Source organism: Halioglobus sp. D3-4 (assembly GCF_055809315.1).
Map to the genome: position 1 here is coordinate 4,435,342 of NZ_CM147907.1, position 57,226 is coordinate 4,492,567.

The following is a 57,226-nucleotide window of genomic DNA, read 5'->3' on the forward strand; positions in this document are numbered from 1 at the left end:
TCACTTTATCCGCGCCGTGAAGCTGGACGGTTTTGAAAAAGCCTATCCGCACCAGTTGTCCGGCGGTATGCAACAGCGCGTGGCGATTGCGCGGAGTCTGGTGAGCAGTCCGTCGATACTGTTGATGGATGAACCTTTCGGCGCACTGGACCCGGAAACGCGCTGGCAGATGCAAAGCCTGCTGCTGGAAATCGTCAAAAAAGAGCGTACCACCGTGTTGATGGTGTCACACGATATTGAGGAGGCACTCTATCTGGGCGACGTGGTGTTCTTTATGGGCACACGCCCCGGACGTATTCTGGAAACCATTCGGCCGGGCCTCGAAAGAAGCGCCACTGACCGGGATGCGATTCTGGATGTCAGTGAGTACCGCCAGCTCGAACGCGAGATACGGCAGATGATGCGCTCACAATCACTGGTCAGTGCGTAGCAGCCGCAGAAACTCGCCGACAAAAAATTCCAGGTTGTTATCGAGGTCGGTGATGCCGGAATCGAACAACCAGCTCTGGGTAATACCCATCAGATAACCATACATCGACAGTGCCACGGTATCGATGGCGCTGGCTGCCTGCACGTTCTCGCGCTTGCGATACCGGCTCACCCACGATGCAAACGTCGATATCAGGGACGCTGTCAACGCTCGCTCGCGCTCCAGGGACTGTGATACAGCCTCGGTGAATTCGGTTTTATTCAGGAATATTTCAAACGACTGTCGGTAGTAGCTGTCATCCAGCAGCAGGCGCAACCACTGCCGAGAGAATGCATCCGCTGCTTTTTCTGGATCGGTGCTGTCGTGGTGCATCGCCACCAGTTGCTCCAGCGGTGCCTGGGAATAGGCCAGAATCTCTTCAAACAGTTCTTCCTTGTTGGCAAAGTGCCAGTAGATAGGTCCGCGAGAGCAGCCGGCTTCCTCCGCGATAAGGCGCAGGGTAGTACCGCTATAGCCGCGTTGGCCAAACAGTTTCAGTGCGGCATCGATCAGGCTCTGCCGCGTTTTGGCGGCGTCCTCTTTGGTTCGTCTCATGTATCGTTGCTGTTCAGTAAGGCGAGAACGTTAAGTTTAATGATGCGGCTGTTAAAGGTAAACGTCGCATGTAGTTTGGTGGTGCGCATTTCAGATCCTACCGCTTTCACGGAGCGCGAGTGAGTGGGCGTTGCCGGTGACGCCAAACAGCGTTTACACCTATAGACAGGGGCAGATCCTACCCTGCAGTCGCCAGACGCCTGGTCGGTGGCCATTCACTCACACTGCTCGCTAGTCGCCCAGATTCAGAAATGGTTAGATCATTCATGCTCAATACTAATAGCTCTGCCCCGAAACTGACTGGACAGTGCTAAGAACCCTGAACCGGGCACTATCTGTGATTGCGGTTCAGCCAAACAACCGCAGGTAACGTTGCATTTCCCAGTCGGACACTGTGTTGTGGTAGCTGTCCCACTCGGCGCGTTTGAAATCGACGAAGGCCTTGTGCATCTCGGTGCCTAACACCTTTTGTGCCAAGGTATCCTCTGCGATTGCATCAGTGGCCTCGGACAGGTTCTTCGGCAGGCATTCGATACCGGCGTCCGCTATCTCCTTGTCGCTGTAGTGGTACATATTCTCACGGTGCGGCAGGCCGGGGTCGATTCCCTGCTCGATACCCTCGAGTCCGGCGGCGAGCATGAGGGCCGTGCCAAGGTAGGGGTTGCAGGCGATATCGGGCGCACGGCATTCAACGCGCGCACCCGCGCTGGGTATGCGCAACATATTGGTTCTGTTGTTGTTGCCGTAACAGCAAAACACTGGCGCCCAGGTTGAGCCGGACATACTGCCCTGGCGAACCAGACGCTTATAGCTGTTAACGGTGGGTGCCACGACAGCGCTGATGGCTTTGGCGTGGCGCAGTACGCCACCGATAAACTGGTAGGCCAGCTCCGAGACGCCGCAGTCGTAGCGGTCGTTGTCGGGCTTCGCTGCAAAAAGATTTTCACCGGTTTCCTTGCTGGCAAGCGACATATTGTAATGCGCTCCGCTGCCGGTACGGTCGGCGAAAGGTTTGGGCATGAAGCTTGCGAATGCACCGTGTTTGCGCGCAATTTCGTTGGCCAGCAGGCGGAAGTAGATCAGGCGATCGGCCATGGTGAGCGCGTCGCTGAAATTGAAGTCGATCTCAAACTGGCCGTTGGCGTCCTCGTGGTCGAAAGAGTAAACGCCCCAGCCCATGTCTGTCAGGGCCTGCACCAGCTCATCGATGATGGCGATATTGTCCATCATGCTCGGCACGTCGTAGCAGGGCTTGCCCAGTGTGTCCCGGTCGCTGACCGGTACGATGCTGCCCTCGGCATTTTTTCGCAGTACAAAAAATTCGGTCTCGATACCGAGGTTCATTGTGAACCCCATCGAGGCGGCTTTTTCCAGTTGTCGCTTCAGAATATTGCGTGAGCAGGCTTCAAAGGGTTGTCCGTCGAGATACAGGTCGCTGGCGAACCACGCCAGTTCCGGGTTCCACTGGCACTGCTGCATCGACGCCATGTCTGGCATCGCGGCGACCTCATTGTCGGCGATATCCTGCGGGACGCCATCAAGCGCTGCGCCGGTGAACAGCTCAGAGCCGCCGAACATCTGCTTGAAGTGTTTGACCGGTACAAACTTGCCTTTGCTGGCGCCGTGAACATCGACGTAACTGGCGATACCGTATTTGATGCCCTGTTCCAGACACTGTTGCTGTAGCTTATCAATTTCCATGTCGTTACCTTTGTGTGGGAATGGTTCTTGCTCATCAGTGACTATCCAAGAAACATGCCAAGATGCATGTTTAATTTATATCTGAAATCGGCTGAGGTTAAAGTGTTGAAAAGTAACGATAAATGGCAGGAGCACGAGTTTGATCTCGGAGAGTTTCAGCTCGGCAGTGGCGAGTTGCTGTCGCGTGGGAAACTCCACTATCACCAACTCGGTGCACTGAACGCACCAAAAGATAACCTGATACTGATGCCCACCTATTACGGCGGCATGGGTATCAGCAATCGCGCCTGGGTAGACGATACTGCCAGCCCTTTTCATGCGCAGGGCTACTGTGTGGTGATTCCCTGCCTGTTTGGCGCAGGGGAGTCGAGTTCACCGAGCAATACCGTCGGCGCACAGGCCGGACCGCATTTTCCCGCAATGAGTCTTGCGGACAATGTGCGGGCGCAGCGCGCACTGTTGCAGGCGCAGTTTCAGGACGCCGGGCCCCGTCTGGTGATGGGCTGGTCGATGGGCGGAATGCAGGCTCTGCAGTGGGCGCGACTCTACCCCGAGCACGTAGGCAGTGTGCTGGCCGTCTGTGCGACGGCAAAATGCTACCCGCATAACCGCGTCTTTTTAGAGGGCGTGGCGAGTACCCTGAGTGCGGATGCGGATTTCAACGGTGGTCACTATCAGCAACCACCGACGCGCGGTTTAACCGCGTTTGCTACCGTCTATGCGGGCTGGGCGTACAGTCAGGCATTTTTCCGTAACGAGTTGTATCGGGCGTTGGGGTTTGAGTCGGTTGAGCAGTTGCTGGACTTCTGGGTGCAGGATCACCTGCAGCAGGATGCCAATAACCTGCTCCTCCAGTTACGCACCTGGCAAAGCGGCGATGTGACTGGCGCCCCCGGGCGAGCAACCGTCCAGCCGTTATCTTGCCCGGGGATTCTTATGCCGTGCAGCAGTGATCTATACTTCACAGCGAGCGATGCCTGCCGCGATGCCGGCGATCTCGGTATCGACTGCCAGGTGCTTGAGTCTGATTTCGGCCATATTGCTGGTGGGCCGGGACGTTTGCCTACAGAGACCGGGATGATCTATCGGGCTGCGCAAAGTCTGTTGCGCCGAACAGCGCAGTGACATGTGCCTGTTGTGGTTAAGGCGCACCACCGCATCGAAGCGCCTGACCGGTGACGGCATGTTACAAGGCAAGGGAGAGATAGTATGACTCAGGTTCGACGTTTCTGGCCGATCCTCACCGGGACACATCGCTATGAAAAAACGCTGTCCACGCGTGGCAGGGGGCACGGCATAATTGTCCACGCACCGATACTCGCCTACCTGATAGAGACGGCCAACGGTCGCATCCTCTACGACGTGGGCTGTGATTACAGCAAGATCAGTGAGCCGGCGTTGAAGCAGAAATACTATGAGAACAACGCCTCCTTCCCTTTCGGCCCGCCTGAAATGAGCGAGGAGCAGCGATTGCCCAACCGGCTCGCGCGTCTGGGTCTGCGGTCGGAAGACGTCGACGTGGTATTCATAGGGCACCTGCATTTTGATCACGGTGGCGGTCTTTGCAATATGCGCCACGCCGAGATACATGTGCATGAGCAGGAGCTGGCTGCTGCGAGAGAGCCAGCCGACGACGCCTATTTTCAGGACGACTTCGATGGCGCGTATAACTGGTCTATTAAAGACGGGGAGTATGACCTTGTTGCCGGCGTTTCCGCTATCGAGTCACCGGGACACACTGCCGGCCATATGTCACTTCTGATAGAGCTGCCGAAAGGCCCGCCAATAGTGCTCGCTGGTGACGCCGCCGACCTGCAGGAGAATATCGATGAAGAAATTGCGCCCGGTCTCCTTTGGCGCGACAGGGAGGATCTGGCAATCGCCAGCATCTGTAAACTGAAGGGGATCGCCGCCAGCACTGGCGGGCAGTTGTGGCCCAATCATGACTTTGCGTTCTACCGACAGTGTCACCCTTTCCCCATGCACTACGAATAGCTGTGACTTACGGGCGGCATTGTTGAGTGGGCATCTATACCGGCATTGCCGGGTTCGCACCCACAGACAGATTTCTGGTGTAAGCTTGCGCAATGATTGCACTACTGCCTATTGCTATTGTTCTTGTTGTCTTTGCGGCCTACGTCTTATATACGCGTTGGCGCGATCGAAGGCTGCGCAGCAAACCCTTTCCGGACGCCTGGCGCGCGATACTTGAGTCGCGCATGCCGGTGTACGGGGCGCTGCAAGCCGATGAGCAGGACAGGCTTTGTCAGCTGATAAAGCGCTTCATCGCCGATAAGGCGTTTTATGGTTGTAACGGTCTGGCGATCACGGATGAAATGCGCGTGATTATCGCCGCTCAGGCATGTCTGTTGCTGATAAACAGGGGCGGACACGTGTATCCCAGGCTTACCTCGATACTGGTCTACCCCTCGGCGTTTCGGGTTGCAAGAGAGCAGCATCAAGCCGATGGTACTGTGGCGTCTGGTGACCACCATCTGCTGGGCGAATCCTGGGATAATGGCAGGATTATCCTTTCATGGGACGATGTCGAGAAAGGCGTTACCGATTTTACCGATGGGCACAATGTCGTGCTGCACGAATTCGCTCACCAGCTGGATGCCGAATCCGGGTCTACCAATGGCGCGCCTGCGCTGCGCAACAATAGTTATAAATCGTGGGCGAGGGTGTTCAATGAAAATTTCGAGAGCCTGAGATTGAGGAGTCTGCACGGGCAAAGTACCGTCATGGATGAGTACGGCACGACAAATCCGGCTGAGTTTTTTGCCGTGGCGACAGAAACCTTTCTCGAAAAGCCGCACCAGTTATATCAGGTGCGCCCCGAACTGTATGAGGAGCTGAGCCGCTATTATCAAATGGATCCGAGGAAGTGGTCGCTATGAAGTGGTCGCGATAAAGTGGCCGCAGATTGCCTACCTGTTGAATCTCAGTGACTCTGTCAATAACAGGTGTTTTACGGTTGCATCTGGCATTCGCGCCCCTCTCGCGTGATACTTCTGGTATATTTGCAATCGGCGAATCAGCCACAGACTACTCATGAACGAACCTGCATTAAATCGTGCCACGCATTTAAGTATCGTATGGGCTGTGGTACTTGCCGTTCTCACTCTGGTGGAGTGGAACAGTCTCGACCGCGAGCCAATGGCGGAGCAGATATTTCTCCCCTTCATCGAGCGCACCATCACCGTGTCGACGAGGGTGGCCGACACAGAACCGCCGTCAGGTGGCACGCCTGAAAACTCTTCCGGAGAGGGCGCACAACGCATCCTGCAGACTAATGTGCAAATAGACTTTAATGGCCCGTTATTTCTAGTCTGTTTCTTTGGGCCGGTATTGATTTTTCAAGTGTTCGGTAGGCTGTGGTCGCGGCTGCGCACCGGGTAGCCGATCGGCTGCAATAACGCTGCCTGTCATCAGGGCGTACGCGAGGCGATAATGTCCAGCGCTTCCTGGAAGTCGGCGGGTTTTACCGTAAACACGCGTCTGTTTGTCGATTCTCCAAAGATATAGCCCGTTGGCTGATCCAGCACATCGCCGATGCCCGACTGGACAAACCCCGGTTGCGGCCACGTCCCTTTTAAACCGAATACCAGGGGTTTCGTTTCGGAAAACAAGCTGCCATGGAGCGCCGAACCGTACTCTCCACCGATTACCTTGGCATGGCGGAACATCGCCAGTTGATGCTCCAGCGGTAACTTCTCCGGTTGCAGCACACGAAAGCCCGCCTTTCTGGCCAGTGCCTCTATTTCTGACTCCCGCCGCATCTCTCTGTTGATTTTTCCCAGTCGGCGGGAGAGGTATATGCGGTCGTAGTGCAGGCTCCTGTCGAGTGACGGCGTCAACTGGGTGAGCAAAAATTGCTGGACATCGGCCAGCAGTGGAGAGAATACATGTAGGTGCCGGATTTTTGTCGGAATGAGCAGTTCTTCTGCACTGACCGAGTCTGTATAGCGCACAAGCTGATCTGCGCGGATGCCTATTTTTATAAGCAGCTGATCGGCCCAGACAGGTGTGTCCATAGGCAGGAGGTAGCTCAGTCGCGACAGGTTCCAGCCGGCACGCTGCAGCAGATACAACTTCGGCAGATGATCGATCAACCAGTGTCCCCAATTCCAGTAGCCGGGCCCGAAGAGAACACTGGGACCGGCCACGTGGATTACATGATCGGGAGTACGGTAAGCCGGCAGAACAGATGCAAAAATACCGGCTGGTGCACAGGCCAGTCGCTGCCCATCTTTCTGGATGCCGCATGAGTCCACGACCATTAAGTTCTTTGCGGTGTAGACGCCCAGCGATAGCGCTCTGCCCCTGACGGTGAACTGTTCCGCGATCTGTGCTGAATAGGCGCCACAGGCAAAGGCCAAAGGCCTGGGGACTCTGGGTGGTTCGGCAGTCACTTCGTGGTATTGCGCAATATCCGCTACCGAGGGTATTGGCGCATCCGGATCAACGGTTGAAGCCTCACGGCTGCGGTAGGGTGAGCTGTTGCAAGAGTCCGCTACTATCGGTACATCCAGCGCGTGACCGGGTTTCAGGCGGAAAAGCCAGAAGCGTCTCTCTACCATCACACTGAAGCGGACTGTCGTCGCTGGGCGCGGCAGATCCTGTGGTATTACAAGCTTGACCGCGACATCAACGGCTTGCCCAGGGAGTACCGCTGATGTCAGTGGCGATCGTGGGGTGGCGCGCTCAATTATCTCTCCTTGTTCGTCCACCAACTTATAGCTAATCGCGACATGCTGATCCTGTTCAGGGTCGAGAATCTCCTGTGACAAGTTGCGCAGGCTAATTTTGAAAGTGGTCCGGCCGGGTCTGGCGCCTTCGCGGGCATCGACCGCACGCAGCTCGATGCGGCGCCAGGCGTCGTCGGAGAAAACACGCTGCTGTTCTGCCGGTTCGCTCTGCGGGCTGGCGAATTGCGATTGACCTTCCGGCATATTGAAGTAGACACCACCCTGCGATTAGCTGGCATGATGCCAGAATAAACTCAACCTGAGTTTGCTTGCTTGCGCCGACGGGCATGCCGGCGCTGTGTAGTGCGAAGTATAGGGTAATTGCGCCAGCGGTTGAACCGGATTCTGTGCCGGTCATCCAGTTCATAGGGATAAAAAAAGCCCCGACTTGCGGGGCTTATAAGGGAGTACTTCCATCATGTGTATTGCTATATCAGGTGCTCTGGCGTTTTCTCGCCCGGAACCCCGCCAGGCCGAGCAGGACAAGCATCAGTGAAGCCGGTGCTGGTACAGAGGCCGGTGCCGGGCTTGGCCCAAGATCCGCAAAAATCTCACCGGCGGCCCGAAAGCCACCAGGTCCCCCGACATTGGTTACGGAATAGACAAGATTGTTAACGCCTTGATTGAAGTAGCTAGACTCGCTCGTGCTATACGATGTCAGCGTTTTGAAGTTCGTACTACTGGGTATGACCGTCGGCAACTCGGAGAGCACATTTCCGTTCAGGGCTACGCTTCCTATGTTGTCCGCACCCCACATACCTTCAAGCGAGATAGTACTCACGTCATATCCGGTTAAATCAAAAGAAAACGTGAAATCGATGGTGGCATCCTGGTTCGGGTCAATGCCCCATATCCAGTTGGAGGCCGTTGGCGTTGTGCCCTGATAATACGACACATTGTTGGTGTCATATGCCCATAAGGTATTGGCGGTTAAGGTTCCACCCGTTACGGATCCAGAGCTGCCCGTGCCATAGGAAGCGACAAGTGCTGCATTGGCCCCCATAGGTGCTGCTAAAGCCAGCGTGGCTGTAATCGCTAGTATTTTGGTGTTCATTTTGCCTTGCTCCCTTGACCTTTCAGATCATGTTTCTTGTTGCGTTGGGAGAACTATAGGTGAAGCTTTTTTCTGCCGCCATACCCGAGGCGCCAAATCCCTGTGTCAAAGCTTGAAGTTGCGACGCACTTCGCATGAGTGTCCGGAAACTTTACACAGGTGCTGGCGGGAAGCGCCGAGTTGCCTATCATAGCCGGGATGACTCGGGCTTTATCTGGCGAGGGGAAAGTGTGAACCAGTTCACGGCGCCCCCTGCTTGTGGGCGCAATTTTTCCGCTGAGAAGGTCATTGCGTGACCGTGAATTTTGGGTCAACTATCGCCGTGACAATTGACATCATATTTAACTAAAATTGCTATCTACTGATCGTCATTTCGCCCCTCCCAAAGAACGCTATCGGAGCAGTTACCATGAAAGTACTCATTCTCGGCATGGGCCATGTCGGCCAGGCTTTGGCAAAAAGGCTCCGCAGTCAGGGGCATCAGGTAGTGGGCACCACTACAACACCTGCCAAGGTGACGCAGCTTGAGGAGCTCGCCGACGCTGTTGCGGTTTTAAAGGGGTCAGAGACAGATAAAGTTATAGCCGCTGCCAAAGACTGCGATGCGATCATCGTTACGGTAGCACCTAATGTGAAGAATACGCGCACGGTAGAGGAGCGCCATGTTCATTATCATGATGTGCTGGTTAAAAGTTGTCACAGCGCGGCGAGTGCCTGCGACAAGGTGATTTTCTGTTCGTCGTTTTCAACCTACGGCGACGGTGGAGCAGGCAGCGAGCCCATTACGGAGGAGACTCCGACATCCAATCATGAGGAGCCCTCTTCAAAGTATTACCAGCAGGCTGAGCGGGAAGTGATTGCCAGAAGCGGGGGGTGCGTACTGCGCTTTCCCGATATGTATGGAGCGCCCGGTGACATGGATTTTCCGCAGCGGGTAAAAATGAGTCGAGAATACTTTGGTGGGAAAACCATTTTTGGGCCCGATGCGCCGCTGTACGCGATTCATTTTGAGGATGTCGTGGAGTCTATCTACCATGCCCTGACGCAGGGGCTCACCGGCCTGTACAATGTCTGTGATAACGATAATCTTCCTTACACCAACAGGGAGGTGTTCGATGCAATCTGCGATGAGTTGGGTATGGAAAGGCTGGATTTTATCAACCAGATCAAGGCGCCCAATCGCAAGATATCTGCGCAGAAATTTTACGATACCGGCTATAAGGTGCAACACGCTGACCCCAACGCCGCTGTAGTGGAGCGCGCGAAGGCCAAGGCATAGATCAACGCGCGGGCAGCGGGGGATAGAATGAGCAACATCGTTATCACTGGAAGTACCAAGGGTATTGGTTTTGGCCTGGCGAAAGAATTTTCCGGCCGCGGCCACAACGTCGCGATAGCGGGCAGGACCCGGGAGGCGATTGACGATGCCCTGCTGCGCATTGGGGATACCCCGGGCAACGTTACAGGCTATCCGTGTGATGTTTCAGACAAACCTGCGGTCCAGGCCCTGTGGGACCAAGCCGTGGCCAGTTTCGGCAGCGTTGAGATCTGGATAAATAATGCCGGCCTGGCACGCACCACGCACAACATCATTGAGTACAGTCGTGAAGATATCGAAGCTATGGTGACGACCAATGTGCTGGGCACCATCAATGGCTGTCAGATTGCGGGCGCAGGCATGCTGAAAGCCGGGCAGGGCAAAATATTCAATATGCTCGGCGGTGGTTCCGACGGGCAGTATTTTCCCGGCATGGGGATATATGGCACGACCAAACGTGGCCTTGATTATCTGACGGATGCAATGATCAAGGAATTCGAAGGCACCGGAGTTATCATCGGAAAAATCCGTCCGGGCATGGTAATTACTGAGGCGGTCATCCGCGAAGCCAGGCTTGACCTGGAGAGTTTCCAGAGCAGTCGCAAGGTGATGAATGTACTCTGCGACCATGTTGAGACGGTCTCCCCTTTTCTCGTCGACGGTATTCTCAAGACGGATAAGTCCGGCGCGAAGATTTCCTGGTTAACCGGGGGGAAAATAGGCATGCGCATGATGTTTTCCCGTTTTGGCAAACAGGAAGACAAATTTGAACGCTACGGTTTGTAGCGTGTAAGACACTAACTTTTTACTGAGCGAGATAACGCATGGGCACAGATACAAAATCTATTCACGACTTCCTGGCGGAGAACCCCAACGTTGATGTCAGCCGCTATTGGGAGCGCTGTTACGGGATTCTCACCGATGTCAAAAACAGAATTGCCGACAGGTTTCCGGGCATGGAACTACACCCGACATGCGCCGACAAGGAATACTACACCTCCCCCAACGGTGAATTTGAAGGGTCAATGCAGGCCTGGACCGGCCCCGGTTGTGACTGGTTGGTAAACTCCTGGTTGGGTAATCGCAAAGCCTCCATCCTCGATATGAACGCTACGGCATTTCTCGGGCAGGAGACCGATGTCCCCCACTGGGTCATGGTGTTTGGCACGATCCCCACGCTGTTCTTCTATTTTGATCTCACCCCGCGCCGTAACATCATGGTCGATACCGATTACCTCGACAGGTACTACGGGCCGATCAATGATGAGTACCTCGCGCTGCGCGGTCACCCGAATTTTCAGTGGAACGTCAGCCATGGCACTTATATGCGTACCCTGCAGAACCCTTCCACGCAGAGCCTGACGGCAGAACTGAATGACGAGAATATCGACATTCTGGAAAAGTATGCGTATGCCATGCTGGATCACTGGGTGGGGTGGCTCGATGCCGCAACGCCGGTACCTGAGGAACAGCGTGTTGCGCTGCAGGAGTATGACTACACCGTGCGCCGTCTCGGTTACGAGCGCGACCCGATGAACAAATTGGCTGAGACTGTGTTTGGTTCAGAAAAGGTCGAAGAGATGCTGCAAACCCGAATGGGTGCGCAGCAAATGACGGATACCAAAAAATACTAGGGCGTGTTAACAGAGACGCTGATTTGACCAGTGTTAATCGCAGGGGACATCAATGTCGGCTGGTTCGAGCGAGGGACCAGCAGCCTGCGCTACCTCAATGACACCCTGTGGCAGCGTGTGCTGCTTAACTGATTAAAGCTCAACGTCGCCCGATACCGTGACGCGGTACTTGCCATTGATCTCGCCCGGTGTCAGTTCCTCTGTCGGTTCGTCCTCCACGACCAGGTGATAACCATTCAGAGCATCCTCGGCACTGAAGCAGCAGGCACTGATGTAGGCGACATAGCTACCGGCGGCAAGGTCAACCCGTAAGAATGAATCGAGTTCCAGAGTGCTGCCGTCAGAGCCAGCTTCACCGTCATCGTTGGTATAGATCAGGTCGAGGCTCTCCATACTGCCGTCATCCGCGGCAAGATAAATTTGTGCATCCATGGCGGGCGTGTAGGCACCTGCCGACAATACGTCGATCGTCACCGTGGAATCGGACAGTACGGTGAAGGGAATCGCATTCACGGTGTAACCTATATCGCGAGTACCATCGTTGAGCCAGCTGATGGAGCCTTCCACTTCCACAGTGGTGAAAGGTGTATTATCGGCCGTGTTGGAGTTGTCGTCGTTGTTGCTGCTGCACCCGCTTAGCAGGCAAGCAGCCAGCAGCCATGTGCCGACGGAATACGGAGAGAGGAGTGGGTATACGTGTGATAGTACTCGCATTATATTTTCGCTGCTCTAGGGTGTCGTCTGGATCAGTTCGAGGAATGTCAGGTATAAACGCTCATAGCTGAGGGTTTTGCAATACTGCCGACCTGCTGCTGCACCGTTGCTGGGATCCAGATCGGCAAAAAATGACGGCGACTGGACGGTCACCTTCATCTGCTCCGCGTCTATTTCAAGCTTCACTGTAGACTCCGGGTCGGCAATAAATTCAGGTCCGGTGGGGAACAGGACATCCGGTGCATAATTCCAGACCCAAAGTGCCAGTTTTGCCAGATCGTCCTCGCTCAATAATTCAGCCTCTTCCAGCCACACGAGTGTGCGACTGTGGTTGTCGCGATTGGCGTCTGCACAGCTTCCCTGGGGAGATTGAGCCACCAGCCCCAACTCTTCACTCAGCGCGTCCTGCGTGATGAACTTGGACTGCAGCTCTCCGTCGTAGATGGGTGGGAATTCAAGTTGCTCCGGGTTCCCGGTCTGATTGATATATTGATTGATCAAAATTTCCGGCTTATCGCCCGGTGACAGCGAAGCCTTGGCATCGACGAACTCGTCGCGCCCGGCCGTGCGTTGCACCGCAATATTGTCTGCCGGTATCCCGTTCTCGCCAAAGCCAGATGCATTGAGGAAGTCATTAAAGGCTCCCTGTTCTACGGTCAGGTGATTAAGGCCCTGCCTGCCGGCTGTCTCCAGCGGCGTGTGCTGTGCGGCCTCTATCCTGCTGACGAGGTGTCGCAACGCCGCTGCGCTCAGTTCCAGCTGTTTCTCGGCAGAGGTGTCTGCATCGCCGTCAGCGTCCGTTTGTTCGTAGTAGCCGAACTGTGCGTGATTGCCGCCGCGGATTTTCGCGTAGACTGTATCGCTTGGCATTTGGCCAATGGCCGCCAATACCTCCGCTGGAGTCGCGATCAGGTCGTTGCTACCAAAGATTGTCACCGCTTTAATATCCAGGCTGCTGAGGTCATCCACGCTCTGGGGAAAACTGGCGAGCAGGCCCAGCCCTGCGATTCCGCCGGGATTGTCGAGGATGTACTTCGCCGCAACCACACCGCCCAGGCTGTGCCCGGCGAGTGCCCAGTGTTGTAGGCTGGCATTCCCCGGCGCGTCGATCACGCTGTCGACTTCTGTGGCGTCAGGGCCATTTAAAACAGCGGTGTAGATGCCTGCTTGCGCGAGTTGTTGTGCCAGAGGGGCATACGCCTGCGGTGCCACGCCACCACCGGGGAAGAAGATCATGCCGGTATCTTTTGTACTGTTGCCCAGAGGTGCAAAACCGATATAGGCGTCTTCCAGTATCACCTCGACCAATTCATTGCTTTCCATGGCCGCACAGGCTTCGGGCTCGAGATCCTCACAGCCGGGAACAGGTGGGCCGGTGTCGCAAATACCGCCATTGACCGGGAAGTAGTCACCGGCGAGCACAGAATTACAAATTGCCAGTAGCGAGCTGCAGAATGCGGGGTCGGTCGCATTGTTCAGGTTGACCTTTTCATCTGCGGTGCCGATATCCTCGACGCAATCTGCCACGTGATTCGGTACAGAACAGACTCCGCCCAGTGAAAACTGGAACTCGTAGGGAACGGTAAACAGGTCACCGCAGTTTTCCCGGGCCGTGTTTTCAGTCCAGTTTTCACCGGTGTACTGGATACAATCTGACGTGCGGGCAAACGGGTTGACGAAGCTGCAGGAGCCGACGCCGTCAGTATCCGGGTACGCCGCTAATGTGGGCGCTGCATTCAGCGTCCCGGCGCCCAGAAACAAAGCCATGGCAACGTAAGATAAGGCGGGTCGTTGCCGTCTGGTAATGCGTGTATGTTCTTCGTTCATGGTGCCAGCTGGGCTGCTCCCTGATTACTTCAAATGGCGTTAAGGTGTTCCTCTGGGAAGACCGGGCCGAAAACGTCCAGATTTTCACAATCTGCCAAGTATGAGACAGTCTGTCGGTGATCCGTGAGCTGGACTGGACTCTGCTTCAGCCTGTCAGACCCGCGCGGTCAAAGTATTGATTATTGTCAAGTTCGGTGACCGAATTACAGAGAGATACTATTGGGCTGCGAACCCTTCGGGCGGTACTTAATGGTATAACCTGCGGGGCGTTTTTACACCCTGAGCGTGGCAGTGTTACGCGCTTGGAATCACCCGGCTTGTGGCAAAATCATCCGATGAACACTTTACAACTACCCGATAACCTCATTAGCCAACTCGAGACGCTGTTGGGCTCGGAGCACGTTCTTACCGATGCTGCGGTAGTGGAGATTTACTCTCAGGATATCTGGAAGGCTGGCGAACCTGTCGCTGCGGTGGTGCGGCCCGCTGATACCGGGCAGTTGGCTGCTCTGGCCAAACTGGCAGAGGAGCTGGATATCTGTCTGGTCGCCCGTGGCGGGGGAATGTCTTATACGCGCGGTTATACACAGACACGAGCCGGCGTGGTGATGGTCTGTACACGGCGAATGAACGCAGTGCTGGAGATCAACGCTGCCGATATGACGGTCACCGTGCAGGCAGGTTGTACATGGCGCGCACTGCACGATGCGCTCAGTAAGCAGAACCTGCGAACACCCTATTGGGGGCCTCTCTCCGGCCGCTACGCTACAGTCGGTGGCAGCGTTTCGCAGAACAGTATTTTCTGGGGTGGCTCCAGATATGGCTGTTCAGCCGATTCTGTCGTCAGCATGGAGGTTATATTGGCCAATGGTGAGGTTTTGCGCACCGGCTCGGCCGCGCAGCGCAATGCCGGGCCTTTCTTTCGTCATTTTGGCCCCGACCTGACGGGGCTGTTCTGCAGTGACTGCGGTGCGCTGGGGTTGAAGGCAACAGTCACGCTAAAGTTGATGCCCGCGACCTGTGAGCAGGGCTATCTCTCTTTCGATTTTGGCAGCTACCCGGGTCTGCTTGACACTATGGCCGAGATCACCCGTCGAGGACTGGCCAGCGAGTGCTTCGGATTCGATCCGTTGTTGACCGAGATGCGCGCGCAGCGCGATTCGCTGATGGCTGATGCCAGAAGTCTCGGTAATGTAGTGGCCAAGGCCGGTTCCCTGAAGCAGGCCGCCAGTGATACGCTCAATATCCTCAAGGGGGGGCGCCGTTTCATGAAAGATCTGGCGTGGCCATTACACGTGATTGTCGAGGAAAAGAACACGTCTGCGGTGGCTGAGAGCGTTGAGCAAATACGCTCGCTGGCTGTGGCCAACGGCGGCTCTGAAGTCTCCAATGCCATCCCCAGGATAATGCGCGCCAATCCCTTCGGTCCCGTCAATAATATGATCGGACCGGGTGGTGAGCGCTGGGCCCCGGTGCACGGTTTGTTGCCGCTGTCCCGTGCAGAGCAGGCCACCACTGCGGTGCTCGATATCTTTGCGAAGCACGAGCGGATCATAGAGCAGTTCAACATCCGCACCGGTTTTCTGTATAACGCAGTGGCCGGTTCCTGCATCGCGGTGGAGCCACTGTTTTTCTGGCCCGACAGTGTTGATGCGTTGCACCGCGCCAGTGTGGAGGCTGATTTCTATCGCCGCGTACCCAAGTTGGCATTGAACCCTGACGCCCGCGAAGCGGTGGCCGTTATCCGGCAGGAACTCGCCGATTTATTCAGCGAGCTCGGCGCGGCACATTTGCAGATTGGGCGCAGCTACCATTTCTGCGGGGCGCTGGAGGCGGCGCCGGGGTTGTTGTTGCAGGCGATTAAAACCGCACTGGACCCCGACAACCGGATCAACCCCGGCGTTCTGGGCCTGAGCTGAACTGACAGCTTTTTCTACGGCACCAACACCAGCTTGCCCAGGTGGTCACACCGGCCCAGTTCGTCCAGTACTTGCGGAGCGTTGCCCAAGGGGTGGGTGCCGGCGATTATCGGTTTGATCTGCTCGGCATACGTCATGCCCCAATCGATGATCTGCGTGAGTAAACCGGGAATGCGGTAGGGCCGGAATATGGTATAGCCGCGAAAGCTCAAGTCTTTCATCATCATTAGCGCGATAGGTAACACGGGTTCGCGGCCGGTGATCATTTCATAGCTGATGATATTCGCGCCGACAGCGGCGCTTTCAATCAGCCCCGGGTAGAAGGCTTGCCCCACGGGGTCCAGCGCAACGTCGAAACCTTTTTTGCCGGTAGCCCCGGCGACTTCCCTGATCAATGAATCACTGTCGCTGGCGACAATGGCGCGATCACTTAAGGTCGCCAGCTGTTCGGCCTTGGCGGCACTGCGGCTGGTCGCGATGGTGGTGGCGCCCCAGGCTCTGGCAAGTTTTAATGCAATCACACCCATGCTCGAGCTGGCTGCTGTAATCAGTACGGTTTTCCCTTCTGCTGAGTCCGGTGTTATACCCGCCAGTTCAAGCGCGCCAGCCATGGTGAGTACACCCATCCACAAACCCGCGGCTTCTGTATCGGTATAGGTTTCTGGAACCGGCGCAAGCGCGGCCTGATCAAAAATACCCACATCGCGATAGGTGCCCATGGCACACATATCAACTCGCCCGGGTAACAGCGCGACCCGAGACCCAACCGTGAGCGGAGTTGTGCCATGGGGCAGGGGGCCATCCGCGGAGGTCGGGCCGATCGCGAGTATTTCGCCAACGGCTTCCTGGCCGATGCCACTGGGAAAGGCGCGTGCGGGTGCGTATTTTCCCTGCACATAGTTGAATTCAGAGCGATTCATGCCCACCGCGAGAATCTTCAGCAATACCTCGCCGGGGCCGGGGTCGGCCAGTTCGTGCGGACGCCATGCCAGCGCTTCGACAGGTTGGTTGTAGGCATCGAACTGCCAGCGGTGACTCGTCGTCATGTGTATTCTCCGATCAAGCTATGGTTGCAATAGGGGTGGCTTCCGACTTAATGTCATATCAATATAACATTTTATCGTTTACTGCGGTTGTATCCTGATACCCTGCGCTTGTGCAGTTGAAACGCTTGCTGGAGTGCTTATGTCGGTTTTGCCTGATCTCATTCGAGGTTGTTGCTTATCACCACACACCGCCGATGTCGGTGGTGGTGGCAGTGGCAGGCGCACGACAGGCGCAACCGATCTGGATTTTTCTGACCCCTACGACAACCTGTATGCGTTTGGAAAATTGTGGGCGTCTTATCAGGAGACACCGTGCTTTCCGGCTTTTGATGGCGTGCTGTTTGCGATGATTGGTGATCAACGCCTGAAGCCGCTTTTTCGCTACTGCGGGTTTGGCGGGTTTCAGGCGAAGATTATGCCCACTGGCAACGTACGTTTGCGCGGCAAGGAAGTAGGCTATTTTTCTGACCTTGCGACAGGGGATATTCTGCAAACCTGGGATAATCCCTGGACAGGTGAGACGGTGGAGGTTTTCAATTTCCTCAATGACCGTATTCGCGGTGAAGTGACGCCGATGATGCCGAAGTTTGCGATGGGGGAGGAGGGCGATTCGCCAACGCTGATGAATGAAGGTACTGCGATTGTCGATGAAAATGGCGACTACCCCTTTATTCTACCGTGGCGCCGTATCCACGATAACGTCCTGTTGGAGTGGGATTACACGCATCAGTACCGCAACCCGGTTGATCCCGCAAAATGGCCGAAAGCATCTACCGGCGAGATTATTAACCCCTCGGAACATTTCACCTTCTTTGGCAGCTACAGGCAGTTAGCGGATCGCGCTACTCTGTCGGCCGATTACCGCTGTGGCTTTTCACGCACCGGGCCGTGGTGGCCCTGGATGCGCATGGGTAACAGCGGTGTCAAAGGGCATATTTTCGGCCGTATGCACTCGATAAAGACGAACAGTGGTTTGGATGATATATCGCCGAAAGTTCTGGCCTATACTGAAAAGTATCATCCGGAATTTCTGGAGGCGTGCACCGACTGGGATGACGGATCCCCCATGGGTACCTGGGAGGCCTATGCGCGAGACGTCCCACCGGAGGTATAGTACGCTTCGCTTGTATTTGCCTCCCTGCGATATCAAAAGCCGGGCCGTCCCGGGCTGTGGCCATTTTTTTGCACTTCCGGGCGCAAGGGTTATGCTGGCTAAGAATGATTTTGCTATTCCATAGTGGAGAAAGCGTATGAATTGGGAGGCTTTAGGTGCGATAGCGGAAACGGTAGCCGGTATCGCGGTATTGATCACCTTGATCTATCTGGCTATACAGGTAAGGCAGAATACGGCGATGTCACGTGAGACGATTCTCAGAAACCAGACCGATCGGAATATGGACAATTCAAAGTTCATTGCGGGCACATCCGGCCTGATGGATATCTATATCCGTGCAATGGACGATCCGGATCAGGTCACGCGGGAGGAAAGGTGGCGGTTTGGTTCCTACATGTACGGTATGTTCCTGGATTTCCAGGAAGCCTACCATTTCAATAAATCGCGACGCCAGAAAGATTACTGGTGGCCGATGATCAGGAAAAATATCGGCTTCTACCTGAGTCGTCCTGGCGGTAAGGCCTGGTGGGCATCCCAGGGCAGCAATATGCTGGACAGCGAGTTTGTGGCGTTTGTCAATCGGGAGGTTGTTAAAGGGTGACAGCGTTTGCTGTTGCCGAATTGCATGGATAAACCCCGGCCTGATCTGGGTTAGTACAAGACGCCACACGATACCGGGAAGTCATCTAGCAGTAACAAGCGGCTTCTATACTGGTCATTTTCAAGCGGGGTCAGTCACCATGAGCAAGCTCTACCCACAATCGCTTTGCCGTCGTAAGTTTCTCGCCGGCGCCAGTAAATCTGCAGTCGCCATCTCGCTGGCTCCCATTCTACAGGCCTGTAGCGACGGCAGCGATAATCGCCTCGCGCAAACGGGCGCCTCCTCGTATGGCCCGTTGTCACCCGTTTCGGACAGTGCGACGGGGCTACCGCTGCTGCGGCTGCCGGAGGGTTTCACCTACCGTTCCTTCGGCTGGACAGGCGATACCATGAGCGACGGCACACTTACGCCCGACCGGCACGACGGCATGGCTGTGGTCAGTGGGCAGGGCGGTTCATCAGGAGAGTGCGTACTGATACGCAACCATGAGCGCAGCGTCGTAACACCCGGTACGCCCCTACCCGTGATTGGCGATGGCATTGCCCCGATTTACGACGATTTGGTGTTTCCGGGGGTGCTGGCCGGGCTCGGTGGTGGTACCACTGCACTGAGAATGCGCGGCGGGCAACTCATTGATGATCGCGCCACGCTGGGGGGCACTATCGCGAACTGTGCCGGCGGAGCCACGCCCTGGGGGAGTTGGTTAAGCTGTGAGGAAACTATCACGCTAGGCAGTATTCTGGGCGCCAGGGATCACGGCTTTGTGTTTGAGGTGCCCGATCCGGCACTAGGGCCGGCCTCTGCCGTGCCCATTGTGGATATGGGGTTGATGGCTCATGAAGCCGTTGCGGTTGATCCGCGGGATTCCCGCGTTTACCTGACGGAAGATAACAGGCCGCTGTCCGGCTTCTATCGCTATACACCGAACGATGCTAGTCAACAATTGGGGTCACTGGAGCGCGGAGGCAGGCTGCAGATGCTGGCCGTGTCCAGTCAGCCCGGTATCGATCTCGGGCTGGCCATGCAGGGTGATTCTTTCCCCGTTCACTGGGTGGATGTGCCCGACCCGGTGGCATCGCCGGAGGCGTTGATAGCGCCCCTTCCCGGCTTTCCAGCTATCCAGGGCGAGGGGCGCTCTGGTCCTTTCCTGCAGGGGCAGGCAAACGGCGGCGCCAGTTTTCGTCGCGGTGAGGGCTGTTGGTATCAGGATGGCGTGGTCTATTGCGTCGATACGTCCGGCGGAGAAGCGGGCAAGGGAACCGTATGGGCGTATATCCCCGGTGAAGAAACTATCACCGCCCTTTTTGTCTCCCCGGATGAGGCGACGGCCGACAATCCCGACAACATTACAGTGTCGCCCCGCGGCGGTTTGCTCGTGTGCGAGGACGGTGGTGGCCGCAGTGAGGATGATAGGCTGGTCGGTGGTACGCGCTTGCTCGGTATTGCACAGGATGGCGGGTCATTCGTCTTTGCCGAGAACAATATCGTGCTGGAGTCGAACTTGTCAGGGCATCCGGCCATTCTTTCAGGTGACTACCGTGGAAGTGAGTGGGCCGGCGCCTGTTTTGATCCGGCCGGGGAGTACCTGTATGTCAATATTCAGACTCCGGGAGTCACTCTGGCCATCACAGGTCCCTGGGCGAGAGGGCCGTTCTAGGCCGCATAGCATTCTGCGGGCACGTGTGGACGCTACTCGCAATTGTATAGACCGCATGCGATGTAATCCGTGTTAAAAACGTAGAGCCGAAAACAGTTTTCTCTGGATAACTGCGGGTTCCATCGCCTGAATGTAATATAGTACGCCGCTGATGTCGCTCTTCGATCCCCACAAGCCGTTCTCACCAAAGCGCCTGCCCTTCTTCTACGGGTGGTGGGTGCTGTTGTTCAGCACTCTGGGAATGCTGGTGAGCATTCCGGGGCAAACGATTGGTGTGAGCGCCTTTACTGAATCGCTGATCACCGCCACCGGATTGACGCGCAGCCAACTCGCGCAAGCCTATTTTTGGGGAACTCTGGCCAGCGGCTTGCTGATGCCCTATGGCGGCAAGCTCTACGACCGCTACGGTGCGCGGCGTCTGATGGTTTACTCCTGCTTTGGCCTCGGGCTCACGCTCATTGGGCTCAGCTATATTCACCTACCTGTGACGGCCGCGATGGCGCAGTGGGAGCAGACCTGGCTGGCCATCGTGGTGATGGGCGCAGGATTCTTTGTATTGCGCTTCACCGGGCAGGGCATGGTAACCGTCACCAGCCGCAACATGTTGGCCAAGTGGTTCGAAAAGCGCCGCGGTCTGGTCGGGGGTATATCGGGGGTCGCCATCGCTCTGGGTTTCGGGATGGCGCCCACGGTATTGAGTGCGGGTGTGGACCAGTGGGGCTGGCGCGAGCTGTGGTGGGGTATGGGGGTGGTTATCGCCACCGTTATGGCCGGTGTCGGATACCTGTTTTTCCGCGATAACCCGGAAGAATGTGGCCTGCTGATGGATGGAGCCCAGCCCTCGGACGATGAAAGCGAGGCGACCACAATAGCCGAGCGCTGCTATGACTGGGCCTATGCCAGGCGCAGCGCCGCGTTTTGGTCAGTGACCCTGGTGTTGAGCGTACACGGCATGGTGGTGACCGGAATTACGTTTCATATTGTCGATCTGGGTGCGTCGCAGGGACTGAGCAAGGCAGCGTCGTTGGCGATCTTCATTCCACAGACGATAATCTCGACAGTCCTTGGTCTCACTGTGGGATACCTTGCAGACAGGGTGAATATGAAGTGGCTGGTTATCACCATGGCAGTCGGTCAGTTTATCGCCTATGCGGCCTTCGCTCACCTGGACTCAACCCTCGGTTACTGGATGGCTGTTATTGGTATGGGATTGAGCGGTGGCTGCTTCGGCCCAATTGCCAATGTCGCAATGCCCTATTATTTTGGTCGCAAGCATATCGGCGACTTGTCCGGTAAGGTGATGAGCGCCATGGTCATCGGCAGCGCCTTCGGCCCTTATGTGCTGGCCAAGTCCAGAGAATGGCTGGGCTCATATGACGCCAGTCTGTATCTCTCACTGGTGTTCCCGGTGCTGGTTATGGTGATAGCGTTGCGCGCAAAGCGTCCGGCCATTAACACGTAAATGATATCGATGGCGCCGGGGCACCTCTGGCGCTACTTCCGCGATTTACGCTGCACATACCAGCTTACGATGCGATCCAGCAGGCCGGGTTTGCCACCCCCAATACCCTCATCTGCCGCGCCGGCGAGATCCAGTTCGGCGCCACCGGCGCGGTATTGTTCGGAGTACATCTCCAGCACTTTCTTTTTGACCATGCCCCGCAGGGGCACGTGTGCGAGCATGCCATAGGTGGCGGCGCCGCCTTGTTTGGCCAGTTCAGGATCCGCCTTCACCGCAGCCACGGATTCGCGCAGGTCTGCCAGGTAATCCTCTACCACGGCCAGATGCTGTGCCGTCACCATTGCATGCAGGCCGGGGGGGTACTGGTTGCGGTTGACCTGCCAGCCACGCGCGTCCATCTGGTCGCCCACCGCGTAAATGTTGAGGCTCGCATCGCTGGAGCGAAAGGAGAACAGCGGTCCCTGTGGCCTGCCCATCACCTCAAGTTCAGGGATGCCCTCGATGCCAGCTTTCAATTGATTCACGGCCTGCAGGGTGTCAGCGGCCAGCTTGCGGTAACCGTCCTTGCCAAAATACTGCAGCGCCCCCCAGGCCGCGGCGTACCCGCCACCGGGGCGTGTCCCCAGCAACGCTGAGGATGCAAACACACCGCCGGGCCAATTCTGGTAGACGAACATCTGGTAGCGCAGGTAATCCAGATTGCGGTAGGTGATGGTAGAGGCGCCTTTGGCAGCGTAGCCATACTTATGAATGTCTGCGGAGATGGACGTTACGCCAGGCACCCGGTAGTCCCAGGCTGGCAAGGTTTCGCCATTCATTTCCATAAATGGCAGGATAAATCCTCCTACGCAAGCATCCACGTGTAGCGGGATATTTTTCGATTGGGCGATCTCGCCCATCGCCCCGATGGGATCGATTGTGCCGTGAGGATATTCCGGGGCACTGCCCAGTATCATCACGGTATTCCGATTGATCAGGCTGCGCAGTTTGTCGAGATCGGGCGTGAAATCCGGCTTCAGCGGCACCAGGCGAATTTTCACGTTGAAATATTCGGAAGCCTTGAACCATGCCACGTGAGCGGTTTCGGAGATGATCATTTCCGGTTTCTTCACGCGGCGCTGATCGCGCGCCATGTCGCGGTAGGTTTTTACCGCCATTAGACAGCTCTCGGTGCCGCCGGAGGTGACCACACCACACACATCCTCGGTGCCGTGCAGGATATCCGCCGTGGCGCTGATCACTTCCGATTCAATTTTTTTCAGGCTCTTGAAGGCCCCCGGGTTCAAACCATTCTCGGAGGCGAACAGGTGATAGGCATCTTTGAGAAAACTCGAATGGTCCTCGTTGAGGTAGTACACAAGGCTCCATACCTTGCCCTCCTTGTAGCGCGGATCGCGCTCCTTGAACGCCTCCAGTTGCTGCAGGATATCGGCACTGGCAGCGCCGTGGTCTGGCATTGGTTTGTGCATTGTATGTTCTCCCAAACGTTGGTTCACAGGCTGCGCAGGTACAAACCGAGGCTGATACCGAGGTAACTGCCCAGGGCGTAGCCGATGACGCCGGTTGTCATTCCCACAAGAATGGTGCCCGGATTATTGAGTGCCCTGGCCATCAGCGGCACAAAGGGCGGGCTGCCGACGGCAGCCACAGAGGTTACCATGAAGGTGTCGCTGTCGACGCCTGTCAGCCGACATAGCAGTGCGTGCAGCACCAACCCGGCGAAGACCGTCACCAGCAGGAATACGACGACGGTGCTGTCCAGTTGCAGCAACTCATCGAAACTCACCATGGACGAAACGGCGATACAGAATACATAAATAAGGTACATGCCCAGGCGATAGGACAGCGTCAGCCCGCGCACCCGGTGGTGCAGCGACAGCGCGATGCCCAGCGTGGTCAGGACAACAATCAACACAGCGCTGTTGCGCTCTTCGCCAGCTGAGAGTAATTGCGACAATCCCAGGGATGCCCCTACCACCAGCGCACCAAGTAGCAGGGCCGATACCACCTGGCCCAGACTGGCCCGACGGAGCAGGGGGCGATAATCATCCTCGTCAACCGGTTGTGGATGTTGTGGATCAGCTGCTGCGGGAGTATTGCGCGATAACAGGGTGCGGAACAGGGGTACCCCAATGGTCAGCATGAACAGAAAGTAGATTGTGCCGATCAGTGTGTCCATGCTGTGAAACACGAGGTACTGCGTGTTGGGGATGTCCAGCCCGGTCCTGATGGCTGCCAGGTTCGGTGTGCCGCCGGTGTAGACGCCTACCGACATCGCGGCGAGATTAGCAGCCACCTCGGGGTCGCCTTCCCGGTACGCAAAATAGAGCAACACAGCGAGGCAGAACACGACCACATTGGCGAGAACCATCGACAGCAGCGCCTTGCCGGCAACCTTTGACCACTGTCGGATATCCAGAGTGAATAGCAATAGTGGCAGGGCCAGGGCGATGGTGACCTCCGACACGCCCTGCTGAACAGTCTGCGCCTGTGCGGGTATAACACCGGAGTTCCCGAGTATCAGGCCCAGCATATAACAGAGCACGATGACACCTACCCGGGCGGCCCAGCGCTGGTGGTGGGCCAGCCAGATAAGCAGCGCCGGCGCCAACAGGAATACGGCGGTAAAGAGAATCTGCATTGTTATTCTGTGTTGGGATGAAGCGTCAGCATACGCATTTTTCTGGCTGCGGCAAATATTGAGCGGACTTGGACGTGGTGCAATGGTATTCAGACAGGGCCATATGAAGAGTGGCTGCAACCACGCTCCGGCTGACCTCCGATGTACGCTGTTTGCCTGATCTCCACGACGTAAAGCATGGAAGCACCTGGCTGGATGCGTTGCTTACGCTGGCCTATAATCCCGCCGCATGTTGAGAAATACTTTAGTAATGATTGCGGTGACGCTGCTCGGATTTGCACTGGTGCTGGTGGGGTTTGAGTATGCGCTCAGGTTTGTATCGAAAGAATCCAAGGGCCCCGTGAAGTATCAGTCACACCCGACTGCGCTTACCATGCCCAAGCCGAATATTATTAAAAAGCACAATGCCTGGGGAGACAGGCACGAGTACCGTACTAACGAGGCCGGTGTGCGCGACGATGACCCGCTGTGCGAGCAGCCGGATGTCCTGCTATTTGGCGATTCAAATCTGTTTGCCAGTTTTCTGCCATTCGAGAAAACACTGGGCGAGCAATTGGAAAACAACTTTGATGGCTCGATCTGTAGCGCCAATTTTGGCGTCCCGGGATATGGCCCGGACCAGAGCCTGCAGCGGATGCTATACGAAGTGGATCACCTCGGGCTGATGCCTAAGGTGATCGTGTTCCACGTGTTCGCCGATAACGATTACGGCGATTTTTTCAGGAATTACCTCTTCACACTAGACGCAACTGGGAACCTGCACGCCACGGATCGTGACAAGACTGATTTCAAGCTGAGAGTACTCGAGCGTCTGGCGGCACAGTACCTGTTGGCAAGGCGCCTGCGCGATGCATTGGAAAATATGGGCCTCTACGCGCTGCCGCCTAATGAATATGAACCGGAAGGCATGGAGACGCCAGGCCGCGATTTCACAAGCGAAGCGGAGAAGTTCAACTACATCGCTTCTATGGAACAACGCTCTCAGCATCAGTTCGAGAGATACCTGCAGGGGGAATATACCACCTGGCTTGCTGACTCGACCGATGCCTATATTGCATTGAATCCCGAGTCGGAGGCAGCTAAACAGGCCCGGGGGCTGCTGCAGGGGGTTTTTGCTGCTGCGAAAGCCAAAGCGGATGCACTTGATGCATGCTTTGTGGTTCTCATACAGCCGGCCGAGAGCGATGTGGCCGATACGGGGCTGATAACACCGGCTGACCTCGCGCGCTACTCCGAGTCCCACGGTGGTAGCTATCGCCCGGAAAACCTGACGGATATCGCCACATATGCGGCTCAGTCGGCAGGTGTAGACTATATTGCGTTGTTTGATGCCTATTCCGGCTCTGCTGCGCGTACCTACGAGCCCGTCGCCATAGATAATGGCGACAATCATTGGAATGCCGCTGGTGTCAAAATCGCGGCAGACGCGCTGCAGCGCCATATCACCAGAAACAGCTGTTTGACGACTGGTCAGGGGTATGCGCCGAGATCTTGAAACAGTGATCAACGCGGGCTGTGCCCATCTCAGTGCAGTGTCAATGTCTGAGGCAGTCATACGCCTCGATTGTATCGTGCAACAGATTCAGGTTTCAGAGTGACCACCGGTGGCTGTCGCCAATGTAATCGTGACTAGTTCGGTATGTCCATGCTGATATCCGCACCCCCCCCGGGGGCTTCGGCAATGGATATGGCGCCTCGATGCAGTTCCACAATCCGTTTGACGATGGCCAGGCCCAGACCAAAACCCTTGCGCGTCTCTTCATTGTCCGCTCCAAGGCGTACATAGGCTGTCAATACTGCCTCGCATTGATCCTGCGGTATGCCGGGGCCATCGTCGATAACATGGAGGTGGCACATACCGTCGGCTACTCGGGCGCTCAATTGTATGCGCGAACGTGCGAAGCGCTGGGCATTTCCCACCAGGTTATCCAGTGCCCTGGTAAGCATTCTTTCGTCCGCCGGAACGATGCAGTCTTTCGGTAATGAGGCTATTGTAAGCGCTATCGCCGGCTCATGGCTGTTGTAGTAGGTCACGTAGGTTGTGAGCCAGGACTCCAGCCGCAGCGGCTGCAACTGTGGTGTCAAGTTGTCCTGTTCCAGCTCCGCGTAACCCAGCATCTCCTCCACCAGCGCATTCAGTTCCTCGATATCCCTGTTGATGGCATCGCGAAAGCGCTCGCGATCGGCCGCGTCCGCACCCGCCAGCATCTCCAGACTGAAGCGCATCCGCGCCAGGGGGGTGCGCAGCTCGTGCGAGACCGCGTGAGTCAGTTCCCGGTGAGATTGCAGCAGCCACTGTATGCGTCGCGCCATACTGTTGAAGGCGTCCGCCAACGGCGCCAGCCAGGAACCCTGGGGCAGACTGACGCGACTGGAAAAATCCTGCTGTCCAAATGCCTGTGCTGATTCCCGCAGCACTTCCAGATCCTTTGTCAGTGGCCGTATCCACAGGTATACGGCCACGGCGATGAGCGCATAGAATAGCGGCACCACCCATTTGGCCCGCTCGTTGTCCAGCGCCGGCGCAGGCCCCAACGCCAGTACCCAGGGAGAGCGCTGTAGGCGACGATAAAAGACGGGTCGATCATCGGTGTCATACAGCAGGACAGTTTCACCGGCGGTTAGCTGCGTGTTGCCTTCTTCCAGAGTGGCGAAGTCTTCTACGCGGTAGAGTTTGGAGGGGAGTGCCAGTTCCTGCTGTAGACGCTGCTCAAGCCCAGTGGTATCCATCTCAGCCGCACCATTGAGCAGGGTCTCACTGTAGCGAAAAGCGCCCTCGATCAATGCCGCTTCGCGCTGCACCAGTGCCTGGTGGTCGCGCTCGACCAGCAGTGCTTCCAGGCCCAGCCCGGTAATGACGACAAGCAACGCAACCAGCAGGTAGGCCCGCAGGAATATCCAGCGCGCACGGGTCATACTTAGCGCCAGCCGTCAGCGACGAATAAGTAGCCCTTGCCCCAGACCGTTTTGATCAGTTGCGGTCTTTCGCCATCGTCACCGAGTTTTTTGCGCAAATGTGATATGCAGACATCCACTGTGCGGTCCAGGCCGTCGTACTCCAGGCCGCGCAGCTGCTTATAGATGTCGCCACGCGGCAACACCTCTCCAGGGCGGGAAGCGAGCAGGCAGAGCAGGTCGAATTCCTGAGTGGTCAGGCCTAGTGGCTCTTCGCGCAGGGTGACCTGTTGGGCAGCGCGATTAATTTTCAGTGCGCCAAAGTTCATCTCGTCAGCGGGTAGAGCAGCGCAGCGCTCAAAGCGCCGCAGCAGGGCCTGGATGCGCGCCAGCAGCACCCGGGGTTCCACCGGTTTTACCACGTAATCGTCAGCACCCAGCTCCAGACCGAGCACCTGATCAATATCACCGCCCTTGGCAGTGAGCATCATGATCGGGCCGGCGTAGCGTTCACGCAGTGCACGGCACAGGGTCATACCGTCCATGCCGGGGACCATCAGATCCAGAATGACCAGATCCGTGTCATCGCAAAACCGCGCGAGCGCATCGTCTCCGCGGGTTTCCAGTTGTACGTCGAAATTATTCTGACGCAGGAATTCCGAGACCAGATTGGCCAACCGGACATCGTCCTCAACCAGCATTATACGGCGTGGATTCATTTCGGCGAGTTTATCACAGCGGCGTCCAGGCATGGCGCCTGCGACGGGTTTGCGGGCGGCGCTGGGCGAGACTGACCACGCGCACCACCACCTCGGCCAGGCGCTCCTCAGACAGTGTGCCCTGTAACCAGTAGGTGACATCCTGTTCTGAGACCAGGCGGGATTGCACTTCACCTGCAGATTCACCCTCCCAGCACGCCAGTGGCTCGCGCACGAACGACTGGTACAAACAGTAGTCACCCACCGGGCCGCGCCAGCTCAATTCCACGCCCATCACGCACTGGCGTGTCTGGGGGTCTTTGAGAATACAGAGGCCCGGACGCGCAGCAAGCACCGGTTCATCCTCGGCAGCAGCTTCTGTTGCCAGCAGCAGGACAAGGCTGAACAATGGCAGCAACGGGCGCTTGAACACAAGAGGCCAGCAACTCGGCTTCCCGGAGGTCCGTTGCCTCGAATTCAGGCCACTAAAATTACGGCCTCTAGAACTCATAGTAAAGTCCCAGAAAACTCGTAGCCACATGGTCTTTGACAACCGAGGGACTGTCGGCGATATCATCGGCCAGCTGTTCGTACTGCAGTACCGACACCAACTGCCAGTGTTCCGTCAGCTGGTAGCTCATCGACAGGCGTGCAAAGTAGTTGAAGGAATCGTTCACCTCGTAGGCGGGAAGGCCGGGCTGCGCTTCGCTGCTTTTTACACCATAGTAATAGTTCGCGGTATTGGCGCTCATCCAGGTCACGCCGATAGAGGGGTGAAACGAGAAGCGCCCCCACTGCTGTGGCAGGGCCCAGGACGCCCACACTTCCTGGCCATTGCTCCTGTCACTAATATCGGTTAGCAGTTGCACCTGCAGTTCACTGTGGCCCCACTGGTACAGAACTTCCAGCCCACCATCGATGACGTAGTCCCTGTCCGGGGCATCGGGTTCGGGGTAGGTCCCCTCTGTATGGTGGTCGTCGTTTGCCGGCTGCCCATTGAGTCCCGGGGGGCCATCGGGTGCAAAACCCACGGGGCTGTCATTCAGTGCCGAAAAGAAACTGCGTTCTCCGCCCACCCCGGCTATGAGGTTTGCGCTCCAGTTGGAGCCGGCGGCCATGAACCAACCGATATCGCCGTTATCGAAGAAAAATTGATCGCCAAAATACGACAGCTGTACGATACCGTAGATATCAATATCGTCTGAATTGATCAGGGGATTGGTGCGTTGGCCGTAGCCGGCACCAAAGCCAATTCGCCAGGGGCTGGAATGCGCGCCGACGTCTTGCGAAGGAAAGTCTTGTGGTGGGTAGAGTTCCTCGCAGGAGGAAACCCCGTCCTCGGCCGTGACAGAGGAGGACGATGCGAAACACGCCACGGGGGTGCCCTGCATTTCATTGTGTCCTTCCTCCTGTCCCGCGGCAGAGGCGGCAACAAGGTACAGGATACTGGCGGCAGAGCATACTGCCAGAAGATTGATTAGCCGGTTCATTTTCACAGGGTGACACAGGGCTGGAAGGTTGTCCGTTAACAAGTCTAGCAATCTGTTAGAAAGTGTAAGCGAGGCCGCGGCGAGGCCGCTAACAAAAACCAACACTTTAACGCATTATTTCTACAGCATAATTCGGTCGCGGCGATTAGCTTGGTTACAACAGAGCCAGAAACATAAAGGAGCACGGCCATGACTACAACCCGAAACCCGTCCGTTCATCATCCCGCAGCACTATGTGCGATCACAGTTGTCGCTGCACTCAGCGCTTGCAGCGGTGGCGGAGGCAATAGCACAGTCGTAGGTACGGACACACCGGAGAGTACTTTCGGTCTGCTGAAACCGGTAGAGTCGGAGGCAGAGATAGTGGACACCATGCGCGAGGGGCTGGCCGGAATATCACTCACAGATATGCAACCGGATCTGATCAGTAGTCCCGGTGGAGACCCCACCGCCGGAAGCGACAGCGGTAACTTTTCCACTACCAATCTTCAGGAAATCGGCGTCGATGAGGCTGACCGGGTCAAGTACGACGGTGAAATTCTCTATGTATTGAACGTTGAGGATGCCTATGGCGGGGCTCCCGTGATCGCCGCTGACAGCGGCATTTCGCTGCTGCCAGGGCCGACCCCCGCCTCTATCCGCCTTTTCCGCACCGATACAGAGGCGGCGACAGTGGCTGAAGTTGCTTCCATAGAATTTGACAGTAATGGCCACAGTGGAGACCTCTATCTTTCACAGGGCAGCGCGGGCAAGCAGCTTATCAATGTGGATAGCGACACCCGGATCCACAATTGGGGCATGTTTGCCCTGGACTATCACTGGCAGGAACTGGCGACGCAGGTGCACAGCTGGAACGTTGACGATGCGGCAAACCCCGAGCCGCTTTGGTCCGTTCGCATAGAAGGCAGTTTGTTGACTTCAAGGGTCGTCGATAACGTATTGTATCTGGTTACTCGCTATGCGCCGGTTTTCGATGGCCTGTTGCCATACTTGGGCAATGAAGAGGAGCGAGCAGCAAACCTAGCGCTGCTGCAGGATGTATCCTCCGCTGACCTGTTGCCTGATATCGTGCGCGATGGTGGCCTTGCTGAGGAACTGCTATCGGCCACTGACTGCTATGTGCCCAATATCGAGTATCAGGGTGTATCGCTGCCGCCTGTCAGTGGTAGCCTGATAACGGTTACAGCGATTGATTTGGCGGCGCCGGATCACACCCACTCCATCTGCCTGAATGGTTTTGCCAGCGGCTTCTATGTATCGCAAAACAGTCTGTACATCACGTCTCACAGCGGTGCCGACGAGACACTGATCCACAAGGTTAGCCTGCAGGATGGCAATCCTGAATATCGCGGCTCCGGTATTGTGCCCGGTTATCTCGGCACCAATAACCCAGCATTCCTGATGTCAGAGAGCGGCGATGATCTGCGTGTCGTGAGCAGCGTCTGGGACAGCTTCGCCTTGCCGGTACCGGACCTCGGACCAGAGGATGCGAATCCGCAGCAGACGATCGACGATATTACCGACCGGGGTCGCCACTTCCTCACCGTTCTGCGTGAAAACCCAAACAGTGTGAGCCTGGATGCGATAGCACAGATTCCCAATGCTGACCGGCCGGCGCATATCGGCAAACCGGGGGAAGATCTGTACGCCGCACGGTTTATGGATGACAGGGCGTATCTGGTGACATTTGAGACCATCGATCCGTTCTACGTGGTCGACCTCGCTAATCCGCAGGATCCATACATTGCGGGAGAACTGGAGCTGCCGGGCTTTTCTACCTTGCTGCAACCACTGGGGGAAGACCTGGTGCTCGGTGTAGGGGAGGAAGTGGCTGTCGAGCAGGGCGCCTTACTGCCACAGGGAGTGAAAGTGGCGCTGTTTAATGTCACCAATATCGACAATCCCATTGAGCTGGCCAGTGAGACGATCGGACGTCGCGGTAGCAGCAGTCCGGCGCTGTATGATCATCACGCTTTGACCCTGCTGGAGACAGATAATATCTGGCGTCTGGCGCTGCCGGTATCGCGCTTCGCCGAGGAACAGGACCAGAGCTCCCCCTGGTACAACTGGAGCGATGACGGCCTGTACCTGTTTGAAGTGAACACCGCCACCGGCAGTCTGGTGCGCAGCGGAACCTTGATCAGCGAGCAGCGCTCGGACAGCCAGCAGTGGCCAGCAAAGAACCTCTACGACAGCCGTTCAGTGCTGCACGATGACGCCGTGTTTTTCATCCTGGGACAGGATGTGCTGACCGGAACCTGGGGTATGTAGCGCCATGCTGCGACGCTATACCAGACGGGTTTCCCCCACTAGAAATCCAGCGGCAGTTGGGTCTGGGCGGCGAAACCCTTGATCATCGCGTCGACATCAGTGGTCGGTGGGCCGTCCGGCTCCACCGCACAGTCGGTGAAAAACACGTTCTCGCCCTGCGGGATGGAATCTGCACGCGGTACCTCAACCAGCTCTCTGATACTGCCCTCAGTGCAGTCGGGTACGTTGAAGCTGGTCACTGTTTCAGCGCTGCTCGTCCCGTTGTCCAGGGCGGCGCGGTTGTCTGTTATCCAGTTAATCACCAGATCCACGGCTGCGCCAAAATCGGCGTCCTCACCGAGTCCGGCGCTGGCTGCGATGGCGGGATAACCCGCACGCGCTCCGGTTTGCGCAGCACCTACTGTGCCTGAGAGCGGGGCAAATGGGCCCACATTCTGGCCCGAGTTCACGCCGGATACGACGAGGTTTGGTGTGATATCCAGTTCATCAAGTGCGACGTTCACGGCGTCTGCCGGGTAGCCGTAAACCGCCACTCCGGAGTAACCGCTGACAGTAGCTGAATCGGTCCACACCACATCGCCATCGGTGGTCTTGTCGGATGAGCCGCTCTGGTTCTCCGCCGGCGCTACTACCTTGACGTCGACATTGTTCAACTGGATGAGCTGGTTTACCAGCGCGTCTATCCCGGGGGCACCAATACCATCGTCATTGGTTACCAAAATGGTCAACGTCTGGTTCGACGGGTCGGAGTCGTTCGAGTTATTGGAGCTATTCGAACATGCAGTCAGTGAAAGGGCGCAGGCAACAAGTGCAGCAGCAATTCGTAAATTCATAGATAACTCGCTAGTGAACAATCGGGGAATCGTTGTTTGAGGTCGTGAGTGTTTGGGGAAGCCGTCATTTCGCCTCCGCGCAGAAAAGCTATCACAATATCATGTAATATGAGAAGCACATGCGCGGGATATCCGGGAGGCTGGTTTGCTAATTCAAACGCAATGCCTTTTAGTGCCCGTTATAGTGAGTTCCTGTAATGAACAGCGGCATCGGATAATGCACCTTTCCGGAGCTGCATCTGCAGGCAGCAGACGCCCTTCGATGGGGTACCCACATACCAACCGACACCGCTACCCCAAAAGGAGCAAACGCATGAAAGGTTTTACCGCCGCCGAGGTACCCGACCAGACAGGAAAGACCTTCTTCATTACCGGTGCCAATGCCGGGCTGGGCTTTGAAGCCGCCAAGGTATTGGCCAGTAAGGGCGCCCGCGTGCTGATCGGCTGCCGTTCACAATCCCGGGCGAGTCAGGCAGTAGCCGATGTACTGGCTGGATACCCGGATGCCGATATCGACATCATCGCTCTCGATCTGGCCAGCCTGGACTCCATCAAGCGTGCCGCAGCGACTGTGGAGCGAGAAGCCAGGCTGGATGTACTGATCAATAATGCCGGCATTATGGTGCCACCTTATGAACTCACCGAAGATGGTTTTGAATCGCAGTTTGGCGTGAATCACCTGGGGCCGTTCGCGTTAACGGGCCTGCTGCTCGACAAACTGCGGAGCACCGCCAGGGCAAGAGTTGTCAGCACTTCCAGCATCGCGCATAAGAGTGGCAAGATATTCTTCGATGATATCAACGCTGAGCGACGCTATAACCCGGTCACCCGCTATGCCCAAAGTAAACTGGCCAACCTGTTGTTTGGCTATGAATTGCAGCGCCGCCTGTCAGCGGTGAATGCCGATACGATTTCGGTGATGGCACATCCCGGTATTGCTGAAACGGAGTTGTCCCGCTATGTGCCCGGCCCGCTGCAGAGGTTGATGCCGCTGATGATGCCGCTGATGAACAGCGCCCATCAGGGCGCTTGGCCCACGCTGTTGGCCGCTACCGGGGAACTGGTCGCCGGCGGCGATTACTACGGGCCCAGCAAGCGCATGGAGACATCGGGCCCAGCAGTGAAAGTCAGATCGACGCGCGCCAGTCGCAACGAGGAAGTCGCGCGTCGGCTGTGGGAATTGTCAATCGAGATGACAGGCATAGACCCGGGTATCTAGCTCGATGAGGACGAGGGTGATTGGGTTCGGCATCCCGCTGGTGTTTTTTCTGGCTATCGTTCCCGGCGCAGTAGAGGCATCGGGAGAGACAGCCAGTAGTAGCACAGCCGGGAACTATGCTGAAACCACCGCAGCGACACAGCCGGCATCGCGCTGGATAGTTCGTGCCAAAGATAACCGCGCCGTTCTTGTGCGCTCAGGCGGCGGTTCGCTGCGCCTCGTGACGACCATAGCCGCTGGTGATCAGGCCGTGAAAAAGACCATTGCAGTCGACGGTGTCCGGCCCTGGGGAGATCCCCCCGATGTCCTGCAAAATACAGGCGGCGTCTGGAAAATCATTCGCTCTACAGGCAGTACCGCGATCGATGGCACTATCAAGGAAGAGTTTCACCCCGAGGGTTTGGTGATCGTCCCTGAAAATGTCATTCCCGATGGCAAGTGGCACCAGTTTATGGATGGCTGTCGCTCACACGATGTGCATATCAACGATCTGAATACCTGCTTTGATGTTGGCCCCGACGATATCAGGGGGCGAATTATTCTGCAGAAGCATCGCTATATTGTTTACGAGCGCTGTTACCAAAGTCTCTGTGATGATCAGCGCGTTCCAGTCGTGTTTGAACAAGCTGTCGGCTCTGTATTACGCATGGCGTATGACTCTGTGAAATCCTGCGGTGGCGAATTTGTGTTGACAGAAGAACAGTGGTATTGCGAGGGCTACGGTTGGTGTGGGTTTTCCAATACGCGGCCAGACGAGAATGTGCCCGCGTCTGTCGGGCCTGTCCGATTGGTGGAAGAAGAATACTGTATCGACAGCGACGATGCGATTTGCCAACAAAACCAGGGTTACTGTGTAGCGCCGCCGCTCAATAAGCCGGTGCCCTCGCCGGTGAGCAGGGTTTCCATATACCGGTTTTACGACCCGGTTTTCATTAACCACATGCCCTCCAGGGATGCTAATGAACTGGGTCCGGAAAATGGTTATCTGTACGAAGGGCCTGCCTATCGCACATTTTCCCGTGCGTTTTCCACTGCGAAAGAGATTTTCCGCTGCCGCGCAGCAACAAACAAACTCGAATCCTTTATCAGTGCTGATGCGGGCTGTGAAGGGGAGGGGAATACCCTCGATGGCTCAATGGGGTTTGTCGCCAGCGCTGCAAGCCGCGCAGCGCCGCTGCCACTGTATCGCTGCTACAATCCGGCGCTGAATGACCATCTTTCGACGACCGATCTGTCCGAGTGCAATCACGGCAACGGTTATAGTGTAGAACTCGGTGGGCCGATAGGATACGTTCCCGAATAGCGCGCCCGGTTTGCATCCCTGGAGGCCCTTACTACACCTGCCTTTGCTGCAGCACTGTGATTCGCGAATCCGGACGCGGGTTAGTGGCGCTTACTGCCACTAGGCTTTTGCAGCCAGCGGCGTAATATTCGTGGCTTCCTGCGTGCTCTCACTGCCAATGTCCGACAGAAGTTCAGGCTTGCCTTTGCACGCGGCGATCAGGGTATCCTTGTTTCTGGATAACAGCAGGCCGATTTTTTCCGCATCCTGCTCACTGATGCCTTCGATCTGCTTTTCCAGAAACAGGCTGAAATGTTCAGCCAACTCCAGCATCTTGTCATGGGCATCGGCATTCTTTTTGGTATCAAACATTGCATCGTCTCGATCGCATTTCCACATTGCTACTACGGCCACAGCTCACCTCAAAGGTAGGTTGATGATGCCTTATACTGTATATGTGTACAGTTATAGTGGCAAGTGGTTTTTTGCGGGGAAGCTTCGCTGGCACGCGCTTTGTGATTTGATGCAGGGTAAGCTGCCAGTGTCGCATGCAGTAGAGCGCTAACCGCGCCATGAGTTGTCAGTGCTCACGCCACAAGCCGTAGCGCCGCCGCTTTAAGCGTTACGAGTTCTTCTGCGACTGAAAGTAATGAGAGGGTGTCCGTCGTCGCCGCAGGGTTAACCATGGGCAAATAGTCGGGTGTTGTTCAGCTCAAGAGGGCTACTACCTGGCCTACTCGTTCACCGTGGCGCGTTTCCTCGGTTCCATTTTGACGAAGAATTTTTGCCACCTGTGCGTTGGGTTCCGCATCCGCCCAAACCTGGTACTGCAGATCACCGTCTTTCTCCGACTGCTCAATAATGTTGAGTAATTCAGCATTGATGACACCACCTAAATCCATCGGTTGAACATAGGGATTCTCTGTGTCATTCGGGAGGTTGAACTCCCCGCCCAGTAATTCGATGGCTTTTAGCAAGCGGTGAGCATGGCCGCGCTCTTCCTGACCATTTCTTCGGAGTAAGTCCTTCGCCTCATCGTTGGTCACCGCATTGGCAGCAGCTTGGTAGAAAGCTTCACCCGCGACTTCTAACAGAGCCAATATTTTCAAGTCATCAATCGATAGCTGGTCACGTGTTCCTAGCAGGGAAAAGGCCTCTATTTGATCGGTGGGATATCCAGAAGGTATGCCTGACATAATATATTCTCCGGGGTTTGTCTCAGTTATTATCTTTCATCAGTGAAGGCGCTACATTAGCATGAACTATTCGGTACTTGGCGTCCTGTTATACCAAGTGAGGAATAGCCATGACGCAACTACGTACTGGTATGCTTTTTTGATCGCGCCCGGGAGTCCCAGTTGGGGATAGCGGTTGAGTTTCCCTCTCTTAGTACATGGTGCATTACAGCTACTGGTTGGCATCGTCAGTGCATTTTAGCCCTTCAATGTTCAACCTCAGCACTTCTGATTCCGCGGTGAGCTCTGAGTACAGGCGTATATTGCCGTCCCGCTGGGCCTGGAAGGCTTTGGTTAGCAAGGACTCATAGTCCCTCTGCAGTTGCTTCAGTGGGTTTTTTTTGAATAATCCAAACATTTTCTATCCTCGATAGCCAATTCATGACGCACTAGTGAATCAATACGCATGCGAGCGTCCAAAGGATCAAAGTATCCGGCGCTATTTGGTGCCAGGTTAAGAATTTCCCCGTCTTTGGATGTTCGTCGGAGCTCGCGGCCGCAGGGAAGTACCTCCAGCTGCGATCGAAGAGGTCTGTTCTGCTGAATCTGGACCGGTGGGCACAAGCTTCCGCTATGTCCCAGATGGTGTATTGGCACCAGTCGTGGCTATAAGGCTTCCTCCAAGCGCGGGGACTCAATGATGCAACTATGAGGATAACTGAGCTCACGATTCTGAAAGGACAGGATTGCAGGATTCTGAATAACGCCATTATCAATGTTGATAGCTCGCCGAATGGTTTCATTTTTCATCCAGCTATCACGCCCCTCCACCACCGTGGGTAAATGAACAATGAGTGCTGCGGAAATAGAGCGCGAAGCACTCTCCCAGAGGTAGCTGGGCGTGTGATCGACGCCGTAGTAGTCTGTTTTGTCATGCTTGAATATCGGATTTCTGAATGTCGTTGGCCTGGAAAAGAAAAACCCCATTCCCTCGTCACAGCTCACATCTATGATCAAGCTCCCGGGTTTCAGGCATGCGTTTTCTGATTCCGTGACAAAGTTGATGGGTTTATCTGTTTCTTGAAACGTGCCATTGACGATAATATCGGCTTCGGCAATCAAATCCACCAGAGGCCGCGTTCCTCCATCGTGCTCCACGACCATCATACGCGCCTCACCTTCTAGCCCCTCTCGTATTTTCACATAGTGGCAGTCGAGCACCTCTTCGCGCACCTCGTGATCCGGGCGTTGAATACAGATGGTAATATCCCTGAACCCATGTGCTTTCAGTGCATAGATGGCTCCACGACTGACAGCTCCAAAACTGAAAATAATGGTTTTGCGCTGATTGCCATAGTGACCATCAATGCCCATAAGTTGCAGGGCGTGTATTACACCGCAATAGCCGGCCATTTCGTTGTTTTTGTAGAACGTATGGCGTCCAATATGGCCGTTGGGTGTCCACACATACATATCTTCAAATGCGATGAGCGTCTGTCTGCGATCGACGGCAGTCTGAGTAATCGCCTGTTGCTGCACACAGTGTACGTAGCCCCAGAGAACGCCACCTTCACGAAGCTCGTTTAAATCATCCAGCACGGGTTTGCCAATGATAACGTTCCCAATGTCCGCGAGAATGTCATGACGTGTTGCAATTCCACCTGTCTGGGCAGCGATGTCTTCGTCGGGTATGCCAAATGGCTTCCCATACCCTTGCTCAAATATCAGACCTTGACGAACATGTTCAGGAATACGCTGCAGGTGCGCTGGATGGATTGGGAAACGTCGCTCATCCTCCTTTTTCGAAGTGCCGATGACACCCATTATTAGTTTGCTCATAGTGTTACCTTTTTTGTAAGTCATCACGACGCCTATCGGCACGCGGTGATGTCGGTTGTTCCGATAGCAAAAGCTTGTTGCCCGGTATCACTGGATAGACAGCAGCTCAGTGTGCAATTGGTTGGCCCTGCCGAGCACGGAATAGCCGCTTTTTGCTGGAATAAATTCAGGGAGCCCGTGCGGACCGTCAGGCTTCTGGCAGTATGGTAGCGAACCTCAGGCTACCGGGAGGGAGAGACAGTGTACGCTTAATAGGTCAGTAGGGGTGAATTGATTTAGGGTGAATCTGGATGTTGCTGACGGCACTCCGCAGGGCTGTTGGGCAATCTACTCAGCATCCCGGCGGTAGCCCGTCACAGGCGTCTCCTCGGCCGCTGTTGTCGTCGTCCTCCTGCTCCGCATTGGCTATCAACGGGCAGTTGTCAACGTCATCAGAAACGCCGTCGCCGTCGCTGTCGGGTGCCGCCAGTGGTCCGATAAATTCTCCAAAGGCAAAAGGCACATGCCCCACCTCTACCGTTTTCACCACGGTGCGGGTTGTCGGGTCGATGATAGATACGCTATTGCTGCTGGCGTTCGACACGTAGACGGCAGTGTTGTCCGGGTGCACCATAACACCGCGGGGGCTGAGTCCAACCGATATGATATCCACCACGGTGTTGGTGGTTGAGTCGATGATGTAGACATCTCCGCTATCCCGATTTCCGATATACACATCACCGCTTTCAGGATGGATATCAACACCGATAGGGCCTTCTCCTACAGCGATAGTAGCAATCACCGAGTGCTTGCCTAGGGGGCTTGTCGTGGCTATCACAGAAACCGTATTGCCAAGGTTGTTCGTTACATATACCTTGCTGCCGTCGGGGTGCACGGCCACGCCGCGGGGCAGGCTACCGACGGCTACTGTCTCCACCACGGTGTTGGTGGTGGGGTCGATGATGGATAGGCAGTCCCCGTTGGTGTTGGTGACATAGACAAGACTGCCACTGGGGTGCATGGCGACGCCGCGGGAATTGGTACCGCCGATTATCGTGTCTACGACGGTGTTGGTGCCTGTGTCGATGACTGAAATGGTGGAGTCAATGAAGTTTGCGACATACAGTGCGCTTCCGTTTGGCAGCACTGCGAGGCCGAAGGGCCAGTTCCCCACAGGGACTGTAGCTATCACCGTATCGCTGGCCGCGTCGATGACGGAGACGGAGTTATCATACAGGTTTGCTGTATACACAGTGTTACCGTTCGGGTGGACGGTGATACCGAAAGGACCCGTGCCGACCGCAAAGGTGTCCACCACCGTATTGGATGCTGTATCAATGACAGAGACTGTATTGTCTGCAGCATTGCTGATATAGGCGAATGGCTCGGCGTGCGCTACTGCGCTGGTACACAATAGACCGAGCAAGACGTTGGTGTAAAATCCTTTCAGGCGGCGCATCGTTGGGGTCCTCCCTTCGGCACTTGCCGATCGCATCGCCGTTTGATTGCACGCTGGCGACAGTATGAGCGGATATAGAAAAGCAAGACAACACAGCTCATCCTAAATGAGAGTAGTAGTCCTTCACGGGGTGTGCAATAGCAAGCATTGCAAAAGCTACCGACGCTTGTATAAATCGTGACCCATGCCACAGTTTGTACCCCGGCTGCCGGCGCGTAGCCAGTAGGCCGCCTATGGATTGGCAGAGGCAGCGCTGACAGTTTCCGCTTTCACTGCGGGCGAAACAGGCTGAGTCCCAATTCCACAGAAATTGCCTGTATCGCTTTCATGCCGCGGACGCTATTACCCGCTTCGCTCAGTCGCGGTGAGTAACCCACGATGGCCATCGTGCCGGGTACTATGGCTACAATACCGCCACCGACACCGCTTTTGGCTGGCAGCCCGGCAGTGTAGGCCCACCAACCGGATTCGTCGTAGAAGCCGCTGAGCATCATCATGGCGAGAACTTTGTCGACCAGGTTTTGCCTGAGTACACGTTCACCCGTTAGCGGGTTAACGCCAGCATTGGCCAGCGTGGCTCCCATAACGGCGAGTTGGCGCGCAGTCACAGCAACGCTGCTCTGCTTGTTGTAGGCATCCAGTGTGGAAGTTGGGTCTGCGCCGAGGCGGTCATCAAACTGCAACAGGTTCACCAGCGCGCGATTGCGATAGTTACTTCGCGATACTGATGTATACACATCGCCCATCACTGTCAGGGGCTCACCGGCAAACTGGCTATAGTAGTTCAGGATCAGTGGCCACCGATCCTCAGGTGTATCCACCTGCAACAGGCTGACAGCGGTGATTGCGCCCGCATTGACCATCGGATTCAATGGCTCGTTCGCAGATTTATCGATACCGCTGAGTGAGTTAAATGGCAGGCCCGTGGGCTCCGCGCCGATGCGTTCCAGTACCACCTCGGGACCCTGTTGTTCCAGCAGTAGTGCCAATGTGAACGGCTTGGCGGCGGACATTATCGCAAAGGGCTTATGGGTATCGCCCTGTTCGATAAAGCGCCCATCGGTTGTGAGTATCACGATACCGAACGCGTCGGGATCCGCTTCCGCCAGCGCGGGAATGTACTGCGCATTTGCGCCTTCATCCAGTGTCTTGAAAGACTCATAAGCATTGTCCACAGCGATCTGCAGCGCGTCGGTGGATGCGGGCCAGGCGGAGTGTGCAAAGGCCAGTAAAAGCCCTGCTGTTAGCTGCAATAGCCTATGGCGACGCGCCGATCCGCAGGCTTTCAAGGAAACTGCACCGGCGGTACACGCGCTCCTGTCGCCTGTTCAAAGCTGTAAGCCAACTCTATCAGGCGTCCCTCGCTACAGGCCGTCCCCACAAATGTGATTCCAAAGGGCATCGGTTCGGGATCAAAATCGTCTGGTAGCGGCGGTGAGAGGGCGTTCTCCACCCGGGAAAACGGTACCGATATCGCGGGATAGCCCGCCTTGTTGATGACATTTTCACCCTTCCACGACGGCATCAGTAGGGCATCCAGTCTATATTTTTGCAATGCGGCGTCGATGCCCTCAGTGCGTGACAGGCGAATATCTTTTGCACGATCTTCCTCGTAGCGTGACTTGTCTGTGGTCACGACCATCTGGTCCGAGATATCGAGTTCGGCCTGATCGTAGCGAATGGCGTTGTTGTCGCGGTGCTCCAGATTGTACTCGCGCAGCGCCGTGAGGCTTGCCACTGGTGCGCTGTCTCCCAGCGAATCCAGCCACTTGTTGAAATCGCGCTTCATGCCGTACTTCATTACCACAGAGCAATTCTCATCCCCACCTTTGCCCTGGGGCAAGTCGTAGCAATTCTGGAAAAGTAACTGATTATCGGCAGCCGATTTGGCTACCACGCTGGGAATATTCGCCGGGTCAACGATGATCGCACCCTGTGATTTGAGTACGGAGATCGCTTTCGCCATTGCGTCTGACTCCGCAGGAGACAACCCGCCCACAGGCGCCTCTGCACCTGGTGTGGTTGTAGGCTCGTAGTAATAGGCTCTGGGTATACCGATCCTGGCACCCTTAAGTCCATCCCGGGTTAAGTAAGAAGAATAATCGCCATCGGCTGGGGGTGGGCATGCGCCGGTCGCGGGGTCGTTTTCATCTGTGCTCTCCATGACTGCCAACAGTGCAGCGGCGTCGGCCACATACTTGGCCATCGGCCCCGCGGTGTCCTGATCTGCAGTAATCGGAATGATACCGTATCGGCTGACGCGGCCAACTGTAGGTTTGATCGAAACCAGCATATTGTTGTTGGCGGGAATCTCAATAGAACCGGAGGTTTCTGTTCCGATGTTCGCCGCCCAGAAGTTAGCGGCAGTACCGATGCCGGAGCTGGAACCACCGGTGTCCAGTACTGCGCGCCCGTCATCGAAGCCCGGGCGTGGGTCCGGGCGCGGATCGTAGGGGTTGTAGCCGTATCCGCGTATCGCGTTGTAACTGTTGGGCATGCCTGTAGCCACCCAGTTGGCGAGTTCGGTCAGCGTGGTTTTGGCGAGAATAATCGCACCGGCAGCGCGCAGGTTTTCGACCAGTGTAGCCTCATAAGGTGGTGTATACCCGGCAAACGCCAGCGCTCCGCCGGTAGTCGGCATATCGGTAGTGTGGATATTGTCTTTCAGCGCGATAGGAATACCGTGTAAAGGGCCCCGCACCTTGCCCGCAGTGCGCTCTCGATCGAGTGCCGCGGCATCTTCCAGTGCATTGGGGTTGATCGCCAGCGTCGCGTGCAGCGTATCCTCGTACTTCTCTATTCTGTCGAGGTACTGCTGCACGATTTCCTGCGAGGTTATCTCGCCTTCGGCCATAGCCGCCTGCATGGTGGCGATGCTGGCCTCCTCTACACGAAATTCAGGTGTCGCACTGTCACCCGTCTGTGCAAGGCCTGTAGTTGGCACAAAGAGCTGGCAGGAAAATAACAATGCTGCTAGGCGCCTCGCTATCATATCGGCATTCCTCGTTGATCTGCGCTCGTTCCATGATGGTTGGGCGGTGTTTAGAAGCTGGCAGTGAATTTGTGTTTAAAGGTGAACTGCAGGCGGTAGTCGTCCTGTTGCTCGCCCGCGACATTCTCGAGGTTGCCCCACAGGAATTCAGACCCTATGAGCAATTCGGGGTAGGGGGAGTACAGCAGGTTGGTGCTCGCGTACTGACCGGTCTTGAACTCGTTGTCCGCCATCTGGTCCAGCGTGTCATTGTGATTGATGGAGTAACCTATCGAGGAACTCCAGTGGTCTGACCAGTAGTGATCGTAATACACACTGGCAGCGCTGACTTCTACGGCTTTTGCTTTAAAGTTATCGGGTGCCAGGTTCACACCGCCATCATTCATGAACGATGCGATGCCGTCACCATGGACGACGCCGATTTTGAGCTGGTCGCGGCCAAAGGTGTTCACTACGCTGGTGAGGTTGATGCCCCAACCAAACTCACTATCCTTGGGCTGGTTATCCGGCGTGCCGCGCGTTTCAAACGCCAACTCGCGCACTACGCCGGCAATCTGGTAGTGACCCCAGTCATACTCGTCACGCCAGTGCGCGGTGAGATCGGGGAATTGTGTCCGGTCTTTGGCATTCTCCCCGAACCCCGGTGATATCTCGCCAAAGATGCCGCTGTTGAAGCTGCCGTTCTGTTTCTCCAGCGCCACGGCGATTTCGCTGCTTTTCTGGTACCACGTATAACGCAACTGCGGGTTGCGGTTGAACACCATGCCGGAGGGGCCCCACCAGTCCACGACATTGGGGAAGATCGAGATATCCATGAAGTTGGAGTTCGTCTGTCCGAAGCCCAGCCCACCTATTTCGGCCCAGGCATGCCGCAGGTTAAATGTTGTCTGGCCTGCTTCCGAGCCGGTCCCGAAGAAATCGAACTCGAACCAGGTTTTGAAATCTCCCCAGGGTGTATTTGTTGAGGAGCGAAAGCCCATCTGTGTCTGCTTGACACTGACAACGGTGTCACCATTCTGCCCATAGATGCCTTTTTCTATCGGAATGGTTGAGGGCCGCAGTGTGGCCTCCCAGTCGGGCGCGACGCGTTTGAAGTCGTAGATGGCATCGAGCTGGATACTGCTGTATACGTCTACCGTGGTGTTTCGAATAATGTCTTTCACCGGTGCGGTATCTGTCTCTGCGTGCGCTTCTGCTTCCGGTAGCGGCGGGGGGGTACTTTCAGCTACGAGTGCCGGCTGGCCACTTTTCAGCCGCGTAATTTCCTCTTCCATTGTGCGCAGCGCTTCCCTTTGCTGTCGCAGTGCCTCCTCCTGCTGTTGCGCAATCAGTTTCTGCTGTTGCAACTGTGCCTCCAGCAACTGGATTCGTTCGGCATCGGTGCTGGCCTCCGTGGGGACAGCACCCGCCAAAAGCAGCAGCGCACATATCGCAGCAGGGCCTGATTTCGACGAGACGTTATGTATTTTATTATTGCTAAACATTGGAAGATACTCCTTATCAACTAACGTCCGCTCGTTCCAATGCTTGAAACGTATGCAAGCTTTTATCACGTTGCAGCGCTCACGTCAGTAGGAGTCGCTGAGACAGAACCGACATGCTTGGATGAGTTATCATAGCATCGCCGTGATAATTGCCAAGTAAAGCCAGTAATTGTGATTGCGCGGAAAAAGCGCGAGGCAGTGTCAGGCGCGAGCCTTTTTCACAAACTCTGATTTCAACATCATCTCGCCCACTTTTTCGACGCGACAATCTATGTTGTGATCACCGTCTACAATGCGGTTGACTTTGATTTTGGTGCCCACCTTCAATACGCTTGAGCTGCCCTTCACCTTCAAATCCTTGATCAGTGTTCCGCTGTCACCCTCGTACAGATCATTGCCATTGGCATCTTTTACACTGGCGACATTTTCGTTTTCCGAAGAATCAGCCCCGGGAGACCATTCGTGAGCGCATTCGGGGCAAACCAGCAGATCGCGATCCTCATAAGTGAACTGCGACTGACACATGGGGCATGGTGGTAAATCTGACATGAAAAATATCCTCAAAAGGGGAAAACCAAAAAGGGTGGCTGTGCTGTGCCAATGCAGTGCAGCGGCCGGTGCTGCAACTCGGGAGCACTGTATGACGTGAGGCCTATGATAACAAAATGTGATTCCTATTATGTATAGATTTACATATTCGAGCGATGGCCGCATGCAGTGAGTCGCCCTGTGCCTTCTGCGCAGTCCCGCCCTGACACCGTATGGACGATGCAGCGGGCAATCTGTGGTTGCATCCGGCAGTACCATGGCATAAGGTTGTTACTAACAACATATTCGATCGGGGTTTACGGTTATGACTGCCAGCCACGAGCGCGCCGAGGAGCTCTATGAAGCCATCAACCAGCTTATCCGCGTGCATCAGTTCCGTGACAGGGATTGTATCTCCTGCCACGACGTGTCCGTAGCGCAGTGCTATGCGCTTGAGACACTGGTCAAGCGCGGGCCGCTGAGGTTGCAGGCACTGGCAGACGAGATGTATCTGGACAAGAGCACCGCCAGCCGGGTGGTGGATGCGCTGCTGCGCAAAAAGTATGTTCTCAAGGTTGCGGACCCCGATGATCAGCGCGCGGTCCAGCTATCACTGACGACAGCGGGAGAGTCGCTTTACCGCAGGATTCGGCACGACCTGGTTGTGGAGGAGATTGAAATGATCAGGGATGTTACGCCCGAGGTGCTCGATGGAGCCCTGACCCTGATTCGACAGCTTACGAGCGCCGCTCGTGCGCGCTTGGGCACATAGCCCACTTTTTTCCCCATATAGTTGTTACTAACAACATGATATCGCAAGGAGCGTTTATGCCAAACACACTGAACACATTGCCCGTTGCCGTGATCGGGGCCGGCCCTGTCGGACTGAGCGCCGCCGTGCACCTACAGAGCCAGGGCTATCGATGCGTCGTACTTGAAGCTGGGGAGCAGGTGGGCGCGAATCTGGCGCGTTGGGGGCATGTGCGGATGTTCTCGCCGTGGTCTTATAACGTGGACCCCGCAGCGACCGCCTTGCTCAAACAGCAGGGCTGGCGCGAGCCCCCTATGCACGCATTCCCCACTGGGCGGGAACTGCTGGAGCAGTACCTGCTGCCGTTGGCCGCGCACCCCGTGATCGCACCTTGCCTGCACCTTAATACGCAGGTCAGGTACGTGAGTCGACGCCATCATGATGTGTTGCGCACCAGCGGCAGAGATGCCGCCCCCTTCGTGTTGCGGGTAGTGGGGGACGGCGGTGAGCGGGACATTATCGCGGGTGCCGTCATTGACGCTTCCGGCACCTACCAGACACCCAACTGGCTCGGCGCTCACGGCATCCCCGCGCTGGGCGAGTGCGATGCCGGTGATGCTATCACCTACGGTGTGCCAGACATCCTTTGTGCTGCGCGTGAACACTACACCGACAAGTCGGTGTTGGTGGTCGGTGGTGGCCATTCGGCGTTCAATGCCCTGCAGGATCTGGTTGCGCTCGCCGGACAAAATGCCAGTACTCGGGTTTACTGGGGCGTGCGCAGTGCGAATGTGTCTGGCGTCGTGCGCTCCCCGGCAGACGATGAACTGCAGGAGCGGCGGCGTCTTGAAGTGCACATTCAGTCATTGCTGGAGCACGGCCAAATCGAGACCGTGACAGAGCTTCAGGTGGAGGCTATTGAGCGTGTCGATGACCAACTGCTTGTACACAGTCGCTCGGGTCGACTGCCCCCGGTTGACCGCATTATCGCCGCCACCGGGTTCCGCCCCAACCTCGGCTTACTGACAGAGCTGCGGGTCGCTTTGGACCCTGCGACACAGAGCCCGGTAAAGCTGGCACCGCTGATCGATCCGAACAAGCACAGCTGTGGATCGGTTCCCGAGCATGGGGTAGCAGAGCTTTCCCACCCCGAGACCGGCTTGTATATACTCGGTATCAAAAGCTATGGGCGTGCACCGACCTTTCTGTTGAGAACCGGCTACCAGCAGGTGCGCTCGGTTACCGCTGCGCTGGGCTCTGCGTTAACGTCTGGTACGGTGGGGGTGCAGTCAGAGTCTGTGCGGGTGTGTCAGGGCTAGAGGGTATCGTGGCGCACCGCGGTTTTGCCGCCGCGCTCGGTCTGGGGCAACTGGTGTCCTGGGGAACGCTGTACTACAGCTTTCCCCTGATCGCAGCGGCGATAATCAGTGACACCGGTTGGCGTCGTGTCGAACTATACGGCGCAGCCGCGTTTGGCCTTCTGGCCGCGTCCTCGATGGTGTTCCCTGTCGGCGTGCTGATTGACCGGGGGCACGGTCGCAAAGTGATGGTTGGTGCGACCCTCGCGGCATCGCTGACACTGATTGCCTGGTCATACGTTACGACGTTGGCCGGGCTGTATGTCGCCATCATCACTCTGGGTGTCCTGCAGGCCGCGCTGCTGTACGAACCTGCATTCGCGATTACTGTGCGCTATCTGGGGGCGCAAAAGGCACGTGCGGCGATCACGGCGATTACGCTGTGGGCGGGTTTTTCCAGTACGGTGTTTGTACCGCTGATGCAATTTATGTTGGATGCGTTGGGGTGGCGCGGTGCGTTGTTGGGGCTCGCAATCGTCAATGCGGTCGCCGCCGTACCACTCTACCTGTGGGCCATACCACCCGCCGGGGGTGCACGACAGTCGGTCCGGGGGGAGACTGCGATGCCGCAGCTGCACATTGGGTCGGTGCTGCGCTGCTCCAGGTTTTATCTCCTCACGGCATCGTTCTGTGCCTATATGGCGCTGTTTTCTGGATTTACCTATCACATCTATCCGCTGATGATCGCGCTGGCTGCAGAACCGCAATCTGTGGTGTTGGCGATTGCGCTGATCGGTCCGGCCCAGGTGGGCGCACGGGTGTTGATGCTGCTGTTCGAGGAGGTCACCATTACGCGGATTGGCTTGCTTGGCAGTATCGCATTTCCATTGGCGATACTATTGCTCTGGGCGCCACCGGAAGTCTTTACGCTCGCCGTCTTGTGCATTATCTATGGCGGGGCGAATGGTGTCTTCACCATTGTACGTGGCATGGCGGTCCCTGAATTGTTGTCGCGGCATAGTTATGGCGCTATCAACGGGATAATGTTGGTGCCGATGTCGCTTGCACGGGCTGCCGCTCCCTGGGCCGTTGCCGCATACTGGACGCACTGTGAATCGCCGGATGCAGCCATACAGGTGCTGCTGACTTTGGCTGTGATGATGCCGGTGCTGTTTGCACTTGCTCTTGTCGTCAGGCCTCCTCGAGAGGTGTAGCCTGAATCAATACGGCAATCCTTTGCTGATGCCGCGCCACTTGAGCCCCGGTGTGCCGCCAGAAGGCGATTGTGCGGACGCGGTATTTAGTCCTGGATCACACAGGTTCCCGACCTTCGCGCCGATCGTGCCATATTCGCGTCATTGGCGCGCGTCACCTCTGAACTCAAATACATATCGCGCTTGTCGAGCACCCATACGTCATATCTTGGCGCATGTTGCTCATTGCCCTCCGTTAATGATCCGAGGACCAGTGAACGTGCAGAGTCGTTCAGGACATCCAGTTCTAGGAAAAATTCCCGAGCGTCCGCAGCAGGACTTACCCGGTAGGTGTAAGTCAGCGTGGCGTGCTCTCCTTCTACCTCAAAGCGAAATATGAGACTTTCAGGCGCATCTGGCAGCTGCGTAAAGATGGTGCAGAAGTACACTGCGGGCTGTGCCACGACGGGTAGAAAGCAAAGCAGGAGCAATGTCGGGAGAAGGTGTTTACCCGCCATTGCAAATCTCGCCTGTTTCATTGGATGGTGTTCAGCAGGATGCCAAAAGCACCTGTCGGGATTTTCATGGTACAGAGGCCTCGCGTGTTACCCATGCACAGGATAACCTGCTCAGGCAATGATTGCCGAACCATCATCCGCTACCGCGTAGAACAGGCAATCGGATTCTGCGATGGCGCTGTTGTTGGTGATCATGAATAGCTTCAGCGGCCTGGCCGGATACAATTTACCATCGACAATGCGCAGCAACGTATTCACGGCGCAGCGGCCGCTGGCATCCTGAGCCCTGAACAGACTTCGTTCCGAGCCGTTAGCCCAGCCCAGCAAGGTATCTTCGGACACAGTTCCGAAGTTGTGATGTTCGATGTCCGTCTTCAATGTGATGTCGTACGATTCGCAGGGCGTTTCGGCGTAGGTGAGTGTGACGTGTTCACACAGTTCCAGCCGGATCGGGTCGTACAGCAATTCCAGGCCCCAGTCGGTTCTGCCCTGTGCCAATACGACCGGTGCCGTCAAATAGCGACACAAACCCTCGTAGGCCAACTCATGAGCCTCATCATCCAGTCTGCCGCCCATCTCTATGGTCACGGTGGGATAGCTGTGTTCACTGATATCCATCAGTGCGCCCAGGCCAAGGTTTGATACAATCAGGCGCTGCGTGAAGAGTGACGTCAGTGCGTCGTGCTGGCGATCCATATAGGTACACACGCCAAATGCCGGCCCGGAGCCGGAGGTGTTGTGGATATCGATCACTGCCTCGGGATGGTGCAGGTGCAGTATTTCCAGTATTTCCTCGGCGAGTGCGCCCTGGGCATCATCAAAGGGCGGCCGGAAACAGCGATTCAGATCGCGCGCCCTGGGCAGCATACGATGACTGAATACGGGCGGCTCTAGCGCGGCAACCACCGAGGCCACAATACAGACAGCGTTGACCGCCGGCCGTTGTCCAGACCGCAACCAACGATACAGCGCCATCACACCCGATGGCTCATTGCCATGCAGCAGAGTGACCATCGCGCGCGTTCGCGATGGGTCATCTCCCGCAAGATAAAAACAGGCCGGGCCATCCATATAGTGCAGGAATTCTTCCGTATTGTTGCCGATATCTGATGGCGCAGGGTTTTTGATGAACTTGACGCGACTCATAAGGGCCACTCCGAAATGGGGAGGTTTGCTTGACTGTGAATGATGAATTCTTCGAGCATTGCCTGCAGCGCTGCATCCATCGGTAGAGTGCGTTGCAGGGATGTCAGCTTCGCTAACTGCCAGGTGGCTCCGGTTTGGCGGCGCTCCAGACGACGTTCAATCACACCCAGATGGCGCTCGGCTTCAGCGGATGAGATGCCTATCGACGTCAGGCCTTCAAGGGCAATGGGTAACAGGCGTGCGACAATGTCGGAAACAGGCTGTTCTTCATAGCCTGACCGGCGGCGGTCAGGCCACACCAGCCGGGCATCGAGGCCGTGCTTGGCCGCCCTGTAAAAATTGTACTCCGCTATAGCAAACGGGATCGCCGGGAGTATATGGTTGATGTCGGTCTTCACCCCCTCGGCCAGACCTATCAACAACGCCGCATTGGCGGCCATATCGACTGCCGTAGGACCCGCTGGGAGTGCGCGCATCTCAATCCGCAGGTGCCCACCGTCCACGCTGTCATACACCGGCCGGTTCCACAGCCAGACGGTACTCTGGTGCAGGCGCAGCTCGTGGAGCGAGGGGGTTTGTTCGCGCGAAAGATTGTGTTCTGGTGGATGGCGAGGCGCGCAGACAGGTAATAGCGGCGGATAGAGCCGCACTACCTCGGTGAACAGTTCCAGTGCACCCTGTCGCACCCAGCCCTGGCCGAAATTCACCCGCGCCGGTTCGTTCCAGCTATAGCGGTCGACTTGCCGTGTGTCTATCGATTGCTTGAACAGCGGGATGCGGGTTTCATGCCACAACTTGTGGCCAAACAATGTCGGTGAGTTGGAGGCCATAGCTATTGCCAGTGGTGTCATCAACTGAATGGCATTGAAGGTGTCTGCGAATTGCTGCGGCGCCACCCGGTAGTGAATCTGAAACGAGGTATTGGCACCCTCGAGTGTGATGTCGGTCATATCAAGTTGCAGGGGGTCCTCGCCGTCGATATCGATCCTGAACTTTGCACTTCGTCGCAGTAACTGCTTTACCAGCGCGTGGTAGCGCTTGCGATCGGTGACACACAGTGCCCCCAAATCAGACTGGCGCAAGGTAGGAAGAATGCCGATCGGCACTATCCTGCCATTTACCGCTTCAGCCACCTCGCCAAGGTCTGCCAGCTTGCTGATAATCTCTGCTTCGATAGCCGCGAATGGGCTGTTGTCCAATGCGCAGGGTGTAAGATTGTACTCGAGGTTATATCGATTCAATTCCAGCGTCAGTTGCGGATCCCCAGCGGCCTGCTGGATCTCCCGGTTGAGATGCAGCGGAAATCCATCCCGATCGACAATATACAGTTCCAGTTCCGCACCAATCGACCCTGCGCCGCTGCCAAACCCGGGCGCCACCAGCAACTCTTCCAGCTCAGCCAGGTTACCCAGCAGCGCGTCATGAAAACGCTGGTAATCGGCTGGCGTGAAAGTGGTCTTGTCGATCTCTATACCCATAACGGCCTAATGTGCGCGCATAAGCACTGGATGTTATTGATGCAAGTCGTATCTAACGCATTTGAACACTGGGTTGAAGTCTCTAAAAATTACTGCCTGCCTTCAGTGTGGCACAGGATTCAGTACTTGAAATAGCTATTCAAATAGTTCCATAGGCCTGATTGGTTGGGCTGGGTGGATTATGCGAAATCCTGCGTAGTCCGAATGGCTGCGCAGGGTGATACGGTCATTGGCAGGGATAGTCTGGATATCAGTAATTCAGCCGAATCTCCACCAGTATTAAATCATCTGCAATTGCGGCGAGGCTGCTCTCTATGACCTCTCCATGGGAATCGAGTTTCAGTCCATAGACTTTTGCATCTCTGGGCAGTGCGCGCATGAAGCGGCGTACCCCTTCGCGCAGCGCCTCGCTATCACCTTCCAGTAAGACTGCGGTACCGGGAATTCGCTGGCGGGCGATCTCCATCTCAACCGGTACGTCACTACCCCGGAAATTGAGCCACCACCGCGTACTGCGATTGGACAGCAGGCGGACGATATCGCCCTCCCGAGTGTAGCTCAGTGGAGTGCTGAGACGGCGGCCGCTTTTGCGTCCGGTGAAATGGACGATGCCGATATTCTGGCTGGTAACACCATGCAGCGGCGAACGGAGTAGGGTGCGCATTATTGGGTTCAGAATGTAGCGGTAAAAGCTGTTACTGGAAGCCATAGTGTCACCGTGTAGTCGGGTGCTGTAGTGTGTGCTCTAGCTCGTTATCTGAAGGAGCGTGCTCGGCGAGCGTCAACGATATTAGTCGTGCTCGCGAATATTCCCACAAAATAACTCGATATTACCGTCAGCTGGGCTGCTGCGTACGATGAGCGCATGGGGTGAAGCACTGAGGTCACCAAGTGCTGCCGGTACCATTTTTGATAGTTTCCAACCCGTCTCCGTAGGAATCGCCTGTGTGGTATTATTCATTGAATAGACGGGTTCAGCCGAGAGTTGGGAGCAAGTGCCCGCATATATGAAGGTGTAGAGCTGTAATGGCCTGCTCATGCCGACCGGCACGCCACCTATCTGGTAAGTGATATCGGTGCTGCCGCCTCGTCCAACCAAAGAGGCTTGGGCGATAGCACCTGCATTGTGAGATCCGGCGTTCAGGCGCAAGGTTAGAACTTCTCTATCAGCAGTGTTGCCGGCACAACTGGCCACCAGAACCGCTAGTGTCGCAATAAACAATACAGTTTTTATCATTATTAACCTCTCTTGCTCGGTTTGTATCTGGAATCGTGAACACTATTAAAATTCTGTCCCCCGGCTCTCATTGACAACATAGAGCTCTGATCTGCCAATTCGGCTAATTTTTCTGGTGAGCCGACTTCCAGGCAGGGCTAGTTAAAGAGGACTCTCTTACTTATGCTGGATCATTACAGGATACAGTGCAACCCTGATAACACCTCGTAGCCCCGTGCTATCAATGCAGGTCAGTACAAGCTTGTGCGGGATGGTAATCGTGCGCTCTCCGGTATGCTGCTGTAGATAGTGGGGACTATCTGCAAGTGCACGCTGCGAGAAATTCAATAGTGATATAAAAAGTCATCAATATGATATGTTGTTGGCTCTAAGTAACCAATCCGGCATGTGAGGTGTGATCACTTTGTCGGCGTGGGAGGCCAAGCTCTGGGATGTCCCACAACAGCATAAAGGATCGAAACTGGAGTTATGAGATATATTCGCGCAGCTGCTATGGCTTTTCTGTCAACATTTTTCGTCGCGTCCTGTAGCAGCTCCTCGGGCTCGGAGGAATTACCCTCCCCAGCCCCCACACCAGATCCGCAACTGGAAGCAGATATCGTGCATCTGGTGGAGCACCGAATGGATGAGTTCGACCTGCGGGCCGTGATTGTGCGGGTTACGATCAATGGAGATGAAGTAGCCACCTTTGCCCGGGGCGAGTCTCTGGCAGGTGTTCCTGCGACTACCGACATGCACTTTCGCAATGGTGCCGTGGCGATCTCCTATGTCTCGACGCTGTTGCTTATGCTTGTCGACGAGGGCAGGGTCGATCTCGACGACACCGTCTCGACCTGGCTGCCGGAAATCCCGCATGGCGAGCGAGTGACGCTGGGTCAGCTGGCGCAGATGATCTCGGGCTATCCCGACTATGTAATCGGGAACGAGGCGTTTGGCGAGCTCTTGTATGACAACCCGTTCCGTCAGTGGCAACCGGAAGAGTTGCTCGCCCTGATCGCCGATGAGCCTCTATTCTATGAGCCGGGGACCAACTGGAACTACGCTCACACGAACTACGTGATACTCGGTCTTGTGCTGGAGGAGATTCTCGGCCAACCGATGGCTGAGGCGATGGAGGAGCGCGTGCTGGGTCCACTCGGGCTCACCAATACTTCTGATCCCGGTACGCCGGCCATTGTTGAACCGGTGCTCCATGCATTCTCCTCCGAGCGGCGTGAACACCTCAGCGTTTCAACCGGCACCCCGTTCTACGAGGAGACGACATTCTGGAACCCGTCCTGGACGATCACACGCGGTGCCATTCAAACGACGAACATCTACGACCTCAACGCCACCGCGAGTGCTATTTCCAATGGCATCTTGTTATCGCCAGAGTCGCACGAAATGATGGTCTCGACTGATCTTCGAGGCTTCGGTTCAGCCGTCGAGGGTTGCCCAACGTGCTTCCAGCAGTCTGCGGGCTACAGCTATGGGTTGGGTATCATCACGACCGGTAACTGGTTGGCCCAAAACCCGATGTTTGCCGGCGAAGCCGCCGCCTTCGGCTACCTGCCCTCGAAAGGCGTCGCGATCGCCGTCGCGGTAACGTTCAGTGAAGCGGCCTTCGACGAGGATGGCAACCCGCCCTCCAATCGGGCAGACGAGCTCTGGCGCGAGATCGGCGAACTCATTGTGCCTGATGATGCGCCGCCTATCAGGCGGTAGAACCGCTTCTCGAATACTATTACCACGCGTGCAATCGTAGTCCACGTATGGTGAATGGCTCGAAAACCTCCCGATACGGTAGCCTGCGATTTCTGCGGCGGAGCGTAGGCAGATATTCAGGACCGCCGCACGTTTTTAGCAATCCTTTTTTACTGCCAGCCCATCTTTGTCCAGCTACTACGCACGATCTGCACTAGCAGAAAAAAGAAAAGAAATGGGATCGCAATCGATTTTAGCAGCAGTGATACAAGCAGGTTGATGGTATTTTCGGCAAAGTCGCTGACACGTGTCTCGATATTGTTCAGTTTCTCCTGAAGGATATTGACGTTCGGCACATCAGGCAGTATCTCCCAGAAGTGGCACTTCTCTCCGCGACGTCGATTCTCCAGGCAGGCCATGGTTTCGAGGTGTCCAGCAATTTCTTCATCAAGATGCCTTATCGCGCTCTGTCTGTCCTGTCGATTTGCCTCCAGTTGATCTATATCTGCCTGTAGATCCCTGACGGTTTCAGTGCACGTCGGTGACAGGATAGGTGTCGCGATTGATAGTGAGCATATTCTGCCAGCTTGATTGGCTGCCGCTTGAAGCGATTTTTCTGCATCTGCAATTTGTGATGCTAAGTCCTGAACGGCCAACCGCGCTTCTTTCTTTTGGCGTTCGGCCTTGTTCAACGCGGCCTGCGTGTCACCGAATTCGGCTGCGGCTTCCTCCGCTTGCTTGGACAAGCTGTTTATCTGCTTCAGTTCACCCTGAAAGTTTTCCATCGCGACGAGACGTTGCTGGTCTGCCTCATCCAAAAAAGTCGCATCAACCCAGCTGTTGGCTAGGACGACCAGACCCAAGGAAAATCTAAAGAATACGACAACCATAAAGGCTCTCAATAGTCCGCTGGTTACTTTAGCGTCTGCCAGGAAAATACTGATACCACTACAGATGGCTACAATTGACAGCAGGACGTTGAACATCCACTCCGACACCAGTGCCAGTAGTATCTTCTGTAGTGCGAGAGAGCCTAGTGCAAGAAAAACGATATCGGAGAACCTCTCGATAAGATCGTTGACCGGATCGAGCACCTCGCCGATGCTGAAGGTGAGAAATGGAATGCTGAACTCAGTACCCTGCAGCAGCGAAACTAAAGCGTTGATGCCTCTGGCTGTACCGTAGATCAGCCCCGCACTGGAGATAGAGGCATTGATGTCCTCAGAAGAATAGTCATCCAGAATGCCCCACCAGCCAAGCGCGGGCAGGCAGATGAGCGCCACCAGCCAGACGTAGCGCCAGGATAGTGGTTTGTGACTCACAGTCGCCATAGTGGCAGCCTTACTAATCTAATAGACTTTACGAGCCCAGTATACGCCCCTTCGTCCAGGGAGTGGGTTCTGTTGTTGCCCGGCCGCTTGCGCTTGCAACGGGAGGACGGGCAGGCGGCCAAACTCCGCGGTGTTCAAGGAGTAAAACCTCGTCTATCCTGAGAGCAGGCTTCTTTGGGCGCACACCATGCGACAGAAAGTACAATTTATCAGTAATGGGTTGACTCTAAGTGGTGCCCTTGAAGTGCCTGAGTCGGCAATCCGTTGTTATGCTGTTTTTGCGCACTGTTTCACCTGTGGCAAGGATATCGCTGCAGCCTCGCGCATTTCGCGGGCATTGACTGCCTCTGGCATCGCGGTACTGCGCTTCGATTTCACTGGCCTTGGTAGCAGCGATGGCGATTTCTCCAATACCAACTTCTCGTCCAATATGCAGGACCTGCTTGCCGCAGTGGACTTTCTGCGCAATGAGTATGCCGCCCCTGAGTTGCTGGTCGGGCATAGCCTCGGTGGCGCCGCAGTGCTGGCCATGGCATCTCAGGTATCGGAAGTTAAGGCGGTGGTCACCATTGGTGCGCCCCACGGTGCTGAGCACGTTAAGCAAAATTTTCAGGCGTCGCTATCGGAAATTGAACGTACCGGCGAAGCGCAGGTTACCTTGGCGGACCGTCAGTTTGTCATCAAGAAGCAGTTTTTGGAGGATCTGGATGAACATCCCCTGGATGAGCTCGGCAAGTTGCGTAAAGCACTACTGGTAATGCACTCCCCGCTGGATGCTGTCGTCCCTATTGCCGAGGCGGAGAAGATTTATGTGGCGGCCCGTCACCCCAAGAGTTTTGTCTCACTCGATGATGCGGATCATCTGCTCAGCCGTAAGCAGGACTCGGAGTATGTGGCCGCAACCATAGCTGCTTGGGCTTCTCGTTACCTGACCCCAGTGGATGAGACGCCCCGAGCCCCCGTTGCGCAGGGTCATGTGCGCGTGGAAGAGAAAAATCGCAGGTTCACCCAGCACATCTGGAGTGATAGCCATTACTGGCTCGCTGACGAGCCAAAAGCGGTTGGTGGCGATAATACCGGCCCTGATCCCTACGAGCATTTACTGGCGGCATTGGGAGCGTGTACATCGATGACTCTGCGCATGTACGCCGGACGCAAAAAGATCTCGCTGGATCACGTCGTTGTAGAGTTAAAGCACAGTCGGGATTATCTACATGACTGTGAGGGCTGCGAGGATAAGGCCGCGCAGATCGATGTGTTGGAGCGCGAGATCACTTTGCAGGGTTCTCTGTCAGAGCCGGAGCGGGCGCGGCTGTTGGAGATTGCCGATCGGTGTCCGGTACATCGAACGTTGCATAATCACCTACAGGTGCGAACTATCTTGATGGATGAGTAGATCGTCTGGCTTGTGCTGGCATCTGTAAAATTCAACGTACACTGGATGTCGTCTATGAATGCAGCATTCCAGAAATTCATGTCCGTTGCAAACCAACGTATAGTTGAGCTCAGCCTCCAATCAGGATTGCCATGCGGTGGCGTAGCGTTGCTGCGACCCGATGCCTATGACACGCTTGATACGTTGGGTCCAAAAACACTTTGATAAATGCAGAAATATCAGGGTAGCGAACAATACCAATAGCATCCCAGTCCTCATCATCGCCCATTAGGATGCCACCGAACAATCCACTTGCAACAAACTCACCACCGACACCTTCTACAAGTTGATGGCTTATTTCGTAATAGCGCATCATTGCTTCCATGCCGCTCACGTTCTCGTTGTCTGGGTACTCCGCCTGTTCCCTGAACTTTATAAAATTGACCATGCAGATTGTTTGCCCCGCCTTGCACTCAAACGCATTTTTCCATTGGTCAGCGGAAGGGACGATACTGCTGTTTCCATAGAAGCTGACGAGTTTTGCAATCGTGTCTTCGTTGTTCATGATATTTTCTCTGCGTTGGTGATCTTCGTCTTTAGTGGTATTGA

Annotated in this window: 52 protein-coding genes (1 of these 52 cut by a window edge); 22 read left to right on the plus strand and 30 right to left on the minus strand. The window is 55.9% G+C overall.

What is annotated here, in order from left to right:
* On the plus strand, positions 1 to 430 hold the 3' portion of the coding sequence (locus AC0L6S_RS19585; protein ID WP_473425803.1) for an ABC transporter ATP-binding protein. 365 nt of this gene lie to the left of the window's left edge; only the last 430 of its 795 coding nucleotides appear in the window; its start codon lies beyond the left edge, outside the window; the stop codon is at positions 428 to 430.
* Here AC0L6S_RS19585 and AC0L6S_RS19590 read toward each other — a convergent pair.
* The gene (locus AC0L6S_RS19590) at positions 413 to 1,024 is read right to left on the minus strand and encodes a TetR family transcriptional regulator (protein WP_473425804.1); all 612 of its coding nucleotides are present in this window, start codon (positions 1,022 to 1,024) and stop codon (positions 413 to 415) included. The two genes, AC0L6S_RS19585 and AC0L6S_RS19590, sit on opposite strands and share 18 nt — an antisense overlap.
* Before the next feature lie 348 nt (positions 1,025 to 1,372).
* A complete protein-coding gene (gene glnT / locus AC0L6S_RS19595) occupies positions 1,373 to 2,725 on the minus strand; it encodes a type III glutamate--ammonia ligase (protein WP_473425805.1) in 1,353 nt (450 codons plus the stop codon).
* 102 nt (positions 2,726 to 2,827) lie between these two features.
* Between glnT and AC0L6S_RS19600 the strand changes: the two genes are divergently transcribed.
* From AC0L6S_RS19600 to AC0L6S_RS19615, 4 genes are all read left to right on the plus strand, one after another.
* Positions 2,828 to 3,850 (plus strand): alpha/beta fold hydrolase, encoded by a 1,023-nt coding sequence (locus tag AC0L6S_RS19600; protein ID WP_473425806.1) that lies wholly within the window; start codon positions 2,828 to 2,830, stop codon positions 3,848 to 3,850.
* An 84-nt stretch (positions 3,851 to 3,934) separates the two neighbouring features.
* Positions 3,935 to 4,720, plus strand: a complete 786-nt coding sequence (locus AC0L6S_RS19605; RefSeq protein ID WP_473425807.1) for an N-acyl homoserine lactonase family protein — start codon at positions 3,935 to 3,937, stop codon at positions 4,718 to 4,720.
* A 92-nt stretch (positions 4,721 to 4,812) separates the two neighbouring features.
* Entirely contained in the window at positions 4,813 to 5,625 is an 813-nt protein-coding gene (locus tag AC0L6S_RS19610; RefSeq protein ID WP_473425808.1) for a M90 family metallopeptidase, read from the plus strand.
* A 154-nt stretch (positions 5,626 to 5,779) separates the two neighbouring features.
* Positions 5,780 to 6,127, plus strand: a complete 348-nt coding sequence (locus tag AC0L6S_RS19615; protein WP_473425809.1) for a hypothetical protein — start codon at positions 5,780 to 5,782, stop codon at positions 6,125 to 6,127.
* A gap of 29 nt (positions 6,128 to 6,156) precedes the next feature.
* Here the strand turns inward: AC0L6S_RS19615 and AC0L6S_RS19620 are convergent, their stop codons facing one another.
* Both AC0L6S_RS19620 and AC0L6S_RS19625 read right to left on the minus strand, forming a co-directional pair.
* A complete protein-coding gene (locus tag AC0L6S_RS19620) occupies positions 6,157 to 7,680 on the minus strand; it encodes a glycosyltransferase family 61 protein (RefSeq protein WP_473425810.1) in 1,524 nt (507 codons plus the stop codon).
* Between the two features lie 229 nt (positions 7,681 to 7,909).
* Positions 7,910 to 8,530 (minus strand): PEP-CTERM sorting domain-containing protein, encoded by a 621-nt coding sequence (locus AC0L6S_RS19625; RefSeq protein WP_473425811.1) that lies wholly within the window; start codon positions 8,528 to 8,530, stop codon positions 7,910 to 7,912.
* A gap of 409 nt (positions 8,531 to 8,939) precedes the next feature.
* On the opposite strand from AC0L6S_RS19625, the gene AC0L6S_RS19630 reads away from it, so the two are divergent.
* From AC0L6S_RS19630 to AC0L6S_RS19640, 3 genes are read left to right on the plus strand one after another with little or no spacing between them, the layout of a single operon-like run.
* Positions 8,940 to 9,809 (plus strand): NAD-dependent epimerase/dehydratase family protein, encoded by an 870-nt coding sequence (locus AC0L6S_RS19630; RefSeq protein WP_473425812.1) that lies wholly within the window; start codon positions 8,940 to 8,942, stop codon positions 9,807 to 9,809.
* Between the two features lie 27 nt (positions 9,810 to 9,836).
* Positions 9,837 to 10,634 (plus strand): SDR family oxidoreductase, encoded by a 798-nt coding sequence (locus AC0L6S_RS19635; RefSeq protein WP_473425813.1) that lies wholly within the window; start codon positions 9,837 to 9,839, stop codon positions 10,632 to 10,634.
* Positions 10,635 to 10,672: 38 nt separating this feature from the next.
* Positions 10,673 to 11,482 (plus strand): hypothetical protein, encoded by an 810-nt coding sequence (locus tag AC0L6S_RS19640; RefSeq protein ID WP_473425814.1) that lies wholly within the window; start codon positions 10,673 to 10,675, stop codon positions 11,480 to 11,482.
* Positions 11,483 to 11,614: 132 nt separating this feature from the next.
* Here AC0L6S_RS19640 and AC0L6S_RS19645 read toward each other — a convergent pair whose 3' ends face one another.
* Together AC0L6S_RS19645 and AC0L6S_RS19650 are read right to left on the minus strand one after the other, a co-directional pair.
* Positions 11,615 to 12,196: a DVUA0089 family protein gene (locus AC0L6S_RS19645; RefSeq protein WP_473425815.1), complete on the minus strand. Its 582-nt coding sequence runs from the start codon at positions 12,194 to 12,196 to the stop codon at positions 11,615 to 11,617.
* A 15-nt stretch (positions 12,197 to 12,211) separates the two neighbouring features.
* Positions 12,212 to 14,023 carry an alpha/beta hydrolase gene (locus AC0L6S_RS19650; RefSeq protein WP_473425816.1) on the minus strand — a complete coding sequence of 604 codons (1,812 nt, stop codon included), beginning with the start codon at positions 14,021 to 14,023 and terminating at the stop codon, positions 12,212 to 12,214.
* A 335-nt stretch (positions 14,024 to 14,358) separates the two neighbouring features.
* Between AC0L6S_RS19650 and AC0L6S_RS19655 the strand changes: the two genes are divergently transcribed.
* Entirely contained in the window at positions 14,359 to 15,942 is a 1,584-nt protein-coding gene (locus AC0L6S_RS19655) for an FAD-binding oxidoreductase (RefSeq protein WP_473425817.1), read from the plus strand.
* A 14-nt stretch (positions 15,943 to 15,956) separates the two neighbouring features.
* On the opposite strand, the gene AC0L6S_RS19660 is transcribed toward AC0L6S_RS19655, so the two are convergent.
* A complete protein-coding gene (locus tag AC0L6S_RS19660; protein WP_473425818.1) occupies positions 15,957 to 16,988 on the minus strand; it encodes a quinone oxidoreductase family protein in 1,032 nt (343 codons plus the stop codon).
* 139 nt (positions 16,989 to 17,127) lie between these two features.
* On the opposite strand from AC0L6S_RS19660, the gene AC0L6S_RS19665 reads away from it, so the two are divergent.
* The 4 genes from AC0L6S_RS19665 to AC0L6S_RS19680 all read left to right on the plus strand — a co-directional run bounded on the left by AC0L6S_RS19665 (position 17,128) and on the right by AC0L6S_RS19680 (position 21,822).
* Entirely contained in the window at positions 17,128 to 18,102 is a 975-nt protein-coding gene (locus AC0L6S_RS19665; RefSeq protein ID WP_473425819.1) for a DUF1838 family protein, read from the plus strand.
* Positions 18,103 to 18,238: 136 nt separating this feature from the next.
* Positions 18,239 to 18,703 (plus strand): hypothetical protein, encoded by a 465-nt coding sequence (locus AC0L6S_RS19670; protein ID WP_473425820.1) that lies wholly within the window; start codon positions 18,239 to 18,241, stop codon positions 18,701 to 18,703.
* A gap of 139 nt (positions 18,704 to 18,842) precedes the next feature.
* Positions 18,843 to 20,360 (plus strand): PhoX family protein, encoded by a 1,518-nt coding sequence (locus tag AC0L6S_RS19675; protein ID WP_473425821.1) that lies wholly within the window; start codon positions 18,843 to 18,845, stop codon positions 20,358 to 20,360.
* A 151-nt stretch (positions 20,361 to 20,511) separates the two neighbouring features.
* Positions 20,512 to 21,822 carry an MFS transporter gene (locus AC0L6S_RS19680; protein WP_473425822.1) on the plus strand — a complete coding sequence of 437 codons (1,311 nt, stop codon included), beginning with the start codon at positions 20,512 to 20,514 and terminating at the stop codon, positions 21,820 to 21,822.
* Positions 21,823 to 21,854: 32 nt separating this feature from the next.
* On the opposite strand, the gene AC0L6S_RS19685 is transcribed toward AC0L6S_RS19680, so the two are convergent.
* On the minus strand, positions 21,855 to 23,291 hold the full coding sequence (locus tag AC0L6S_RS19685; RefSeq protein WP_473425823.1) for a pyridoxal phosphate-dependent decarboxylase family protein: 1,437 nt from the start codon (positions 23,289 to 23,291) through the stop codon (positions 21,855 to 21,857).
* A 23-nt stretch (positions 23,292 to 23,314) separates the two neighbouring features.
* Positions 23,315 to 24,463: a DUF819 family protein gene (locus AC0L6S_RS19690; protein ID WP_473425824.1), complete on the minus strand. Its 1,149-nt coding sequence runs from the start codon at positions 24,461 to 24,463 to the stop codon at positions 23,315 to 23,317.
* Positions 24,464 to 24,713: 250 nt separating this feature from the next.
* On the opposite strand from AC0L6S_RS19690, the gene AC0L6S_RS19695 reads away from it, so the two are divergent.
* Positions 24,714 to 25,958, plus strand: a complete 1,245-nt coding sequence (locus AC0L6S_RS19695; protein WP_473425825.1) for a hypothetical protein — start codon at positions 24,714 to 24,716, stop codon at positions 25,956 to 25,958.
* A gap of 134 nt (positions 25,959 to 26,092) precedes the next feature.
* Here the strand turns inward: AC0L6S_RS19695 and AC0L6S_RS19700 are convergent, their stop codons facing one another.
* The 4 genes from AC0L6S_RS19700 to AC0L6S_RS19715 all read right to left on the minus strand — a co-directional run bounded on the left by AC0L6S_RS19700 (position 26,093) and on the right by AC0L6S_RS19715 (position 29,447).
* Complete coding sequence (locus AC0L6S_RS19700; protein ID WP_473425826.1) at positions 26,093 to 27,379, minus strand: ATP-binding protein; 1,287 nt, start codon at positions 27,377 to 27,379, stop codon at positions 26,093 to 26,095.
* A gap of 2 nt (positions 27,380 to 27,381) precedes the next feature.
* Positions 27,382 to 28,110, minus strand: a complete 729-nt coding sequence (locus AC0L6S_RS19705; RefSeq protein WP_473425827.1) for a winged helix-turn-helix domain-containing protein — start codon at positions 28,108 to 28,110, stop codon at positions 27,382 to 27,384.
* On the minus strand, positions 28,091 to 28,489 hold the full coding sequence (locus tag AC0L6S_RS19710; RefSeq protein WP_473425828.1) for a DUF3019 domain-containing protein: 399 nt from the start codon (positions 28,487 to 28,489) through the stop codon (positions 28,091 to 28,093). The genes AC0L6S_RS19705 and AC0L6S_RS19710 overlap by 20 nt, the downstream gene beginning before the upstream one ends.
* 67 nt (positions 28,490 to 28,556) lie before the next feature.
* A complete protein-coding gene (locus AC0L6S_RS19715) occupies positions 28,557 to 29,447 on the minus strand; it encodes a MipA/OmpV family protein (RefSeq protein ID WP_473425829.1) in 891 nt (296 codons plus the stop codon).
* A 288-nt stretch (positions 29,448 to 29,735) separates the two neighbouring features.
* On the opposite strand from AC0L6S_RS19715, the gene AC0L6S_RS19720 reads away from it, so the two are divergent.
* Positions 29,736 to 31,817 (plus strand): beta-propeller domain-containing protein, encoded by a 2,082-nt coding sequence (locus AC0L6S_RS19720; RefSeq protein ID WP_473425830.1) that lies wholly within the window; start codon positions 29,736 to 29,738, stop codon positions 31,815 to 31,817.
* A 38-nt stretch (positions 31,818 to 31,855) separates the two neighbouring features.
* Here the strand turns inward: AC0L6S_RS19720 and surE are convergent, their stop codons facing one another.
* The gene (surE, locus tag AC0L6S_RS19725; RefSeq protein WP_473425831.1) at positions 31,856 to 32,650 is read right to left on the minus strand and encodes a 5'/3'-nucleotidase SurE; all 795 of its coding nucleotides are present in this window, start codon (positions 32,648 to 32,650) and stop codon (positions 31,856 to 31,858) included.
* 313 nt (positions 32,651 to 32,963) lie between these two features.
* Between surE and AC0L6S_RS19730 the strand changes: the two genes are divergently transcribed.
* On the plus strand, positions 32,964 to 33,869 hold the full coding sequence (locus AC0L6S_RS19730) for an oxidoreductase (protein ID WP_473425832.1): 906 nt from the start codon (positions 32,964 to 32,966) through the stop codon (positions 33,867 to 33,869).
* A 4-nt stretch (positions 33,870 to 33,873) separates the two neighbouring features.
* Entirely contained in the window at positions 33,874 to 35,172 is a 1,299-nt protein-coding gene (locus tag AC0L6S_RS19735) for a hypothetical protein (RefSeq protein ID WP_473425833.1), read from the plus strand.
* 99 nt (positions 35,173 to 35,271) lie between these two features.
* Here the strand turns inward: AC0L6S_RS19735 and AC0L6S_RS19740 are convergent, their stop codons facing one another.
* From AC0L6S_RS19740 to AC0L6S_RS19780, 9 genes are all read right to left on the minus strand, one after another.
* Complete coding sequence (locus tag AC0L6S_RS19740) at positions 35,272 to 35,550, minus strand: YebG family protein (RefSeq protein ID WP_473428649.1); 279 nt, start codon at positions 35,548 to 35,550, stop codon at positions 35,272 to 35,274.
* A gap of 308 nt (positions 35,551 to 35,858) precedes the next feature.
* Complete coding sequence (locus AC0L6S_RS19745) at positions 35,859 to 36,347, minus strand: ferritin family protein (RefSeq protein ID WP_473425834.1); 489 nt, start codon at positions 36,345 to 36,347, stop codon at positions 35,859 to 35,861.
* 211 nt (positions 36,348 to 36,558) lie between these two features.
* Positions 36,559 to 36,744, minus strand: coding sequence for a DUF6435 family protein (locus tag AC0L6S_RS19750; RefSeq protein WP_473425835.1), 186 nt, complete (start codon positions 36,742 to 36,744; stop codon positions 36,559 to 36,561).
* Positions 36,745 to 36,992: 248 nt separating this feature from the next.
* Positions 36,993 to 38,165 carry a N(5)-(carboxyethyl)ornithine synthase gene (locus tag AC0L6S_RS19755; RefSeq protein ID WP_473425836.1) on the minus strand — a complete coding sequence of 391 codons (1,173 nt, stop codon included), beginning with the start codon at positions 38,163 to 38,165 and terminating at the stop codon, positions 36,993 to 36,995.
* Between the two features lie 331 nt (positions 38,166 to 38,496).
* A complete protein-coding gene (locus AC0L6S_RS19760; protein ID WP_473425837.1) occupies positions 38,497 to 39,603 on the minus strand; it encodes a YVTN family beta-propeller repeat protein in 1,107 nt (368 codons plus the stop codon).
* Positions 39,604 to 39,872: 269 nt separating this feature from the next.
* The gene (gene glsA, locus AC0L6S_RS19765) at positions 39,873 to 40,892 is read right to left on the minus strand and encodes a glutaminase A (protein WP_473425838.1); all 1,020 of its coding nucleotides are present in this window, start codon (positions 40,890 to 40,892) and stop codon (positions 39,873 to 39,875) included.
* Complete coding sequence (locus AC0L6S_RS19770) at positions 40,889 to 42,595, minus strand: amidase family protein (protein ID WP_473425839.1); 1,707 nt, start codon at positions 42,593 to 42,595, stop codon at positions 40,889 to 40,891. Before AC0L6S_RS19770 ends, glsA begins: the two co-directional genes overlap by 4 nt.
* Positions 42,596 to 42,645: 50 nt before the next feature.
* Positions 42,646 to 44,079 (minus strand): DcaP family trimeric outer membrane transporter, encoded by a 1,434-nt coding sequence (locus AC0L6S_RS19775; RefSeq protein ID WP_473425840.1) that lies wholly within the window; start codon positions 44,077 to 44,079, stop codon positions 42,646 to 42,648.
* A 201-nt stretch (positions 44,080 to 44,280) separates the two neighbouring features.
* On the minus strand, positions 44,281 to 44,628 hold the full coding sequence (locus AC0L6S_RS19780) for a zinc ribbon domain-containing protein YjdM (protein ID WP_473425841.1): 348 nt from the start codon (positions 44,626 to 44,628) through the stop codon (positions 44,281 to 44,283).
* A 304-nt stretch (positions 44,629 to 44,932) separates the two neighbouring features.
* On the opposite strand from AC0L6S_RS19780, the gene AC0L6S_RS19785 reads away from it, so the two are divergent.
* The 3 genes from AC0L6S_RS19785 to AC0L6S_RS19795 are packed head-to-tail and all read left to right on the plus strand — an operon-like array spanning position 44,933 to position 47,870.
* The gene (locus AC0L6S_RS19785; RefSeq protein WP_473425842.1) at positions 44,933 to 45,379 is read left to right on the plus strand and encodes a MarR family winged helix-turn-helix transcriptional regulator; all 447 of its coding nucleotides are present in this window, start codon (positions 44,933 to 44,935) and stop codon (positions 45,377 to 45,379) included.
* A 56-nt stretch (positions 45,380 to 45,435) separates the two neighbouring features.
* Positions 45,436 to 46,677 (plus strand): FAD-dependent oxidoreductase, encoded by a 1,242-nt coding sequence (locus AC0L6S_RS19790; RefSeq protein ID WP_473425843.1) that lies wholly within the window; start codon positions 45,436 to 45,438, stop codon positions 46,675 to 46,677.
* Positions 46,665 to 47,870, plus strand: a complete 1,206-nt coding sequence (locus AC0L6S_RS19795) for an MFS transporter (protein ID WP_473425844.1) — start codon at positions 46,665 to 46,667, stop codon at positions 47,868 to 47,870. Before AC0L6S_RS19790 ends, AC0L6S_RS19795 begins: the two co-directional genes overlap by 13 nt.
* Before the next feature lie 86 nt (positions 47,871 to 47,956).
* Here the strand turns inward: AC0L6S_RS19795 and AC0L6S_RS19800 are convergent, their stop codons facing one another.
* The 5 genes from AC0L6S_RS19800 to AC0L6S_RS19820 all read right to left on the minus strand — a co-directional run bounded on the left by AC0L6S_RS19800 (position 47,957) and on the right by AC0L6S_RS19820 (position 52,228).
* Complete coding sequence (locus AC0L6S_RS19800; RefSeq protein ID WP_473425845.1) at positions 47,957 to 48,367, minus strand: hypothetical protein; 411 nt, start codon at positions 48,365 to 48,367, stop codon at positions 47,957 to 47,959.
* 111 nt (positions 48,368 to 48,478) lie between these two features.
* Entirely contained in the window at positions 48,479 to 49,513 is a 1,035-nt protein-coding gene (locus AC0L6S_RS19805) for a M14 family metallopeptidase (protein ID WP_473425846.1), read from the minus strand.
* On the minus strand, positions 49,510 to 50,991 hold the full coding sequence (locus AC0L6S_RS19810) for a glutamate-cysteine ligase family protein (protein WP_473425847.1): 1,482 nt from the start codon (positions 50,989 to 50,991) through the stop codon (positions 49,510 to 49,512). The genes AC0L6S_RS19805 and AC0L6S_RS19810 overlap by 4 nt, the downstream gene beginning before the upstream one ends.
* Positions 50,992 to 51,241: 250 nt before the next feature.
* Positions 51,242 to 51,700, minus strand: coding sequence for a nitroreductase/quinone reductase family protein (locus AC0L6S_RS19815; RefSeq protein WP_473425848.1), 459 nt, complete (start codon positions 51,698 to 51,700; stop codon positions 51,242 to 51,244).
* A gap of 81 nt (positions 51,701 to 51,781) precedes the next feature.
* Positions 51,782 to 52,228, minus strand: a complete 447-nt coding sequence (locus AC0L6S_RS19820; RefSeq protein WP_473425849.1) for a hypothetical protein — start codon at positions 52,226 to 52,228, stop codon at positions 51,782 to 51,784.
* Positions 52,229 to 52,720: 492 nt separating this feature from the next.
* Between AC0L6S_RS19820 and AC0L6S_RS19825 the strand changes: the two genes are divergently transcribed.
* Positions 52,721 to 53,932, plus strand: coding sequence for a serine hydrolase domain-containing protein (locus AC0L6S_RS19825; protein WP_473425850.1), 1,212 nt, complete (start codon positions 52,721 to 52,723; stop codon positions 53,930 to 53,932).
* A 149-nt stretch (positions 53,933 to 54,081) separates the two neighbouring features.
* Here AC0L6S_RS19825 and AC0L6S_RS19830 read toward each other — a convergent pair whose 3' ends face one another.
* Positions 54,082 to 55,242, minus strand: coding sequence for a zinc ribbon domain-containing protein (locus tag AC0L6S_RS19830; protein ID WP_473425851.1), 1,161 nt, complete (start codon positions 55,240 to 55,242; stop codon positions 54,082 to 54,084).
* 187 nt (positions 55,243 to 55,429) lie between these two features.
* Here AC0L6S_RS19830 and AC0L6S_RS19835 point away from each other — a divergent pair, with 187 nt between their 5' ends.
* Complete coding sequence (locus AC0L6S_RS19835) at positions 55,430 to 56,638, plus strand: bifunctional alpha/beta hydrolase/OsmC family protein (RefSeq protein WP_473425852.1); 1,209 nt, start codon at positions 55,430 to 55,432, stop codon at positions 56,636 to 56,638.
* A gap of 109 nt (positions 56,639 to 56,747) precedes the next feature.
* Here AC0L6S_RS19835 and AC0L6S_RS19840 read toward each other — a convergent pair whose 3' ends face one another.
* Positions 56,748 to 57,182, minus strand: coding sequence for a DUF1330 domain-containing protein (locus tag AC0L6S_RS19840; protein WP_473425853.1), 435 nt, complete (start codon positions 57,180 to 57,182; stop codon positions 56,748 to 56,750).
* Positions 57,183 to 57,226 lie beyond the last annotated feature (44 nt).

Bases quoted from the DNA above. Each gene is read 5' to 3' on its own strand.
- AC0L6S_RS19620 (WP_473425810.1), bottom strand. From the start codon at position 7,680: ATGCCGGAAGGTCAATCGCAATTCGCCAGCCCGCAGAGCGAACCGGCA.
- AC0L6S_RS19820 (WP_473425849.1), bottom strand. From the start codon at position 52,228: ATGATAAAAACTGTATTGTTTATTGCGACACTAGCGGTTCTGGTGGCC.
- AC0L6S_RS19775 (WP_473425840.1), bottom strand. From the start codon at position 44,079: ATGTTTAGCAATAATAAAATACATAACGTCTCGTCGAAATCAGGCCCT.
- AC0L6S_RS19730 (WP_473425832.1), top strand. From the start codon at position 32,964: ATGAAAGGTTTTACCGCCGCCGAGGTACCCGACCAGACAGGAAAGACC.
- AC0L6S_RS19750 (WP_473425835.1), bottom strand. From the start codon at position 36,744: ATGTTTGGATTATTCAAAAAAAACCCACTGAAGCAACTGCAGAGGGAC.
- AC0L6S_RS19770 (WP_473425839.1), bottom strand. From the start codon at position 42,595: ATGATAGCGAGGCGCCTAGCAGCATTGTTATTTTCCTGCCAGCTCTTT.
- AC0L6S_RS19835 (WP_473425852.1), top strand. From the start codon at position 55,430: ATGCGACAGAAAGTACAATTTATCAGTAATGGGTTGACTCTAAGTGGT.
- AC0L6S_RS19630 (WP_473425812.1), top strand. From the start codon at position 8,940: ATGAAAGTACTCATTCTCGGCATGGGCCATGTCGGCCAGGCTTTGGCA.
- AC0L6S_RS19715 (WP_473425829.1), bottom strand. From the start codon at position 29,447: ATGCAGGGCACCCCCGTGGCGTGTTTCGCATCGTCCTCCTCTGTCACG.
- glnT (WP_473425805.1), bottom strand. From the start codon at position 2,725: ATGGAAATTGATAAGCTACAGCAACAGTGTCTGGAACAGGGCATCAAA.
- AC0L6S_RS19665 (WP_473425819.1), top strand. From the start codon at position 17,128: ATGTCGGTTTTGCCTGATCTCATTCGAGGTTGTTGCTTATCACCACAC.
- AC0L6S_RS19785 (WP_473425842.1), top strand. From the start codon at position 44,933: ATGACTGCCAGCCACGAGCGCGCCGAGGAGCTCTATGAAGCCATCAAC.
- AC0L6S_RS19685 (WP_473425823.1), bottom strand. From the start codon at position 23,291: ATGCACAAACCAATGCCAGACCACGGCGCTGCCAGTGCCGATATCCTG.
- AC0L6S_RS19610 (WP_473425808.1), top strand. From the start codon at position 4,813: ATGATTGCACTACTGCCTATTGCTATTGTTCTTGTTGTCTTTGCGGCC.
- AC0L6S_RS19815 (WP_473425848.1), bottom strand. From the start codon at position 51,700: ATGGCTTCCAGTAACAGCTTTTACCGCTACATTCTGAACCCAATAATG.
- AC0L6S_RS19740 (WP_473428649.1), bottom strand. From the start codon at position 35,550: ATGTGGAAATGCGATCGAGACGATGCAATGTTTGATACCAAAAAGAAT.
- AC0L6S_RS19645 (WP_473425815.1), bottom strand. From the start codon at position 12,196: ATGCGAGTACTATCACACGTATACCCACTCCTCTCTCCGTATTCCGTC.
- AC0L6S_RS19840 (WP_473425853.1), bottom strand. From the start codon at position 57,182: ATGAACAACGAAGACACGATTGCAAAACTCGTCAGCTTCTATGGAAAC.
- AC0L6S_RS19625 (WP_473425811.1), bottom strand. From the start codon at position 8,530: ATGAACACCAAAATACTAGCGATTACAGCCACGCTGGCTTTAGCAGCA.
- AC0L6S_RS19745 (WP_473425834.1), bottom strand. From the start codon at position 36,347: ATGTCAGGCATACCTTCTGGATATCCCACCGATCAAATAGAGGCCTTT.
- AC0L6S_RS19800 (WP_473425845.1), bottom strand. From the start codon at position 48,367: ATGGCGGGTAAACACCTTCTCCCGACATTGCTCCTGCTTTGCTTTCTA.
- AC0L6S_RS19640 (WP_473425814.1), top strand. From the start codon at position 10,673: ATGGGCACAGATACAAAATCTATTCACGACTTCCTGGCGGAGAACCCC.
- AC0L6S_RS19680 (WP_473425822.1), top strand. From the start codon at position 20,512: ATGTCGCTCTTCGATCCCCACAAGCCGTTCTCACCAAAGCGCCTGCCC.
- AC0L6S_RS19790 (WP_473425843.1), top strand. From the start codon at position 45,436: ATGCCAAACACACTGAACACATTGCCCGTTGCCGTGATCGGGGCCGGC.
- AC0L6S_RS19615 (WP_473425809.1), top strand. From the start codon at position 5,780: ATGAACGAACCTGCATTAAATCGTGCCACGCATTTAAGTATCGTATGG.
- AC0L6S_RS19660 (WP_473425818.1), bottom strand. From the start codon at position 16,988: ATGACGACGAGTCACCGCTGGCAGTTCGATGCCTACAACCAACCTGTC.
- AC0L6S_RS19755 (WP_473425836.1), bottom strand. From the start codon at position 38,165: ATGAGCAAACTAATAATGGGTGTCATCGGCACTTCGAAAAAGGAGGAT.
- AC0L6S_RS19780 (WP_473425841.1), bottom strand. From the start codon at position 44,628: ATGTCAGATTTACCACCATGCCCCATGTGTCAGTCGCAGTTCACTTAT.
- AC0L6S_RS19805 (WP_473425846.1), bottom strand. From the start codon at position 49,513: ATGAGTCGCGTCAAGTTCATCAAAAACCCTGCGCCATCAGATATCGGC.
- surE (WP_473425831.1), bottom strand. From the start codon at position 32,650: ATGAATTTACGAATTGCTGCTGCACTTGTTGCCTGCGCCCTTTCACTG.
- AC0L6S_RS19675 (WP_473425821.1), top strand. From the start codon at position 18,843: ATGAGCAAGCTCTACCCACAATCGCTTTGCCGTCGTAAGTTTCTCGCC.
- AC0L6S_RS19670 (WP_473425820.1), top strand. From the start codon at position 18,239: ATGAATTGGGAGGCTTTAGGTGCGATAGCGGAAACGGTAGCCGGTATC.
- AC0L6S_RS19760 (WP_473425837.1), bottom strand. From the start codon at position 39,603: ATGCGCCGCCTGAAAGGATTTTACACCAACGTCTTGCTCGGTCTATTG.
- AC0L6S_RS19690 (WP_473425824.1), bottom strand. From the start codon at position 24,463: ATGCAGATTCTCTTTACCGCCGTATTCCTGTTGGCGCCGGCGCTGCTT.
- AC0L6S_RS19830 (WP_473425851.1), bottom strand. From the start codon at position 55,242: ATGGCGACTGTGAGTCACAAACCACTATCCTGGCGCTACGTCTGGCTG.
- AC0L6S_RS19735 (WP_473425833.1), top strand. From the start codon at position 33,874: ATGAGGACGAGGGTGATTGGGTTCGGCATCCCGCTGGTGTTTTTTCTG.
- AC0L6S_RS19605 (WP_473425807.1), top strand. From the start codon at position 3,935: ATGACTCAGGTTCGACGTTTCTGGCCGATCCTCACCGGGACACATCGC.
- AC0L6S_RS19650 (WP_473425816.1), bottom strand. From the start codon at position 14,023: ATGAACGAAGAACATACACGCATTACCAGACGGCAACGACCCGCCTTA.
- AC0L6S_RS19810 (WP_473425847.1), bottom strand. From the start codon at position 50,991: ATGGGTATAGAGATCGACAAGACCACTTTCACGCCAGCCGATTACCAG.
- AC0L6S_RS19705 (WP_473425827.1), bottom strand. From the start codon at position 28,110: ATGCCTGGACGCCGCTGTGATAAACTCGCCGAAATGAATCCACGCCGT.
- AC0L6S_RS19825 (WP_473425850.1), top strand. From the start codon at position 52,721: ATGGCTTTTCTGTCAACATTTTTCGTCGCGTCCTGTAGCAGCTCCTCG.
- AC0L6S_RS19720 (WP_473425830.1), top strand. From the start codon at position 29,736: ATGACTACAACCCGAAACCCGTCCGTTCATCATCCCGCAGCACTATGT.
- AC0L6S_RS19655 (WP_473425817.1), top strand. From the start codon at position 14,359: ATGAACACTTTACAACTACCCGATAACCTCATTAGCCAACTCGAGACG.
- AC0L6S_RS19635 (WP_473425813.1), top strand. From the start codon at position 9,837: ATGAGCAACATCGTTATCACTGGAAGTACCAAGGGTATTGGTTTTGGC.
- AC0L6S_RS19695 (WP_473425825.1), top strand. From the start codon at position 24,714: ATGATTGCGGTGACGCTGCTCGGATTTGCACTGGTGCTGGTGGGGTTT.
- AC0L6S_RS19700 (WP_473425826.1), bottom strand. From the start codon at position 27,379: ATGACCCGTGCGCGCTGGATATTCCTGCGGGCCTACCTGCTGGTTGCG.
- AC0L6S_RS19590 (WP_473425804.1), bottom strand. From the start codon at position 1,024: ATGAGACGAACCAAAGAGGACGCCGCCAAAACGCGGCAGAGCCTGATC.